Below are 57,671 nucleotides of genomic sequence, written 5' to 3' on the forward strand. Positions count from 1 at the left end.
TGGTTAACATAAGGTTTGCCTCCATTTGTTTTCTAATTTTATGATAAACCATGAACCTTGGAATAAGCTTTTTTGATTTCAAAAAACTAAAAAAGGCCAGGTTTCCCTGACCTTTGTCTTCAGTCTGAAACCACCTTGAACCTTTATTTAAAAAGGTTCAAGGTGGTTTTACTTTCAATTAATTTTTTCGCTTCTTAAAATGTTGTCGTTGGAAATCGGTCAGGAAGTTCTATTCCGGCGCGTTTGCGGATGGAGTCAGCTCGTTTTTTGGCTTCTTTTAGAATGGCTTTTTCATCCAATGTTTGAATGATTCGCTTTTTCATCAGCCACTGACCATTGCATAAGGTACTTTCAACGTTTGAAGAATGCATGGAAGTCACAAGATTGGCAATGGGGTCATGAAGAGGTAACATCGAAGCAGAGTCAGGATTGATAATAATCAGATCCGCTTTTTTCCCAGGTTCAAGACTGCCGTAGATTCCTTCATCAAGTAATGCTTGGGCACCATTTTTCGTTGCCATTTCCAAAATCTCTTCGGCTTTCATAACGGTGGGATCCAGCCGCCAGCCCTTGTGGATTAGAGATGTCAGCCAGAGTTCGTCGACCATATCCATGCGGTTGCTGGAAGGCGCGCCATCCGTTCCGATGGAGACACAGATCCCTTCTTTGAGCATTTTGGGAACCTTGGCGAAACCCAATACTCGCATGGCCGCAGCCGGATTATGGGAAACTTTTACCTTCTTCGCTCTAAACAGTTCAACTTCTTCATCGGTGAGCCATACGGTATGAACCGCGAGAAAATTTTTGTCAAGAACACCAAGTTTGTTAAGATGGGTGACGGTTGGTTCGCCATAAACTTCCATAGTATAATCAATTTCGTCTTTGACTTCGGCAACATGCATATGAAGCCCGACATTGTATTTGTCAGCCAGCTCCTTGGATTTAATGATTAAATCATCCGAGTTGTTGAAAATAGTGCGGAGTCCAACCCATATCTGAACTCTGCCATTGGCAGAATTGTGATATTTTCGGATATCTTCTTCCTGTTTGTCCAGTTCTTCCTGGGTACTTCGCTGCCAAATTTCAGGCAGCCCCTCACCACAATCCATTACGGATTTTGCCAGCTTTGCCCGAACTCCGGCTTCGGTTACACCTTTTACCATACCACTGACAAATTGTCCCCCGGGTTCCGCAAAAGAGGTCACTCCGGCCCGGATTTGCTCCAGACAGCATAGTAATGTTGAGATGTAAGAATCTTCTTCAGTCATGCTGCTTTCGTATGGCCAGATACGCTCATGAAGCCAGGTTAGCAAGTTTACATCATCACCGAGGCCTCGGCCAAGCTGTTGGGATGTATGGACATGGGTATTAACAAACCCCGGAAGAACATACTTGCCTTTGGCATTGATGGTTTCGGCGCTCTTTTTTATCAGCTTTTTGTCCACTTTTCCCACCGCAATAATTTTATCGCCGTCAATTAATATACTCCCATTTGTAAACACTTGATTAGTAGCGTTCATTGTGACAATGTAGGCGTTTTTTATCAAAATTTGTCCCATTATTTATCTCCTTAGCTATATACTGAAAACATATAGAAACTATATGAATGCTATTATACACTTTACTTAAAAAATCGTCAATTCTTAAGATTCAACTTTTTAGTATGGTAAATTAATCATAGTTATTGCAATTAAAAAAACTTTGTGATAAAATTGCATATAAATTCTAAGGAAGTGAATATATATGAACAAAACAATCGAAAAGGCTGAGAAATATTTCCTTCATACTTACAATCGATATCCAATGGTATTAGATCATGGAAAAGGCGTTTATCTGTATGATGACAATCAAAAAAGGTATCTTGATTTTGCTGCGGGTATTGGCGTATTTGCACTCGGATATGAAAATACAACTTATAATAATGCATTAAAACAACAGATAGATAAGGTGATCCATACATCTAATTTATTCTATAATAAACCGTCAGCAGATGCAGCAGAGAAGTTTGCGGAAGCTTCAGGAATGGAGAAAGTGTTTTTCACCAATTCAGGGACAGAAGCGATTGAAGGGGCAATTAAACTTGCACGCAAATATTATTATCAAAAAACTGGAAGTGCCGAAGGCGAAATTATTGCAATGAACCATTCTTTCCATGGAAGAAGCATGGGAGCACTGGCGGTCACTGGTCAGCCAAAATATCAGGAGGCCTTTGGTCCGATGATTCCGAACATTAAGTTTGCAGAGTTTAATAATCTGGAAAGTGTTAAAGCCGAAATGAATGAAAATACCTGCGCCATCCTTCTTGAAACAATTCAGGGTGAAGGTGGTTTATACCCAGCAACAGAAGAATTTCTGGAAGGCGTTGAAAAACTCTGTAAAGAACACGATATATTGCTCATGCTCGATGAAATACAATGCGGGATGGGACGTGTTGGCGAGATGTTTGCTTACCAGGCTTATGGCGTCATTCCGGATGTCATCGCTTCGGCAAAAGCAATTGGCGGTGGAATTCCGGTCGGAGCATTTGCGGCAAGAGGGAAGGCGGCAAAGGTACTGGAACCAGGGGACCATGGAACGACATATGGGTTTAATCCCCTGGCAGGTGCCGCGATCAATGTTGTTTTTGATATTTATAAGGAGAGCAACCTCCTGGAGCATGTCAAAGAAGTCAGTGGATATTTGGAAGAAGAATTAAACAGCCTGGTGACAAAATATGCCTGTATCAAGGAGCGTCGCGGAAAAGGATTGATGCAAGGTTTGGAATTTGATCATCCAGTGAACGACTATATTGCAAAGGCACAGGAATTGGGGCTGATTATCATTTCGGCAGGTGCAAATGTGATCCGGTTTCTACCACCATTGGTCATTGAGAAAGAGCATATTGATGAAATGATTGGCATTCTGGAATGCTGCTTGACAGAATCAGTGTGAAAATGGATTGCCAGGTAGCTTTTGCAAGCTTTATTGTCGCTATTATTTTACTTTACAATGCTAAGCAGAAAATGTTATTGTGAGAGGAACTTCCATTAAAATATTGTTGATGAGAGAAATAAAAAAATATATGAGATGAGGAGATAAATATGGATGAAGCAAAAATTCAAGAGTTGAAAAAGAAGGCTGAAGAATTATATGGGAACGGAGATTATCTTTGTTCCGAAGCTGTGTTTGCGGTAGTGAATGAATATCTTGGTCAGCCGCTGCCCCCTGATGCAGTTCGGATTACATCAGGTTTTCCGGTCGGAATTGGTCGATCTGGCTGTACTTGTGGAGCACTCAATGGCGCAATTGCTGCGTTGGGATTAAAGTATGGTCGGACTGGTCCCAAACAGGAAAATGAAAAAATTATGGCTTTAAGCAAAGAGGTTCATGATGAGTTTAAAAAACAATTCGGAAGTACCTGTTGCCGTGTCCTGATTAAAAAATTCGAATTTGGAAGTCCGGAACATCTTGAACATTGTATTATGGTTACCGGTGCCGCCACAGAAATGGTTTTAAAAAAATTATAAAACACCAAAAAGGCTTTTGCAAAATATTGCAAAAGTATTTTTGAACAGATATGCTATGAAACTAAAAATCTAAAGTTTTAAAAAACTCAGTGACAACATTTTCCATGACATTTAGCAGGGTTTCAATCCCCTTTAATTTTACGCCATAATGCATTTCGACTCCAACCTTTTTATTTTCCAGTATTCCAGCCTCTTTAAGAATTTTTAAATGCTGAGAAGTATTTGCCTGACTAAATTCGAAATGCTTGTTGATTTCACATACGCACCGTGGTTCATCCAGTAGAAATTTTACAATTTGCAAACGGATGGGATGACCAAGAGCTTTGAAAATTTTAACCGAAACGTCGTCTGAATTCATATTGAACCTCTTTTATTTGATTTATGCGAAACCAATGAGCCAAATGAATGCTTGTGTTCACTTGGTGTCTGTCCGCGAACGATAGAGAAATACACCGAAAGCATTTCTTATAGCTGTTGATAACATTATAATCAATTCCTTATGGAAAAGCAATCGTGAGTTTCATTCTGTACAAACAAAAGAATAATCACCCCCGTTCTAAAAATATCAATGATATTTTTCCGATCTGTAACGCGATGATATTGACTTTCTAAATTATATCTTTTATTTCCCTGCTGTCAATTCCCGATAATAATAAATTCCTAAATGCAAAGAAAGGCTCCCACTGATGGTTTTATTGGTTTAATCAAAGTTTAAGGTTCATGTTTCTGATCGTTTCAGCCAGTTTTTTCACATTGACTTCAATCTGGTCCAGGATTGACAAGAATTCGGTATCACTTTTCCCACTGGGGTCTTTCAGTCCCCAATCTTCAACATACCGGCTGGGCAGGTAGGGGCAGACCACATTGCATCCCATTTTCACCACGATATCAATGGGTGGGAGATCGGTTAGTAACTTGGAGTGCTGAGTTGCCTCCATATCAATATCATATCGTTGTTTCATCAGCCGCACGGCATCTTGATTGATCTGGGGTTTGGTTTCGCTGCCGGCAGAATAGCTTTCAAAAACATCACCGGCAAATTTTTTACCCAGAGCTTCGGCTATTTGGCTCCGACAGGAATTATGCACACAAATAAAGGCTACTTTTGGTTTGCTCATTTTTTCTTTTCTCCTGAACTATTTAAAAATTATAAAAGGGTGGCTTATAAGGTTTGATTAAAAACCCGAATATTTAAAAAGACTCGGCTATCTGGCTTCTGGCTAAATTGTGGACACTGACAGATAGAACGTTAATTATGTCTTAAAGTCTTACAACAAAGATTTGACTTTAATTTTAACATAATCCCAAAATGCGAACGAGATAAGTTATGTTAATTTTTGAAAATTAGTTTTGACTGAAATATTTTAACATGTTATCATAATAAACATAGCAAACATATAAGAGATAATAAAAATATCGAGATTGTTTCTAGGCTTGTTCAGAATTTTGAGAAAGAAATAATTTGATTTCAATCACTAATGTTTTTGCATGGAGGTTTTATGAAAAAGATACTTGATTTTAACTGTACATTTCTGGACCAGGCAGGCATACCTCCGGAAATATCAACACAACTGGATTTAACATTTCCAGAAGCTTATCAGACCGCTGAAAACATGACAAAAATTGCAGCTTGTATTGAGGAATATAAAAAAAATCCATTCTGCATCTTACCATTTTGTCATACGGTGGAAAGTGAAGCGCTCGGTGGTGAGGTGAACTACGGCAATGGCGTGGTGGGACCGCGTGCTAAATCTTATCGATATGACAAGGCGGAACAGTTGCTGGAATTGCCTGAAATTGATTTTGACCGCGGGCGGATTGCCGAAGTATTGAGAGCCTGCAAAAATTTGCGAGAAGCGAATCATAACGTCATGCTGGAAATCTCAGGACCCTTTAATATCCTCAATGGGCTCATCGATGCTGGAGTGGTGTTAAAGACATTGAGAAAACATCCGGATGTGATGGAACAGGTTTTTAACAAGCTCAGGCACCAATTAGTGAATTATGTAAAAAAGGCGAAGGAAAATAAGGTCAACATCATCGGATATGCGGATTCTTCAGGGGGATTAAACATTCTTGGACCAAAGTTTACAGAATTTGTGGTGGAAGAGTTTACCTATCCTCTTTTTAAAGAAATTGAGGAAATAATCGATGGAAATATGATTGTTCAGATGTGCCCAAAGACAAGTTTGGCTTTAGTTGGTGCTGAGAAAGCAATGTTTAGAGATGTTGAGGTCGAGCCGGGCATTACCTATAATGAAGCCTGTATAGAAATGATCGGCAAAACAAAGTTTGCCGGTCAGATGTGTGTTAAAAATACCGGCTATCAACTGAAAAGCGGTGTTTTTAAAGCAATTGATTTAAAATAATTTTATTTACTTGATTAAAGAAGCAGCAAAAAACGGACTGGAGAGCATCAAATTGTTGGAGGCTCTTCAGTCTGTTTAAATATGATAGTCAATGATTCCGCCACTAACACGTTAAATATTTATTGGTAGCTTGCAAGGAAATAATTATATTGTAAAATGAAGTGGAAGTGATGAGTCAAGAATTACCAGGTTTTATTTGGAGAAGATCGTGACCGGCTCCACGACAGTCAATCGTATTTTGAATTTTTACAATGAAAAGTAGCAGAAGTCGATTCGAAGATTAAAGTCATACCATCGTTGCTGAGGGTATGACTTTTAGTTTTGGTGAACATTATATTTGTGCTTCATCGGTTTTTAGTGATTTATAGAAAGTAACAGTTGACATGCTCATATGAATGGTATATCATATGAATAAAAGGTTATATGATGCATCATTCATAAAAACAAACTGATTATCAGGGGGAAACAAATGAAAAATAAACCGATCATTGGGGTATTGCCTCAATACAATGCAATCGAAAAAAAGATTTATATCGCCCCGCCGTATATGAATAGCATTATTGCAGGTGGCGGGTTACCCGTAGTGCTGCCTTTTGTAAAAAATAAAAAAGATATTAAGACCCTTACAAAAGAATTCGATGGTTTTCTTTTTACTGGGGGACAGGACATCAACCCTAGTTTATATGGTCAACCTTTGTGCAATTGTTCAGATGAAATTTCGCCCAGACGAGATGAACTGGAATTAAATCTTTTTAATGCAATTATAAAAGAAAATAAGCCGATTTTCGGGATCTGCCGGGGAATGCAACTGATCAATGTGGCATTAGGGGGGACTTTAAAGCAGGATATTTTAGGAGTCAAAAAAATAGGGATGACGCTTCAACATTTTCAAAAGACACCCTTTGACATTCCGGTACATGAAATTAATATTGAAAAGAATACATTACTCTATCAAATTTTAGAAAAAGACAAGATATTAGTAAATAGTGTTCATCATCAAGGCATCGGAAATCTGGCAGACGGACTTTTGTCAACAGCCACCAGTGTGGATAATCTTGTTGAGGCGATAGAAATAAAGGATTTAGATTTCGGAATTGCGGTTCAATGGCATCCAGAACAACTTTTGAAAACTGACAGCAATGCCAGAAAATTATTTACCGCTTTTGTTAATGCTGCACAAAAGTGAGGCAGACCAGAAAAGGAGAAACATAAAATGAAAATTACCATTTATTGCGACAATTCAAGCGAAAAAAAAGAAAAGTATTAACAGCCAATGGTGGTGCTGACGTGAATGTTCAGAATTCCAGTGTCGTAGTAACATTGAAAACATTATGTACAAGAATTTTTCACCGGAAAATATTAATTTAACCAAGTATTTGTTTTATACCGGCAAAGGCGGCGTTGGTAAAACAACTATTGCAGCCGCCATTGCGCTGGGTCTTTCAAATTAACTCATTTTTATTTTGAGGTGATCGGACTTTTTTATATTAAAAATAGATTAACTTGATTATTTGGAGGACAGATTGCGTTTTTTTATTTCTTCACTACACTGGGTAATTTGCTTTTTGAGAATTGAAATTTCGGAGTTAAACTCTTCCATCTGTGAAATAATCTTGGCGCTGGACAGATGAATGCCTGATTGATTGGAGGTAAAGCTTTTTTCATTTTCAATATCTGCCAAATCTTCTTTCAAAGCTTCAAGCTTTTTTATAAGTTCTTGATCGTTTAATTCAGAAAAACTTTCCATTGTATATACTCCTTGGTTAATTATAGTAACTGTTGTTAATATTTTAGCACTTTTTTAGTTAAAAAACTATATTTGTTTTGATTTCAGAACCAATCACTATCAGTCTGTCTCATAACCTAAAAGCTGCAGGTGCGATTCCAGACTCAGATAGTTGGGCGAATAATCGTCCTCTTTCAGGAGCGGACACTGGTTTAAGCGAGCGGTTCCCAAAATCATTTTGGACGCAAAAGCCATACAGGAGGCATGTCCACAGGCCTTGCAGCCGATTTTTTTAGGTAAAAGCTTATACAACTGAATGGCACTGGGGCGCTCTCTTGTTTCTTCATTGGGGGTGATGGATTCTTTGCGTTCCCAGGTATCATTAATAAGGTCTTTTAGATGATCAATCATTTCATAACATTGGGCTTCGTTGGTCAATTGGGTACAGGTAAGTCGGTCATCTTTAATATTGATAATATGGCTTTCAATTTTATAGGTGAAGGTATGTGCCTGGGGGATGTAAAGTCCCGTATTGATCTCCGCGTTGAGGTAGGGCATAAGCTCAGCAATGGAGCGACTCATTTTAGCTTTGAATTTAACCCGTCCGCCACCGGTTGTACAGGGCTTGATAAAGATGAGGTTGATCGTTTCAAGATACATTTACTTATTCTCCTTTATGTATGATTGCAGTCCGTTGACGAGAGCATCGATATCCGCGGTTTCATTAAAATACCCGATGCCCACGCGGCATGTCCCGCGCTTTATCGTGCCGATCAGACGGTGCGCACTAGGGGCACAGTGCAGGCCTGAACGGATCATAATATGACATTCCTGATCCAGATAATAGGCAACTTCTTCCGGCAGATGCCCGGCAATATTAAAAGGAATGACGCCGACTGTTTTGGTAGAATCCTGAGGACCGTATAATTCAATATTGGGGATTTCTTTGAGCGCATTTAAAGCGTAAGCGACAAGGAAATCTTCTTTCCGCCGAATATTTCCCAGCCCTTCGGTTTCCAAAAATTCCAAAGCGGCACCGAGACCGATAATCCCGCTGACGTTCAAAGTTCCGGCTTCCAGATGATTGGGATAATAATCGGGCTGGTATTCATAGGCCGAATCCCCACCCGTTCCACCGGATATTAATGGGTGAATATCGGCATCACAATTAACCACCAGTCCACCGGTGCCCATCGGGCCTAAAAGGCTTTTATGTCCGGTGAAAGCCAACAAATCAATCTGTTGGGCCTGGACATCGATGGGGAGAACTCCGGCGGATTGAGCAGCATCAACCAGAAAAAGAATGTTTTTGCTACGTGCCAGTTTACCGATGGCAGCAATGGGTTGAATGGTCCCCAGAACGTTTGAAGCATGGGTAAAAACAATGAGCCGGGTTTCAGGTCTGATGGCCGCGTCAACATCGTCAATTTTGGTTTCGCCCTGAGAATTGGCCGGAACAATTGAAATGGAAATGCCACGGTCTCGTTCCAGGGTTTTAAGGCAGCGCCAGACCGCGTTGTGTTCGAGTGCGCTGGTGACCACATGATCGCCAGATTTTAGAATACCCTGGAGAGCAAGGTTTAAAGATTCGGTAACAGATGAAGTAAAAATGACGGTTTTAGGGTCGGAGTGATTAAAAAGTTTGGCTAAACTTTTTCGTGTTTGATAAACAAGACCATCTGCCAGCATGGCTTTTTCATAGGCGCCTCTTCCAGAGGTGCCACCATTATTTACAATATAATCGTAAATCTTTTCAGGGACAATCGATGGCTTGGGAAAAGTTGTTGCGGCATTATCTAAATAAACATCCATTTTTACTCCTTTATAACAATATAATAATATGCTTGGTGATTGCTTTAATGATAGCTTCCAGAGAAACATTCGTCAACAAAATTAGCGGGTAGATTTTTGTAGAGTTATAATTTGACAGAAGCCGGGTTGGAATATTTCGGCAAACCATTATAACTTGTCAGAGGGCCTGAAGGAGTGATCTTATACAATATTTGGATCTAAAAGATTAGATTAAATAAAAATAATGGTTGACAACTTCACATGAACGATGTATCATATGAATATAAAGTTATATGATGCATCGTTCATATAAGAAAGAAGGACAATCATGTATAAGAATTTTACGCCTGATAATGTCAAATTGACTAAATATTTATTTTACACCGGTAAAGGTGGCGTTGGTAAAACATCGGTAGCTTGTACTACGGCAGTGAGTCTTGCTGATAAAGGTAAAAAGGTATTCTTGGTCAGTACCGATCCGGCATCAAACTTACAAGATGTTTTTGAAACAGAATTAAACGGACAGGGTGTTCCCATTAAAGGGGTGCCCAATCTGGTCGTTGCGAACCTCGATCCCATCGAAGCAGCCGAAGAATATAAGGAATCTGTTGTTGGTCCGTATCGGGGAAAACTTCCAGAGGCAGCGATTGCGAGTATGGAAGAACAGCTTTCAGGTTCCTGTACCGTAGAAATTGCAGCTTTCAATGAATTCTCTCGCTTCATTACAGACGAAACCATGAGTAAAGAGTATGATTATATTATTTTTGATACTGCCCCCACAGGCCACACCTTAAGAATGCTTCAATTGCCGTCAGCCTGGGATAGCTTTATTGATGAAAGTACTCATGGTGCCTCCTGCTTAGGTCAGTTGTCTGGCTTAACCGAACAAAAGAAAATGTATGAAAAGGCAGTTAAAAACTTATCTGATGGAAGAATGACCACTTTGGTTCTGGTTTCCCGTCCGGAAACGTCACCTTTAGCAGAAGCGGCCAGAGCATCTAAAGAATTAAAAGAGATTGGTGTTGAAAACCAGATACTTATTATCAATGGTGTTCTGGAGAACTTTGATAAAACCGATGAAATCGCCACGGCTTTTTATACAAAACAAAAAGAGGCAGTCAAAAAAATACCAAACAGTATGAAGACATTAGATATTTACACGCTTCCTCTTCGTGCTTATAATGTATCGGGGATCAAAAATATTCGTCGCTTTTTTATTGAAGATGATGTAATTGATATTGATGCAGTTAGCCAACTCAAAGAATTGCCGGGCTTGGAAAAATTGGTTGAAGATTTAGCTAAAACAAACAAGAAAGTCATCTTTACCATGGGTAAAGGCGGGGTTGGAAAAACAACGATCGCCGCAGCGATTGCCCTGGGTCTTTCCAAACTAGGTAAAAAAGTTTATCTGACAACGACTGATCCCGCCGGGCATATGAGTGCGGCCACCATGGGTGGAGAAAATATTACGGTAAGTAATATTGATGAAGAAGAAGAACTTCAGAAATATCGTGCCGAGGTCATTGGAAAAGCGAAGGCCAATAATCTGAGTCAGGAAGATATTGACTACATCGAAGAAGATCTGCGTTCACCCTGTACTCAGGAAATTGCAGTATTCAGAGCTTTTGCCGATGCCGTAGAAAAAGCCGAAGATGGGGTTGTCGTAATTGATACCGCCCCCACAGGCCATACGTTATTGCTTCTAAATTCAACCGAGAGCTATGCTAAAGAAATGGAACATTCCAATGCGGATATCCCGGAATCGGTGATGAACCTTTTACCACGGCTTCAAAATCAGGATGAAACAGAAGTGATCATTGTGGCTCTTCCGGAAGCAACGCCGGTATTTGAAGCATTAAGGCTGGAAGAAGATTTGAAAAGAGCCGGAATTATGAACAAATGGTGGGTGATGAATGCCAGTCTGTTAGCAACGGATACGAAAGATCCGTTTTTAAGAGCCCGTGCAGCCAATGAAGAAAAATGGATTAACCTGATAGCAGAAAATACCAAGGGACATTACGTGGTCATTCCCTGGAAAAAATAAGACGTTTAAAGTCTTATACAAAATTAATCACAAAGTAAAAATATGATAAATATGAATGAGGAGAAATCAAAATGATTATTACAGATGAAGCAAAAGTGGTCGTAACAGAAATGTTGGAAAAGAATGGGCATGATTGTCTGCAGGCATCATTGCAGAAGGGATGCTGTGGATCATCACTGTATTTTACGTTTACTAACTTAAAAACAGAAGATAAACCGGTTACGATCAATGGTATTTCTGTTCTGATGAATGAAGACGCTGAGGCTAAAGCCGCCACGGTTACAATGAAAACAAATGATGAAGGTGAATTGCTTATTGAAGATGCCAGTAAATCATCGGGCTGCTGTTAAGTAAAGATTAAATTGAGAATTTTAGATCAGCTTTTTAAAATTCCTGACTAGGATTAAATAATTATGAAAGTTAATCAAAGGAGAACACAATGAATAAGGTAGAAATTTACGATCCAGCGATGTGCTGCTCATCAGGAGTATGTGGACCCGGTGTCGATCCAGAGCTATTACGAGTAGCGACGATAATAAATGTATTAGAAGGTGAAGGAAAAAAAATTCTAAGACATGGTTTGTCAGAAGAACCGATGGCCTTTGTAACCAGTAAGATAGTGAATGACTTGATTGTTAACGAAGGGGTTGAAGTGCTTCCAGTTACAGTTGTAGATGGGGAAGTCAAGAAAAAGAAAGCTTATCCTTCAAATACCGAATTAGCGAAATGGTCAGGAATGACAGAGGAAGAAATAGTCAAATTGACGGTTAAGGCTCAAATAGCAACAGTCATTGGTAAAGAATGATATTGATTTTATGATAAAGGAGTGGGGAATACATGACAGCTGTTGAAATATTTAAGATCTTGTCCGATACGAATCGACTGAGAATTCTTAATCTTCTTTATGAGAAAGAATTGTGCGTTTGTGAATTGGAATATCTGTTGGGCGTTTCCCAGTCAAACTTATCGAAGCACTTAAGATTAATGAGTGATGTGGGATTCTTGGAAAGCCGGCGGGAAAACAAGTTTGTTTATTATCGAATTAAAGATGAAGTTTTAGAAGAACACGCGTTTTTAAAAAGTATTTTTGAAATCGAGCTAAAAAAGGAAGACTATTTAATCGAAGAACTAGACAAACTTAATAGCTATAAAAAAAGTGCGATAACCTGCCAAAATATTACAGCCTTGATTTGTGAAAAGGTAATAAGCTAATCACAGTCTTGTCTGTAGGTGGCAGTTGTTAATTTAATATAATGAAGAAGACAATGAAGGACGTTCACAAATTAGCTGTTAAGTCAGATTGTGATCGTCTTTTTTTGCTAAAAATGAATGTTGAATAGTTCGAAATATAATTTCAAAGTAATATTTAGGAGATGCAGAGATATGGAAATTTTAGAAGAACAGTTGAAGGCAAAGAAGGCGGGAATACCTTATGCGCTGCTTACAGTAACCGAAACAGAAGGCACCTCGCCCTGTAAAGTTGGTAAAAAGATGTTATTGCTCAAAGATGGCACCACTTTTGGTACGGTAGGCGGCGGCGAGTTTGAACGACAGGCGATTGAAGAGGCTAAACAGGCAATAAATGATCGAAAGAGCTTTTATAAACGATATACGCATATACCGACTTATGAAGAAACCGGCCTGGGGTGTACATTTAATGCGAGTTTATTTGTGGAAGTAGTCAACCCCAGATTGGCGCTTGTGATCTGCAATGGCGGACATGTCGGCAATGCGGTGCTGCATTTTGCAAAACTGCTTCAATTTGAGACAATCCTGATTGATACGCGTTCACCGGATCTGATACAAGACAAGATAGAACTGGCGGATCGTTTTATTTCATGTGAGATCTTTGAAACGGGTATATTAGAGGCCGATATTCCTGATGGAGCCTATTACATATGCTGTGCATCAACGCACACCCAGGATAAATCAGCACTCAAGGGTGCCCTTCAAAAGAATTTTGAATATGTAGGGATGCTTGGCAGTACGAAAAAAACGGTAGAAATGTATAAACAACTCGAGGAGGAGGGAATCAACAGAGCTTTGCTGGAACAAGTCCACACCCCGGTTGGGCTGGACATCGGCAACTCATCTCCTGAGGAGGTCGCTTTTTCTATCTTGGCAGAAATACTAATGATAAAAAATGGCGGTACCGGAAAGCCCTGCAAGGAACGCAGATGTAAACCAATACCGAATAAGAAGTTCTAAAAATGCACAATATTTATCCGTGAGAAGATGCTTTAAAAGAATAAATGATTAAAAAATGAACATATGCTCTATATATGAACGATTAAAGATATCGATATTGATCAAAATATAAGCAAGTAAACGTTTCTTTACTTATAATAATCCCTTAAATCAAGGCTTTCTAAAGTTGGCACAGTTATTGCTATAATAAAACGCAGAGTGTCACATTATTTAGAATAATTGAGACTGAGTAGGAAAGCTTTAAGAATCACTAGTTTTATCAACTCACATTGTACTACTTTCCATTAGCAATGAAAAGTTGATGAAATAAAAAATCTTTGTGCGAAAAATGAAATTCATAGGTAATTTCGTTTAACAGAAGAAATGTAGGGTAATAACTGTAGATAATGTATCTTATGATGGCTGAAATGAATTTGGAAAGCCATTATTAAAAATATTCATTCAAAGGATCACTAAACTGCGTTATTATAAACATCGAATTGTTGAGGATTTGATGCTTCCTGGATTGATCGTTCGCAAAAAGTTAAACCTAAAAACATTTTCAAAATTATAAATTTGAAAAGGGGTAACTTTTAAGCTTCCATATAGAGGTTGATAGTATTCATTATTTTAAGGAGGTTTTAACATGGAAAAGAAAACATTGTTTATTAATGGTATTCAGAGGATTGTTATTGATGATCCTAAAACAACCTTAGCAGAAGTTTTGAGAAGACAGCAAGGTTTAACAGGAACAAAAGTTGGTTGCGGTAAAGGTGAATGTGGAGCCTGTTCTGTAATCCTAGATGGTAAGGTGGTTCGATCCTGTATAACAAAAATGAAAAGAGTTCAGGATGAAGCTAAAATTACGACCATTGAAGGGGTAGGAACCCAAGATGATCTGCATCCATTACAACTGTCTTGGATGATTCACGGAGCCGCACAATGTGGATTCTGTACACCTGGTTTTATCATTTCGGCAAAAGTTTTGCTGGAAGAAAATGCTAATCCAACCCGACAGGAAGTAAGAGACTGGTTCCAAAAACATCGTAATCTTTGTCGTTGTACCGGTTATATTCCGATCATAAATGCCGTTATGGATGCGGCTCGTTTAATGCGTGGAGAAATTAAAAAAGAAGATTTATGGTTCCAGTTAAAAGAAGGCGATTCGATACTGGGTACGGACTTCATACGACCAACAGCTGTTGCAAAAGTAACCGGAAACTGGGAGTTTGGTGCTGATTTAGGACTGAAATTGCCGGCCGGCTCATTACACATTAAACTGGTTCAGGCAACCGTTTCTCATGCGAATATTATTTCCATTGATACTTCAGAAGCTGAAAAAATGCCAGGAGTTGTCAGAGTATTAACCTATAAAGATGTCCCGGGAACTAACCGGATTAATGGTTTGGCTTTCCCACAAAATCTTGGAGATGGTCTGGAACGTCCGATTTTATGTGATAAAAAAGTATTCCAGTTTGGAGATGCAATCGCCATGGTATTGGCCGATACACCTGAACAGGCTGAAGCAGCAACAAAATTTGTAAAAGTGGAATTGGAAGAATTACTGCCTTACATGAGCGCTCCAGCCGCCATGGCAGATGACGCCATTGAAATTCATCCGGGAACACCAAATATTTATTTTAAAACCAATATTGTCAAAGGCGAAGACACAAAACCATTGATGGAAAGTCTGCCAAATGTCATTGAAGGCGACTTCTATGTCGGAAGACAACCGCATTTGCCATTAGAACCAGATGTTGCTTTTGCCTATATGGATGAAGATGATAATTTGATGGTTCATTCCAAGAGTATTGCCCTTCACTTCCATCATTTAATGACGGCTGAAGGAATCGGCGTTGATCCTGAAAAATATTTTATCGCGCAAAATCCAACCGGCGGTACTTTCGGATATAAATTCAGCCCGACGATTGAAGGTTTGATTGGTGTTGCTACCTATGTTACAAAACGTCCTTGTTACCTGGAATTCAATATGTTCCAACAGATTACCTATACTGGGAAACGCTCACCATTCTTTATGAATGTAAAAATGGGTGCAGATAAAAATGGTATCCTTCAAGCTTTGGAAGAAGATACTTCAGTCGATCATGGCCCATATTGTGAATTCGGGGATTTGGTAACCACCCGTGCACCACAGTTTATCAGTGCCGGTTACAATGTTCCAAATATTCGCGGAGAAGCCCGAACAGTTGCTACCAACCATGCCTGGGGCTCAGCCTTCAGAGGTTACGGTTCACCGCAAAGTTTATTTGCATCAGAAACCCTGATCGATATGTTAGCAGTGCAGATGGGTGAAGATCCATTGGAATTGCGCTACAAGAATGTATATCGAGAAGGTGACACCACACCAAACGGTTGCGCACCGGATGTTATTGTATTGCCACAGGCTCTTGATACAATGAGACCACTTTATAAGGAAGCCAAAGTAACTGCTGCTGAAAAAAATAAAACCGGCGGCGATGTTAAATATGGAGTGGGTATTTCACTAAATATTTATAGTTGTGGTCTTGATGGCCCGGATTCTTCGGAAATATGGATTGAATTGACACCAGAAGGTGTTACTGTTGGAAACTCTTGGGAAGATCATGGTCAGGGAGCTGACATGGGATCACTTGCGATTGCATATGAAACCTTGCGACCCGTCGGATTCGAAACAAAACAGATCAAACTTGTTATGAATAACATGAAATTTACACCAAACAGCGGACCATCAGGCGGCAGTCGAAATAATACAATAACCGGAAATGCCATCAAAGTTGGCTGTGAAATGTTATTGGCAGCTATGAAAAAAGCAGACGGAACTTACAGAACCTATGATGAAATGGTTGCAGATAAGTTACCGCTTCATTATGACGCTAAATGGACGGCACCTTGTACCGCTCCTGATGTTGAAACAAGTCAGGGAAATCCTTTCCCATGTTATATGTATGGGGTTCTGTTATCAGAAGTTGCCGTTGATACAACAACCGGAAAAACTCAGGTTGAAAAATTGACAATGGTTGCTGATGTTGGTACAATTATTAACAAATTGGTGGTTGATGGGCAGTTGTGGGGTGGTTTGACTCAGGGTATCGGCTTAGCATTAAGCGAAGACTTTGAAGATCTGAAAAAGAACACGACTTTAACCGGTTGTGGAATCCCTCAAATTAAAGATGTTCCTGATGAAATCAATCTGATTTATCAAGAAACACCTCGTCCGCTCGGACCATTCGGTGCTACTGGCTCTGGAGAGATGCCTTTATCCGGACCTCATGCATCAATCTGTAATGCGATTTTCAATGCTTGCGGCGTACGTATTACACATTTGCCGGCTTATCCTGAAAAAGTATTGGCAGGTTTAAAAGCTTTACAAAAGTAGTCTGAACATTATTACAAAGGGGCTGTTGCAAACTCGAAAAACCGATTAAAGGTTTCTGCTAAAATCGGTTAATTGTCCGAACTTGCCAATGATCCACCATGCATAGAGGCGAATACCCAACGGGTATCCGCACTCATGTCTGGTGGAAATACTGGCTGGATGCGGTCAATTTAAACGGAGTTTTGCAATAGCTCTATTTTAAATTAGAAGGGTAGCAAAAAAATGGATTTAGACAAGCTATTAGAAACGGGGGATCGCTGTATTTTTAGGGAACCTCCAACTTGTACGGCCAATTGTCCTGTTCATCTGGAAATAATAGAATTTATTTCCGAAATTGAGAAAGGCGATTTTCAAAAAGCCTATAAGCTTATGGAAAAGAAGATCCCTTTTCACAGAATCATCGGTCAAATTTGCGATCATCCCTGTGAATCATTTTGCGTAAGAAGCGCGGCGGGTGGGGCGATCAGTATTTCGGAGCTGGAAAAAGCGGTTCTGGAATATGGCGCAGCCAAACCTAAAAAAATATGGCCGGTTCCCAAAAAAAAGGGAAAAGTTGCCGTAATCGGTGCCGGATTAAGCGGCTTGACAGTTGCTGTGGATCTCGATAAAAAAGGTTATGAAATCGTTCTTTACGAAAAAACAGATCGTTTGGGTGGCCGACTATGGGATCATATTGGAGAATCACTCAAGGAAGAGAATTTATCAGAAGAGCTTAAACTAGTAAAAGATAAGGGAATCAGCATCCAATTCAATCAAGAGCTGGATAAAAACCGCTTGATGGATTTGCTGTTGGAATATGATGCCGTTTATCTGGGCTCCGGTGGCTGGGATGAACAGCTGGAATTTAATCCAAAAACCTTTCAGGTGGACGAACTCAACCTTTTTATCGGCGGTAAAATTGTGACTCGGAATGACTCGGTTATATTTTCGGCAAGTTCAGGAAGACGGGCGGCTCTTTCGATCGAGCGCTATCTGTCAAAAGTATCGCTGACCGATTCCAGAGAGCGTGAGGGCATTTTTGAAACACCGCTTAAACAGGATGTAAGTGAAACAGAAGTTATCATAAAAATTGAAAAACAGTCATCTATATACAGTAAAGAAGAAGCGATACAAGAAGCGAAACGCTGTATAAAGTGTCAGTGTCGAAAATGTATGGATGGCTGCAATCATTTGAGAAAATTTGACATATCACCCTATGCTTATGTGCGGCAAATCAATCACAATGAGCGGATAATCTTAGGAACTCATTATGCCAACAAGATGATCAATTCCTGTACCGAGTGTGGATTGTGTAAAGAGGAGTGCTTTTTAGACATTAGCATGAAAGACGTTATCCAGGATACGAGAGAAAGCATGGTGGAAAGAAATAAAATGCCGGTAAGCGCACATGATTTTGCTTTGAAAGACATGGCGTTTTCAAACAGCTCACGGTTTTCATTAGTACGCAAACAACCCAGTAAAGAGCAATCCAAAGACCTGTTCTATTATCCGCTTATTTCCTTTTCCGACTATGTGAAAGGTCTGTATCATGGGACCGGAAAAACCGAATATCTCTTTTATCCCGGTTGCCAGTTGCCGGCATCCTATCCGGATGATGTCAAGAGTATTTACGAGTATCTGGTCGGACATGTTAAAGGCGATGTGGGTATTTATTTGGGCTGTTGCGGGGCTCCGGCAGATTGGGCAGGACGTCAGGATTTGATGGGCGAAAACATTGAAGCGATCAAAAAAGTCTGGGAAGAGATGGAACGACCAACCTTTATTCTGGCATGCTCCAGCTGCATCCGGGTTTTCGAGAAATATTTGCCAGAAATAAAAGTTCAGTCATTATGGGATATTTATGCGGAGAAGGGTTTGCCAAATAAAGATCAGATTAAGATCCCGCAAACATTAAGTATTCATGATGCCTGCGGTACCAGGGAAAACAGCGACCTCCATGAGAGTGTGCGAAAAATTGCATCAAAATTGGGCTATAACATTGAAGAATTGAAATACAGCCGGGAAAGAACAAAATGCTGTGGCTATGGCGGCCTTGTCTACTACGCCAATCGGGAACAATCGGATGGTTTTGTAGCGGAACGAATTCAAGAAAGCCCCCATGATATTTTGGTATACTGCACAATGTGCAAGGATTTATTCGTTTCCGGCGGAAAAAGAACCTTTCATTTGATCGATCTGATTTATCCAAAAGACAATGAGGATGGCGCTGTTAAAAAAATGCCAACTCTTTCAGAGCGCCATCAGAACCGAAGTCGGGTTAAACGGTCGTTGCTGAAGGAAGTTTGGAATGAAGAGGTGGATGAACCGGCACAAGACGATTATCAGCTGGTGATACCTGAATCTGTCCGTCAGAATATGGAAGACCGTTATATTTTAATGGAAGATATTCAGGCAGTCGTTAAAAATGCCCAAGAGAGCAGAAAACGTTTTTTTAATCCTGAAAGCGGGGACTATTTAGCAAGCTTGAAAAGAGAACATGTCACTTTTTGGGTGCAGTATGCTCAGGAAGATGATAAAGTTTTAATTAGAAATGTCTATAGTCATCGCATGGAAATAGTGGAGGAATAAAATGTATCAAGAAAAAAAAGATTATCAATCCTGGATATGTGATAAATGCCAGAAGGAATTGGAATTGACGAAAGTGAAAGTCCACTATTTGGAAGGAGAATTCGAAGTGGAGCTGCTGAATTGTCCGACCTGTCATCAAGTATTTATCAATGAGTCCCTCGCTTTGGGCAAAATGGCAGAAGTTGAACAGGGACTGGAGGATAAATAAATTGTCGGGAAATTGTGCTTACGAAAGTCCTGCAATGGCTTGTCTTTTGGGTGCAACTCTGCGACCAGGTGGTTTTGATTTAACCCAAAAAGGAATTGAATTTTGTCAGTGGACTGAAGCAGACTCTCTGTTGGATTTAGGATGCGGTCAAGGGGCAACCGTGGGATATTTGGATAAAAATCATGGATTGAAAGCGGTGGGAATTGATCCGTCCAAGATGCTATTAAAAATAGCACAGGAAAATAACCCGGATGGAGAATTTTATATCGGCAGAGGGGAAGCCCTTCCTTTTGAAAATGCTTCTTTTCAAGGCGTGTTGTCAGAATGCACCCTTTCATTAATGGACAATGTGAAACTGACATTACAGGAAGTACATCGGGTTCTTAAAAAAGATGGATACTTTTTTATCACCGATGTCTATGCCAGAAACCCGGAGTTCCTTGATTTATTAGCACCCTACGAATTTGAAAGCTGCATGCGCGGGCTGTATGATATCAGGAAACTGGAGATTAATGTTGAAAGTAACGGTTTCGAAGTCATGCTATTGGAAGATCATAGCGACTTAATGAAACAGCTTCTGGTGAAAACGATATTTGAGAATGGTTCAATGAAGGCGTTTTGGAAGAAAACAACGGGTTCTTGTGCATCGGATTTTCAGGAACAGTTAAAAAGGTGTAAACCGGGTTATTTTATGATGATCGCAAGAAAGGTGGAATAAAACATGAATGAAGGAGCTTTTGAACTTTTTAAACTTGTTTCGGATGGTTTTTGTTGTAGTCAGATCATGCTGAAATTGGCGCTGGATATGGAAGAAAGCGACAATGAAGATCTGATTCGGGTAATGGGTGGACTTTGTGATGGCATTGGCGGCAGTCAGAAAGAATGTGGGGTTCTCACCGGTGGAATTGGCATTATTGGTTTATATGCCGGAAAAGGTAAAGCCAAAGAATGGACAAAAGAAGATTACGGCAACATGGTGAAAGAATATATGGAGTGGTTCGAGGCGACGTATAACAGCACGGAATGTGTTGATATTATTGGAGTTTATCAATTTTCAGATGAAAACAACCGGAGTTATCCGGTAAAATGCGGGGATATCATCCTGGAAAGCTTCGGAAAAATTCAGGAAATTTTACAGGAACATGGTTATGAACTGGGAAGTCGGGAATAAGGATGAGACATGTCATTTCGAAAACCCAGAGTCTTTGTCCGGTTTGCTTGAAAAAGATTCCGGCCTTAAAATGGAATAAAAACAATGAGACCTATATGGAAAAATCGTGCCCCGAGCATGGCCGATTTAAAACCCTGATTTGGCGCGGCAGCATTCCAATGGAGAATTGGGTGCGAAATAAGAAACGGACCACAATAAAAAATCCCAATACGACTGTTGATAAAGGCTGCCCCTATGACTGCGGTTTGTGTGAGGACCATCGCCAGCATACCTGCACGGCTCTTATCGAAGTAACTCAGAACTGTAATTTAAAATGTTCGTTTTGCTTTGCCAATGCTGAGGGTAATTGGCAGAAAGATCTCTCGCTGGAAACCATTGATTCCATGTATAAAAGTGTGATGAAGACATCTGGAAAGTGCAATATTCAACTTTCCGGAGGCGAACCAACCTTAAGAGATGATCTGCCGGAGATCATCAAAATGGGGCATGAAATCGGCTTTCCGTTTATTCAGGTGAATACCAACGGAATTCGTTTGGGTGAAGATGAAAATTATGTTAAACTATTAAAAGAGGCTGGGATGGATTCTGTTTTCCTGCAATTTGATGGAACGAATAATCAAATTTTCGAGAAATTAAGAGGAAAACCTTTGTTTGAAATAAAAATAAAAGCATTGGAAAATTGCCAAAAATATGGAATCGGCGTGGTACTGGTGCCAACTCTGGTATCTGGCATCAATGACCAGGATATCGGAAATATCATAAATTTTGGACTAAAATGGATTCCCACAGTAAAGGGCGTGCATTTTCAGCCGGTAAGTTATTTTGGACGAATACCCGATTTTCCTGAAAATGAAAAAAGAATAACGCTCGGAGAAGTCATGGACAGGATCGAAGAACAAACTGATAGTAAGTTTAAAGTGCAAGACTTCAATCCGCCGGGGTGTGAAAATGCTCTTTGTTCATTTCACGGGAATTATATTTATCAAAAAAATAATGAGCTGATGACTTTAAAAAGAAATGTTTCCTGCTGTGGCACTGAAAAGGCTGAAGAGGGTGCCAGAAAAACAAAAGCCTATGTATCCCGAAAATGGGCTGGTCATCAAAAGGCGGAGGAAATAAAGGCAGAAAAGAGTGACGTAGTTGATGTCATCGATCACGGATTTGATGAAATATTAGACCGCATCAATCGTTATTCCTTTAGTATTTCGGCCATGGTATTTCAGGATGCATGGAACCTTGATTTGGAAAGAGTCAAAGACTGCTGTATCCATGTTGTCAATACCAGGGGACAATTAATCCCATTTTGCATGTACAACCTGACAAATAAAGAAGGAAAATCATTATATCGATTGGATCAATGAGGCATTTTATGAAAAAAACACCACTTGAAGATTGGATCGTCAACAGAACCGGAATACCGCCAGGAAATCAAACGGAATTAGCAGCGTATCAATTCAAAAAAATTCTGGAAACGATGGATTACGTGAAAAAAAACAGCGCGTTTTATAAAAAACATCTGGATTTGATCGGGGAAAATACCATTAGTTCTTTGGAAGATTTCAAAAAAATTCCATTTACTTATCCTGAAGATATAGAAAAGTCTCCCTATTCATTTCTATGTGTTCCCCAACAAAAGATTGATCGGATTGTAACGCTTAATACATCAGGAACCAACGGAGAAAAGAAACGTCTTTTCTTCACGGATAAAGATTTGTTACTGACGGTAGATTTTTTTAATTATGGTATGCGTTCATTGACAGACAGCACCGACCGTGTCCTCGTTTTATTGCCGGGAAACACTTATGGAAGCATCGGCGATCTGCTGAAAAAAGCACTAACCTTATCTGGGGTGTCCAGTACCGTATACGGACTGCTTTCTAATCTTGACGAAGTGGAAAAAATCATTGAAGAAAGAGATATCAACTGTATTGTTGGAGTTCCCATTCAGGTTCTGTATTTCAGTCGGTTGAAAAGTGGTGTCTTTAAAAGAAAAATAAAAAAGCTCTTGCTGAGCACTGATTATGTACCGGAAGCCATGATCGATGAATTAAATCGAAATTTCAATTGCCAGGTGTTTACACATTACGGGATGACTGAAATGGGCTATGGGGGCGGCGTTGAGTGTGAAGCCTTAAATGGCTATCATTTGCGTGAAGCCGATCTTTATGTTGAAATAATCAATCCTTATTCGGGAGCGTCGGTGGAAAACGGGGAAGTCGGAGAGGTCGTTTTCACAACCTTGACACGGGAAGCCATGCCTTTAATCCGATACCGCACCGGTGATATCGCCGCGTTTTCTGATAAACCCTGTCCCTGTGGCACTTTTTTAAGAACTCTGAAAAGAGTGGAGGGGCGGTTGGAGAACCGGGTAGAAATCAGCAGGGGGGCTTTTCTTGAATTGAAAATATTGGACGAAATCATTCTACAGTTTGAAGAAATTATTGATTATCAGGCAGTTCTGAAAGATAGCAACACGTTGGAGATTGAAATAGCCTTATATGATGAAAGCAGTTACCCTGCTGTAAGAAGGCAAATAAGCACAACGATTCAAGAAACCTTTCCGTTTTCACTAAATGTGAAAGTCAATAAAAATCAGGAAAAAAAACCGAATCAGTTAGTGAATAGTATGCTTAAAAGAAAAATTTCCGACATGCGAAAGGAAAGAAGAAATGAATGATGTTTTATTGTCTGTAAAAAGGATTCTTGATGACAACGAAAGCCTGGTATTAGCCACAATTTTGGAAAAATCAGCTGCTGCGCCGCGAAGCGAAGGAACGAAGATGATCATCAAACAGGACCTGACCATTGAAGGCACCATTGGCGGTGGCCTTGTTGAAGCGATGATTATTAAATCGGCGGCAAAAGTTTTTAAAGAAAAAAAAATTCGGGTAGAAAATTTTCTTCTTTCTACCAAAGAGGTCGTAAGCCTGGGAACGGCCGGGGGTGGAAATCTAAAAATTCTATTGGAATACGTCGATTATCGTGATCATATTTTCGAAGATTTTTATTGTGAGTTGATCCGATATAGAGAAAAGAAAACGGATTTTGTTATCATAACTAAAATTCCAGAGGTCAGCGGCGAAAGTCTGGAAAAGTGGATTTGTACAGAAACGGCCTTGTTCGGATCGGAAAGTGAAGAGCTGTTAAGTCTGATAAAGGATATAAGAGAAAATTTTAGTACAATGAAATACCGGGAAGCTTATTTGCAGGATGAAACTTATTTTGTTGAACTATTTTTCACGAATGAAAATGTGCTAATTATCGGGGCCGGACACATTGGTAAGGTATTGGCAGATTTTTGCAAGATTCTGGGCTTTTATGTTGTAGTGGTTGATGATCGTGAAGAATTTGCAAATATTCAGAGATTTAAAACAGCGGATGAGATCATCGTCATCGACTCGTTTGAACGGGTCATTGATCAGGTTAAAATTGACCAACATTCGTTTGTCGTTATTGTCACCAGGGGACATGTTTATGATAAGGATGTGCTGGCTCAAATGCTTTCAACTGACGCACAATATATTGGTATGATTGGAAGCAGAAGTAAACGGAATCAAGCGTATCAGAGTCTGTTGGAAGAAGGCTTTACATATAAGGATTTGGAAAGAGTTTACAGCCCGATTGGACTTCCCATTCATGGAGAAACGCCGGAAGAACTTGCTGTCAGCATTGCCGCAGAAATGATACAGGTTAGAAGGGCCCCGAAAAGATGAGAAAAAATAAGATTGCAGCAATCATCATTGCCGCTGGCTATTCTTCACGAATGGACGGATTTAAACCGCTGCTTAAATTTGGAAATGATACGGCGGTTGAAAGAGTCGTTAAGACTTATAAAAAAGCAGGAGTTGATCAGATAATCCTGGTAATGGGATACCGGGCCGAAGAAATAAAATCATATTTTGAAAACACGCCTGTCCAGGGTATCATTAATGAAAACTTTGATCAGGGCATGTACACCTCGATTGTCAAAGGGCTGACCTTAGTAGATGACAGGATGGCGGCATTTTTTATTCACCCGGTGGATATCCCTTTGGTAAAAGAGCAAACCATCCAACAGCTGATGGTATTTTTCGAAAAAAGTGAAAAAGGAATTATTTACCCCAGCTTTTTAGGAAAACGAGGGCATCCCCCTCTTATTCATAGCCGATATAAAAATATCATCATGACAAATAACCAGGATGGCGGATTAAAAAAGCTACTGGAAACATATGCCGATGATGCGATTGACCTACCATTAGAAGATGAATCCATTTTAATGGACATGGATACCCCTGCTGATTATCAGGCGCTGTTATGCTATGATTCCCAGATGGCACCCAATTTGAAAGAATGTATGGCCCTGCTGGATCGTTATCAGGTATCGGAAAAGATTAGAAAACACAGTGAGAAAGTGTTGGAAGTATCACATTTCTTGTTAAGTCAGATAAAAGATAAAGATGTTACGCTTGATGTTACATCGGTACAGGCGGCAGCAATGCTTCATGATATCATGAGAGCGGAAGAACATCATCCGGAAAAAGGTGCCCAGCTGCTCAAAAAACTGGGTTATGAAAAGACCGGTAACATTATTTCCACCCATATGGATATTAGCGTTGTCGAAGATAGAGAAATTACCGAAAATGAAATAGTGTATTTAGCAGACAAGCTGGTTGTGAATGATCAATTGGTTTGTCTGAAAAAAAGAGAAAACCAAACGTTGATAAAATATGACAAAAATCCTGAGGCTAGTGAAAAAATAAAGCGACGTTTCGAAAATGCCAGGTTGATTCAGCACAAAATTGAAGCAATTACTGGGAAAGGATTGTTTGATGGAAAAGCGGATTTATTTAATTAGACATGGCAAAATAGAATGGAATCACGAAAAAGCCTATATTGGACAAACAGAGCTGCCATTAAGCAAAGAGGGAATTGATCAGGCAGAGAAATTACAAAAATATTTTTCGAACATACCTCTTGATAAAGCCTATACCAGCCCGTTGAAACGATGCCAGGATACTTTAGATATCATATTAGCGGGCAGGACAATTTCGAAAACCATCATGGATGAGTTAAAAGAGATCAATATGGGGGATTGGGAAGGCAAACCCTTTTCTGAAATCAAAAGAACCGAGTCGGAGGCCTATGAAAAAAGAGGAGCGGAAATTGATCGTTTTACGCCCCCCAATGGAGAAAGCTTTTTAGCTTTGCAGCAAAGAGTCATGCCCGCTTTTTATAAGATTATCATGGATGAAGCGGCGGAAAATATTATTATTCTTGGACACTCAGGGGTTAACCGGGTCATTCTCAGCACCATTTTTGGTTTAAATTTAAAAGAAATTTTAAAGATGTCCCTGCCGTACGGTAGTGTTAATAAAATTTATTATGATCAGGAAAAAGAAAAATGGAATTATGAAAACGGATGAAAAAGGATAAAAATAATGAATACAAAAATTTATCAAGCACTTATTAAAAGTTCGCTGGAACGATGCAGCAAATTTGGAATAACAGAAGATCAAATTTACAGTAAAAAAATAATTGATAATGCTGAATTGCAGGTCGTATTTGCCAAAAACAGAAATTTAATCTTAACGGCATCCCCTTATATAGAACACTTAATGAGTATTGTAAGAGGAAAAAACTTCTTTGTTCTGTTAACGGATAAAGAAGGCTGTATTCTAAATGCCATCGGGGATGAAAAAATACTGTCTGAAGCATTCAATCTGAAAATGATTGCCGGCGCCTATATGAATGAGGAATGCATTGGAACCAATGCGATGTCTTTGGTCATCAAATCAGAGGAGCCTGTTCAGTTGTCGGGAAAAGATCATTTTATCAAAGCCTATCACCGCTGGACCTGTTCAGGAGCGCCGATCAAAGATGTAAACGGCAACCTGATTGGAGCTCTGAATTTAACCGGCTACTCGGATTCGGTTCACCCCCATACTTTGGGAATGGTGATCGCAGCCTCTAATGCCATTGAAGAGATGTTAAAGGTAAAAGAATATAACCGCCTTCAGAATATGACGAATAAACATATCAAAACGATTTTTAATTCCATGCCGGTTGCGATCCTGACCTCTGATTTGGAGGGCCGGATTAAAATTTACAATCAAAAAGCGGTGGATTTATGTGGCAATAAATATAAACAATTAACAGCGACAAACGTTAGTGAAATTATCGAAGAATGGAGCAGCGTTAAGGAAGCCATTAACTTGGAAAAAAATGTATCACGGATTATTAATATAAAGGCTTTACGGAATCATTTTCCCTGTCTGATGACGGCAAGTCCCATCTATAATCCCCAAGATGACAGTATTGAAATTGTATTTGTTTTAAAAGAAGATCAGACGAAAATAAACAAAAGACATTATCAACCTTATTATACATTTGACAAAATTATGGGAAAAGACAAAAATTTTGTAAGTACTATTGAATATGCAAAAAAAATATCAAACAATCGATCAACCATTCTTATCTTAGGAGAGAGTGGCTGCGGGAAAGAAGTCTTTGCCCAAGCCATACATAATTACAGTAAACGGATGGATGAACCTTTCGTTGCTTTAAATTGCGGAGCCATTCCCAATCAATTAATAGAATCAGAACTATTCGGTTATGAAGAAGGCGCTTATACCGGGGCTAAAAAGGGCGGAAATATCGGAAAATTTGAGCAGGCGAATAACGGTACGATCATGCTGGATGAAATTGGCGAAATGCCCCTGGATATGCAGACGCGCTTATTAAGAGTGCTCCAGGAAAATATTATTACAAAAATCGGAAGTCAAAACCCGATAGCAATCGATGTGAGAATTATTGCAGCAACGAATAAAGATTTAAAAAAGGAAGTTGAACTCGGACGATTTCGTAAGGATTTATTCTATCGTCTGAATGTATTACCTTTGTATCTTCCGCCATTAAAAGAAAGAAAAAGTGACATCTATCTGCTCTTTCAATATTTCATGAAAAGTATTTCAGAAAAATATGGAAAAGAAGAAATCGAAATTTCGGAAGAATCACTTATGATATTAGAAAACTACAATTGGCCTGGAAACGTTAGGGAATTGGAGAATATTGCGGAACTCATTGTCAATTCGGAATCATTTCCCATAAAATATTTTATTGAAAATTCAAATCAGGAAAATCAGGCTTTGTCGAATCGTTTGGCAGAATATGAGCCAACAGCAATTTTAAGCGAAGATTTAGAAAATATTGATCCCTCAAGGCTGGATATGAGCTATGTTGAAAAAGAACACATAACAAAGGTTTTAGAACTATTTCATGGTAATATCAGTCAGACTTCAAATGTACTGGGGATCCAAAGAAATACCTTGTATAGCAAAATTAAAAAATATCAAATCCAAGTATAAAAAATTTGAATTTTAAATAGCTTATTGTGAAATCATACCGATAATTGTTAATCAATTGTCGGTATTGCAGATTATTGCGAACATGAAATATAAAAATACATTTTACAGATGGTGTGGTTATAATATATAATCAATGAAATAAGTAAATTCAATATAAATAAATTCAATCGGAGGGATAAAATGGAAAAGCAGGTCGAGAAATATAATGTTTTTGGAAAAGACAAACCAGTTGAAGAACAACCATTATATCATATGAATTGTGCGGAGACACTGCTTCGGGCAGCTAATGACAAATACGATTTAAGTTTAAATGATGATTGCTATAAAATGCTTCAGGGATTTGGGGCAGGTTTTTATTCAGGAAAAACATGTGGGGCCTTTTCTGGTTCATTGGCAGCACTTGGGGTATTATATACCAATGAGCGCCCATCCGATCAAGCAAAAATGACTCAGGCAACAAAACTTTTAGTCAAAGAATTTGAATTGGAATTTGGAAGCTTAGATTGTGATTACATCAAGGAACACCATAGAGATCCTGTAATGGCATGTAATCCGGTTAAAATTCGAGCCGCTCGGGTTTTTAATCGTGTAGTTGAAACCATGGAAAAAAATAAAATTAACAAGGAGGTTTTCAAATGAAAAAGAGTGAAGCAAAGTCTTTAGGAGTAGACGTGCTGGAACGTTCATATGGCAAATGGTGGCTCATGCTTCTGGATGGGCTCTGCTATCTTGCTTTATGTGCGCTGGCTATTATCTATAGCAACCAGGCGCTTACGCTCCTGGTCATTATTTTTGGTGCTTATCGTGGGGCAATGGGGGTACTCTCAATAATTTCCACTCTGATTATCCGTCATAAATACGGCACGAGTGTCAGTTTTGGCATCGCTCGAGGAATATTGGATCTGTTGATTTGTGTGTTGTTTATAACAAATCCTGGCTTTATTGTTAATTTTATTACTTTTATTATTGGCATATGGGCAATTATAACCGGCATTACTTTATTGATCACATCTGGAAATTCAAAAGGTGCTGGTAAGATTGTGAAAATTGTAATCGGAATTCTTTTGATTGCCTTTGGAATTTTTGCTTTCGCAAATGGAGTAGCAGGCTTTATTATGTTAATTATCGGTCTTGTTTTGGGCTTTATGGGTATTTTCCTTGTTATTCAGGCAATTGAAATGAAGAAAAATTATGCGCAAATCAAACGGGAAGAAAAAGGTTATGATGATTATAAAGTTGAATAGATAATTATGCAATTCAATCAGTAATGGAACAGAGTTGAAGAAAACAACATAATAATGAATCAAATGCAAAAGAAGAGTAAATATTATTAATATTTACTCTTCTTTTAATTTGGAAATCGTGATACTATCAAACAAAAAAGAGAATGGAGAGAAAAAGTGGAAGAAAATGGTAATTATATTAAACGAGATGTAAACGTTTTCGGCTTTACTCTGATTGAGGTGATTGTAGTAATTGCCATTTTAGGAGCGTTAACAGCCTTGGCACTGCCACGATTCACTGGCGTTCTTATTAATTCACAGGCAAGAACAGATCAGGCAAATGTCCGCATTGTTCAAAGTGCCATAGAATTATATGAGGCCGAAAGGGAAGTGATCCCATCGTCGATCTCTTCGTTTGATGAGTTGATTACCGAGCTGAACAAAATGGGCTATATTAAAGATATGGCGATAGCACCAGTGAGTAAGGGAAAAAAATTTACTTATAATTCAACAACAAAAACAGTCAGTATAACGGATTCCGTGAAGTGATTAACATAGTACGAAGAATCAACGACTTTAAAATAAGCTTACAAAAGAGAAAAGAGGCAAAGTATTCAAAGGAGAAATCAAATAGAGCGCAAAATGGATTTACAATAATGGAACTCATGGTGACATTGGCAATTTTATCTTTGCTAACGGTATCCATGTTCAGTATCAATTTGAGCGGAAAAGGAAAAATAACAGAAAGAGCTTTTAACGAGGAATGCGAAAAAACGTTATATACATTACTTCAGTATCAAAATGAAGCCATTATGGATGGAAATTATCGACAGGTTCGCTTTCTTGATAATGGCATGCAAATTTCATGGACGAAAGATAAAGTTCATCATATTGTTTTTATTCCAGCGAATACTTTTAGTTATACCGGTTCATATACCAAGGAGATTGCGTTGAATTTATATGGGCATGGGACGGTGTCGCAAGGAGGAACAGTTAATCTTGTCAGTCCCATTGGGGTAACCAGAAAAATAATAGTACAACTCGGAAACGGAAGGATTTATTTGGATGAACCATAAATTTAAAGGTTTTTATAAATGGGTATTGGGCGTGCAAAATGGTTATACATTGGTGGAAGCAATTATCGCGATTGCTATTTGCGGATTTGGTCTTGCCACCATCCTTGGGCTTTATGGAATGGCGATTAAAACTGAGATGGTATCAAAAAGTATTTTCGAACAGTCCATTGAAATAAACAGTATTGCTGATGAGATTAACGGGCGTTTAGGTGATTCAACCGCTTTAACCCTTTCCGAAAAGGTGGATTCTGTTTTGCAGGGTAAATACTCGGGTTATCGGCTGGAAGAAATTCAGGGGGACGATCAGTCGGGTTTGTATACAATTAAGATTATACATAAAGGGAAAAATAGCGCAGAAAAGTACTTCTATATCAAAGTTTCCTGGAGGTCATGGTGATCATCCGGTTTGACAATAATAAAGGGTTTTCCCTCATTGAAGTAATAACAGCGCTGATGGTCATTTCGCTGGTTTTAGTGATGCTTTTGTCAGGCTTGATATTTGTCAACAGCATCGACCAAAAAGCTGAAACCAATCAGAAGGTTTCCTATAATGAACGCTATTTAAACCTCTATTTTCAAAAACAAGTTTTAGAATCCGAGCGAATAATAGTCAAATCTGGTCGTGTTTATTTACAGGATTTAGAAAGTCCAGATCTATATTATAATTATTATCAATTTAGAAATGGCTTTTTAAGACGTTATAAAGTATATAAAGGGAGTCTCAATTCAATTGGTTCAGGGGGAAACAGTCAGTTTACCGACAACATTCAGGAGTTTTCTCTTTCATTGGGACCAAATAATGAAATTGTGCTGGAATACACCTTGTCTGTTGATGGTGAAAGTTTTTATCGCAAAACGACGATTCGGCATGGAAAGACGGTGGAAATTATTTGAAAAAGATAATCAATAATGAAAAAGGATTTATTCTGCCGTTAGTGCTTGTGGTGATTGCCTTGCTGGCTGGAGGTGTGGGATACCTACTAACTCAGGGGATGGTTGAACTTAAGGCAAATGTCTTGAACCAGGACTATGAGCTTTGCATTCTAACCGGAAAAAATGCCATGGCAGTTGCTCGATCCGAACTGGAAAATGACATTAATTATAGCGGAACCAATGGCATACAGGCTGATGAAAATGGTGGCAACTACAGCATTGTTATAACGGTGGTATCCGAAAACTGCCGTTTTATTGATGTGAAAAGTAATTATAGAGACTTCCACAAAAAATTCAATGGCGAAATAGAGATTATTCCGAAAAATGATGAAATAAGTAAAGGGCTCGTTTCAACGTTTAAATGGAAGATGCTGGAGGCGGAATGAAAAAGAAAAAGAGGCAGTGGGTCGTAGATTTAGGAGAAGAAGTAACGAAAATAACGAAAGGATTTAGCAGCGACGCAGGGATTATACAAATTGAAAACTACTGGATAGAGAAAACACCTAATGATGTTTTTAATGAAGGAATTCCTGAAAAAAAAATAGATCTGGTGGTATTTTTAAGAACATTGCTGAAAGAACATCACAGAAGCGATGATTTGCTGCTGATAATCAATCATAAAAATATGGTTGTATCCTCCTTTGCATTTCCAATGATGCAATTAGAAGAGGTTAAGGAAGCGATCAATTGGAAGATGCAGGTTATGATACCGGAAAAACTTGATAACTGGCGGATTGATTTTTTAGCAAAAGAACGAACGGAAATTTTTGAATATTTGGGTATTGATGATAAAAAGCTGGATGTGTTGGGAGTTGCCGTTCATAAAGAAGTATTGAAAGCTTATTGCAAGGTATTTAATAGTACCAAACATGGCTTGAAAAGAATTGAACCGCAATTCAGTGTTTTGGGAAAATTATTTGCGGAGAATCAAAAGAATGCGGATTTAATAATCGATATGGGTCAGACAAGTGCCCGTCTGTTGTTTTATGATCATGGTTTTCTTCAGGAAGAGAGACGGATAGAAATGAGTGGTTCATCTGATTTCGAAATTTATTTAATATCTGTGGTTAAAGGAATAAAAGAGAGTTTTCAATCACCATTGGGACTTGCCAGAGGATACGAAAATAGCAATATCTATTTATTAGGCGGAAAAAGTCTGGAATATGGGGTTTTAAATTACATTAAAGAGAAGATTAACAAGGAAGTCAAATATTTTTCGATTTTTTTGGAAGATCAGAGCTTGTTTCATTTTCCAAAAGAAATGACGGAAGCGGAACTTTGCTTATTACTGCCCTGCTTAAGCGGAATGTTAAAATAATAATCGAATGATAGGATTGGAAGGCAACAATGAAGACAGAAATAAATCTATTGCCAATTCGTTCCCGGAAAAAGAAGATGGGAAAAATATCCGGAAGAAAGTTGTGGATCCTGGCGATTTGGGGGACCGCTATTTTATTTTTAATGGCATATGGAAGTTTGGTCGTTATGAATCAGGTTCTCTTAAATAGAATACAACAGGTTGAGGAAGTTATAAAAAACAAAAGCGGCGATCAGATTATCTATCAGAATATTTCAGATCAAAATGAATTGTTGGAGTATCAAAACAAACTTGAAAAAGTTTTAACCCGGAATAAGGATACATCTCTGAAAGCGTTGAATGGGGTTAATGATTCGCTTCCGCCAGGAGTCAATCTAATCGAATATACATATATTGATGGAGAATTAACCGTATCCGGCCGAACGAAAAACCAGGAAGATATTTTTCAGTTCAGAGACAAGCTCATGACCCAGGAATTGTTCAAAAATGTCAGCATCCAAGATACCGCTAAAAAATCATTGCTGGAAGCCGAACATAAAAATACCATCAATGAGGTTTCCAACGAAAATATTTGGGAATTTACATTTGAAATAGAAACAACAGAGGTTCAATATGAGTAGAAGTATCATCGATCAGGAGAATCAGGAAAAAAGTGAAACAACAAATAAAGGGTTAAAGTTAGAGATTGAAAAAGGACTGATTCTCGCGGCCTTTATCATTATGCTAACAGCATTGTTTCTGGTTCCGGAATATGAAATGGTTGTCGCTAATAAAGAAATGATAGCAGAAAAAAACAACATCAGTATTGGTTTTCCAGAAAAAATGACGGAGATAGAATATTTATCAGAATTCGGAAAAATTCGCGAAAAAATTGAAGAATACAAGATCAGTATTCCGGAAAATATTGATTCTGTAGGATTATATTCAGGTATCGTTAAAATGGCAGAGAAAGCGGAAGTCGAATTAATCGCTGTTAAATTTAATCCAATCGATACTCAAATGGATGATGTTGTTGGTCTGGCAATGGAAAATGAATTCCTTGAAAATGAAGATAAAACAATCAAAGGACCGGATGGAAGATATCTGGCCAGGTGTTCATTTGCAATTATTTATACCGGGAATGAGGCGAACTCCATTCGCTTTCTTCAGGAAGTGGAGAATTATCAACCAATTTTGAAAACAACTGATTTCGAAATTAAAGGGGAAGTGTTATCTGAAAAGACAATGACGTTGAAGCTGGAAAGTTATGGAATGATCGATGAGGAGACTTATAAGAAAGTAAATCAGGGCGAAAACAAAAATAATTCAAATAACCTGATGCAATAGTGTCAATTGTTATAGGTCGAATTGAAAAAATTTAAAGGCCAACATTATTGTCGCTGTTTTGATTGTCACCAGGATTGGTTACAACCAGATAAATGCTGACCTTCAAATTTAGAGTTGTCTTTTTGATGTGTCACTGGTTTATAATTTAAAGTTAGAGATTGTCAAGGATTTCTTCTAAACGCGAATGAATATCTAAAAACACATGATGAAGTTCATTAGTTTCTTGGATGGAAAGGCTTTCAAGAACACGATTAAAAGGTCTGAACAGATCAGAATGGGCATAATCTAGCTGAGAAAAAATTGCTTGACCATCATCAGAGAGTGTAAAAACAACTTCCCGAACATTAATCGGTGATTTTTCTTTTTTTATCAGTTCTTTTTCTAAAAGTTTAGCGGTGCATTTTGAAATGGCGCTCTTAGAAATTCCTATTTTATTTGCAAGTTGAGTTAAGTTGATGCCAGAAAAGTGACCAATCATATCAAGAGCTTTGAGCTCTGAAGGGAATAAGGAGTATGAATGATTACTGACATTAAAAGCCTGGGGTAACACAAGAATATTTTGGTAAAGAACGGCTGAATCAATCATGAGTTTTTTTACCGCAGCATAATCAACCCCTGCCGTTGGCTGAATGTTGTCTTGCGGAACAGATTTTGATTTTTTACTGACAACACCCACTTTTTTTTCTTCATTCAGGTTTTTCTTTTTTGTTTCTTTTTTTGAATCCTTACCTTCTTTGGCATCCAACTTCTTGCTTTTCTTTTCTTTTTTCAAAACGACACTCCTTTCAAAATGAAAATACGTACCTTTTCTAAGGTGAAGGTTTTAGTTCACCCTGTTTACCTATTATAATAATAACGAATTAATGGGTTGATTGCAACAAAAATCAACAATAAATGCACCCTGTTGTTTTGCTTTTTTTAGATTGCATTTTAGCTGCTTTTTAGGTAGAATACTAATGTGGGTAAGACTGTTTATTTTAACAGGTTGCACTAATTATAATTAGGAGGAACAGAATGAAAAAGAAATTGGGAGTATTGATGCTAGCGCTGATTATGGTTGTAGTCAGTGTTGTAGGATGTAGTTCAGGCTCGACATCAAAAACGAATGCAGTGACTAAGGTTGGTTTTCTTTATGTCGGTCCTGCCGATGATGGCGGTTGGTCACAAGTTCATGATCAAGGCCGCGCAAAAATGGTTGAGCACTTTAACGGTAAAGTTGAGACAGTAGTGAAAGAAAATGTAGCAGAAGAAAAAAGTGCCGTTGTCTCAACAGTCAGAGATATGGTTGATCAGGGCTGTACAATTATTTTTGGAACCAGTTATGGTTTTATGGATGGCATGGTAGAGGCTGCTAAAGAATTCCCGGATGTTAAATTTGAACATTGCTCAGGCTATATGACATCTGATAATTTAGGAACTTATTTCGGACGAATTGAAGAACCTCGATATTTATCAGGAATTGTCGCCGGTTTAACGACAAAAACAAATAAAATTGCATATATTGCAGCAATGCCAATTCCAGAATGTGTTCGGGGAATTAATGCCTTTGCGTTGGGCGTAAAATCGGTAAATCCAACTGCAACTGTAAATGTATCGTGGACCAATACATGGTATGACCCGACCGTTGAAAAAGCCGCAGCCGAAGCTTTGATTCAGCAAGGATGCGACGTAACAGCTCAACATCAAGATTCAACAGCTGTTATGGAAGCAGCTAAGGAAGCCGGAAAATTATCGATTGGTTATGATCTAAGCGCAGCTACAACGATGTCGGAAGTATATATGACAGCACCGCTTTGGGATTTTAGCGGTTATTATACCGAGAGAGTTCAAGCGGTCATCGATGGTACCTGGAAATCTGATACATATTGGGGCGGCATGAATGACGGTATTGTTTCACTTGATACTATAACAAAGCTGGCACCAGGATCGGCTCAAGCCCAGGTTGATACGGCAACAGCAGCAATTAAAGCGGGAACACTCAATGTTTTTGCAGGCGAGATAAAAGATCAAACTGGAACAGTACGAGTGAATGCCGGTACGGTGCTGACTGATGAAGCGGAATTAAGCATGGATTGGTTTGTCGACAACGTGGTTGGCAGTGTAAACTAGTCAGAAAATGTAATAACGGACAGAGCCTTAAAGACTCTGTCCGCTATTTTATAGTAAAGGTGAAAGCATGAATAATGATTATGTTGTAAAGATGAAAAACATCACGAAGGTTTTTGGCAAAGTCAAAGCCCTGGATCATGTGGAATTTTCATTAAAAAAGGGAGAAGTACATGCCATATTAGGCGAGAATGGGGCGGGAAAAAGTTCACTGATGAACGTCCTCAACGGTATCTATATGCCGGATGAGGGTTCTGTCGAAGTGAAGGGACAGGTCGTCAATATCAGCTCCCCTAAAGATGCGCTGGACTTAGGGATTGGCATGCTGCCGCAGCATTATAAATTGGTGGAAGCTTTTTCCGCCATCGAAAATATTGCGGCAGGCAGTCGCAGGACAACCCCTTTTTTAAATAAAAAAAAGATTTTAGATGAGATGGGGAAATTGATCGATAAATTGGGAATGGATATCGAGCCATTTAAAAAAGTCTATGAAATGTCAGTCGCCGAAAAGCAAAGTTTGGAAATTTTCAAAGTATTGTATCGCGGTGCGGATGTTTTAATTTTAGATGAGCCAACCGCGGTGCTGACGCCGCAGGAGATCGAAAACCTATTTGGAATTATCAGAAGAATGGTCAGTAACGGCTGCTCGGTCATTATTATTACGCACAAATTGGAAGAAGTAATGGAAATCAGTGATCGGATTACCATTATGAGGAAGGGAACGACCATTCAGACCGTAAAAAAAAGCGAAACAACACCTCAGGAGTTGGCCGGAATGATGGTTGGGGATGTTATGGAGCTGAATGTCCCATTTCTTGAGGTGGAACGAGGAGAAAAGTCTTTAGAAGTAAAATCAATGACTGCCATCGATCGTAATAAGGTAACGATTTTAGATAATGTGACCTTTGATCTTTATGCAGGAGAAATTCTTGGGGTCGCCGGGATCGCGGGAAGTGGACAAAAAGAGCTGTGTGAAGGGATCGCAGGATTATACCCGATCAAGAGCGGCGAAGTTGTTTTTGAAGGTGAAAATATTGTTGGCAAAACGCCGGAAAAAATTTATGAGATGGGGATCAGTTTGAGTTTTGTTCCCGAGGATCGTCTGGGAATGGGGCTGGTATCGTCTATGGATATTATCGACAATGTTTTACTTAAAGATTATCGAAATAAAAAAGGATTGGGAATTTCCCGAGTTGTTTCCCGTGGAAAAGCAGAGTTGCTGGTTGAAAAGCTAAATGTTTCAACACCAGGGATAGAGAATCATGCCGTTAGTCTTCTTTCCGGCGGAAATATCCAAAAGATATTGTTAGGCCGGGAAATCGCACTTGATCCCAAGCTAATGATTACGGCTTATGCCACCCGGGGATTGGACGTTGGATCGTCTCAAATTATTTATGAATTATTGAATGCTCAAAAAGCCAAGATGAAACCCATTATGTATATTGGCGAAGACCTGGATGTCCTAATGAGTCTTTGCGATCGGATTATGGTATTATGTGAAGGAAAAGTAACGGGTATTGTTGATCCAAGAAAAACTTCGAAAGAATCCATTGGGCTGATGATGTCAGGGGTAATGGATGAGGGTGAAGAACAATGATCCATATTGTAAAAAAAGAAGTTTCTAAAACTCGGGACAAAATACTTATACGTGTCGGTGCAGTTCTGGCAGCACTTGTTTTGTCATCAATTATTGTTGCTTTTGCAGGTGCAAATCCCATTGAACTCTATATTGGAATTTTCCAGGGCTGTTTTGGAAGTATCCATCGGTTTGGCGCAACCATCGAAAAAATGGTACCCTTATTGGTACTTTCATTAGGGGTGATGGTTGCTTTTAAAATGCAATTCTGGAATATTGGGGCTGAAGGACAGTTCTTGATGGGGGCAGTGGGGGCAACCCTTGTCGTCAGGCTCCTGCCTAATCTGCCGCTGCCAATTATGCTTTTATGCATGGCGTTGCTGGCTTTCATCTTCGGAGCGGTTTGGCTGATGATTCCGGCCTTTTTTAAAGCTCGTTTTGGGACAAATGAAACATTATTCACGCTGATGTTAAATTATATTGCATTGACTTTTGTCACCGCGTTACAATATGATTTTTGGAAGGATCCAGCGGCAAATGGCATGCCAAAAATTGCTAATCTTCCGGGAAATGCACTGTTACCCAGCATCAGTGGGTTTAATTTAAGCATCCTTTTCACCGTCATTATTATTCTGGTCATGTATTTCTTTATGAATAAATCAAAAATCGGATTTGAGATTACGGTATTAGGTGAAAGTGAGAACACGGCCCGTTATATCGGAATCAATATCACCAAAACAGTGATCATTGCAGCCATGGTCAGTGGTGGTCTTTGCGGTCTGGTGGGAATGTTCCAAATCAGCGGAGTGAGCGGCGCTCTTTCAATTGAAATTACCGGCGGACTTGGTTTTACGGCTATTATTGTGGCCTGGCTTTCAGGCCTTAAGGTACCTTTTGTGGTGATGAATTCGTTCTTCTTTGCGATATTGCTTCAGGGTGCATCTTATATTCAAACAGCGTTTCAGATCCCAGGCTCCGTCGCCGAGATGGTCCAGGCGATTGTCCTGTTCTTTATTCTTGGCAGTGAATTCATTTTACAGTATCGGATTACATCGGACAAAAAGAAAAGGGAGGTTGCCTAAATGGAATTTATATTTTTTTTAAGTGCGGCCGTTAAAGCCGGAACATGTTTGCTTTATGCAACCCTGGGAGAAATTATTTCCGAGAAAGTGGGACACTTAAACCTTGGGGTTGAAGGAATGATGCAAATGGGTGCAGTCATCGGATTTATTGCCGGATTTACTTTCGGAAATCCCTTTGCCGCGGTTCTCTGTGCGGCCCTGGCAGGTGCGGCAGGTGCGCTTATTTATGCCTTGCTAACCGTTAGTTTCAAAGCAAACCAAACGGTTACTGGACTGACCTTAAGTATTTTCGGAGTTGGCTTTGCAGCTTTTTTTGGAAAGACTTTTGTTGGAAAGAAAGTTCCGGAAGCGATTACGACCTTTTTTCAACCAATAAAACTGCCTTTCTTGGGAGATATCCCTTTTATTGGCGATATATTCTTTAATCAAAGTGTTTATGTATATTTTTCCTATATTCTTGTGATTGCGATCTATCTTTATCTTTACAAAACCAAGTGGGGCTTAAATACGCGGATGATTGGCGAGAATCCCGTGGCAGCCGATGCAAGTGGAATCCCGGTTGATAAGTATAAATATTTCAATATCGTCCTTTGCGGTGCACTTTGCGGATTGGGCGGAGCATTCTTATCCTTAGTTTACATCAGCGTCTATCCAGTAAATGTAGTAAGTGGACGAGGGTGGATTGCGGTATGTCTGGTTATTTTCGCAATGTGGAATCCGGGAAAGGCGATGCTGGGGGCATACTTCTTTGGGGCCTTGGATATTGCAAGCTTTTGGCTGCAAAAGTACAATCTTCCGGTTTCAATTTATTTGTTTACGGCTTTGCCCTATTTGGCGACCGTTTTCGTTTTGCTGTTCACATCAATGCGCAAGATAAACAATAAAAAAGAACCGGCATGGTTGGGGAAAAACTATTTTAAAGAAGATCGATAAGCAAGCAGATAGAAAATATTATGATAGTTTAATTTAATTTCAAGATCAAGAGTCCGTCTCGTCAAAGACGGATTTTTTAAAATATGAAATTATGATATAATAAACCTCAAGATTTTAAAGGAGCTGAAAGAATGAAGGAACTAGTTTGTAAAACAGAAAATACGCACCAATACCCAATTATTATTGAAAAAGGACTTAAAGGGCGTTTGTCGCAAATGAAAGCCCTTTTTTCACAGTATCATAAGGTTGTTATTATTACCGATAAAAATGTTGCCAAAGAATATTTAAGTGATATTGAACGTCAGGTACGCCTTGCCGGTCCAAAGGTCTACAGTATTGTGATTCCCCCAGGAGAACAAAGCAAATGTCTGGAAGAAACCGCAACGATATATGATGAACTCGTTAAGTGCAATATTACCAGAACGGATGCGATCCTCACTCTCGGCGGAGGGGTTGTCGGTGATTTAGGCGGTTTTTGTGCGGCAACATACCTCAGAGGGATTGACTTAATCCAGATGCCGACATCTTTATTGGCGCAGGTCGATAGCAGTGTCGGCGGAAAAGTGGGAATTGATTTGGATTATGGAAAAAACCTGGTCGGAGCATTTCATCAACCCCGAGCCGTACTCATCGATCCGCTTTTTTTAGAAACTCTGGAAGATCACTTTTTAATGGATGGAATGGGTGAGGTCATTAAATACGGCTGCATCAGCAGCGCCCCATTGTTTGTTAAATTAATGAGCTACACCTATCATGAAGATCTGATGGAAGATATGGAAGATATCATTGCCAAATGCTGTAAGATAAAACGGGATATCGTCCAGGAAGATGAGCATGAGCAGGGGGTGCGACGGATATTAAACTTTGGACATACCGTCGGGCATGTCGTCGAAACCTATTTCAAATTCAAAAAATATTCTCATGGAGAAGCTGTGGCTATCGGCATGGCGCAAATTACAAAAAAGACAGTGGAAGAGGGTATTTCACAACGGGACACTTATACTAATCTCATTGAAATTTTAGAAGCCTATGGCTTGCCGACCAAACTGCCAAAAATGCCCTTGGATAAGGTTCAGGAAATTCTGTTTACCGATAAAAAATTTGAGAATGATAGCCTTTATATCTGTGCCTTAGAAAAAATTGGCAAAGCCCAAATCTTAAAAATGCAGAAGCAGCAGGCCATTGAGTTGTTTAGATAATTTAATAATAAGTTTTATGTTATAGGAATAGATGAGGATAAAAATGGAAACTATTGAGATTAGCCCAGAAAAACTAAGCGGCAGACTGGAAATTCCCCCATCAAAAAGTGTGAGCCACCGAGCAATTATTTCAGCTGGATTAGCTAAGGGAAAAAGCGTAATAGCGAATGTTCTGTTATCCAAGGATATGATCGCCACCTGTCAGGCCATGGAAGCGCTAGGTGCAATCATAACGTATCAGAAAGAATTAAATCATCGTTATACTTTAGAAATTAAAGGCTGCGACCCTCTCCAATTAAATACTGAATCAATTGATTGTAATGAATCAGGATCGACCCTGCGTTTTATTATCCCAATTATATTACTTCAGTCACACCGGGTGGTTATCACTGGAAAAGGACGACTGGTAACGCGTCCGATGGATCCCTACTATGATATTTTTAAAGAGAAGTCAATTTATTTCGAACATCTCAAGGACGGACAGGATTTGCCGCTGGCTTTAGAAGGTAAACTAAAACCGGGAACCTATCGATTGAGTGGCGGTGTCAGTTCCCAGTTCATTACCGGATTGCTTTTCGCCCTGCCGTTACTTTCAGGGAATTCAGTGATTGAATTGACAACGAAGTTGGAATCGAAGCCTTATGTTGATATCACTCTGGATGTTTTAAGATCGTTTGGAATTGAGATTGTTAATGAGAATGACCAACGATTTTACATTCAGGGAAACCAGGCTTATTCACCCTGTAATTATCGTGTCGAAGGTGATTTTTCCCAGGGCGCGTTTTGGCTGGTTGCTGGAATAATAGGGGAATCGATTGAATGTAAAGACTTAAATCTGACCTCCAATCAGGGAGATAAAGTGATTGTGGATATTCTCAAAGCCATGGGCGGAGACATTCAGACTCAGTCTGATACGATCGTGGTTAAAAATTCAAAAACTCAAGGAATGATCATCGATGTGTCACAATGTCCAGATTTAGTTCCTATTTTAGGGGTTCTTGGAAGTTTGAGCAAGGGAACAACAACCATTATTAATGGCGAGCGTCTACGGTTCAAAGAATCAGATCGACTGATAGCAACGGCGGATGTGATCAACATCCTGGGGGGAAACGCAACTGAAACGCCGGATGGCCTGATTATTCAAGGTGTTGAAAACTTCACCGGCGGAAGAGTCACGAGTCATAACGATCATCGCATTGCGATGGCTGTGGCGATGGCATCGATTCGATCCGAAAAGAAGATAATCTTGGATGGGGCAGAAGCAGTGAATAAGTCATATCCGCATTTTTGGGAAGATTTTGAAAGATTGGGAGGTGAAGTTATTGGGATCAACTTGGGGAAACAAGCTTAAACTATCAATTTTTGGAGAGTCTCATGGAGAAGGAATCGGCGCGGTGATTGACGGCCTTCCCGCCGGGATTGATATTGACTTGATAAGAGTCCAGCATGAACTAAACCGCCGGGCAGCCAGGGGAAATCCCTTGGCAACCCCCCGAAAAGAAGGGGATCAGATTGAAATACTCAGTGGCGTATTTAACGGGAAAACAACCGGAGCCCCTTTAGCGGGACTGATCCGTAATGAAAATACCCGCTCTGGTGATTATTCAAAAACCAAAGATCTGATGCGCCCCGGACACGCTGATTATGCCAGCAGCATCCGATATAAAGGCTTTCAGGATTATCGCGGCGGCGGACATTTTTCAGGCCGTCTTACCGCACCGCTTGTTTTTGCCGGTGCAATCGCAAAAGAGGTGTTAAGAGCCCTTGAACCAGAGATTGGTATTGGCAGCCGAATTGTTGCTATTGGCGGGGTAAAAGATGATGCGATTGCTTATTGGAAGGAATATCAAGAGCTGATAAAAGGATTTAAAAATCCCGCCTTTCCACTCTATACTCCTGCTCTCGAAGAAGCAATGAAACAGGAAATCATCGCCGCTATGGAAGAACATGATTCAGTGGGGGGAATTGTTGAAGGTTTTGTAACTGGTTTAAAACCAGGCATTGGAAATCCCTTTTTCGAATCCATTGAGAGTCGTCTTTCCAGTTTGTTGTTTTCCATTCCGGCGGTTAAAGGGGTCACCTTCGGCGATGGTTTTGAAATATCAGCTAAACGCGGTTCTCAGGTGAACGATTCATTGCGGATAAGCGATCACAAAATAGAAACAGTAACCAATAACAATGGCGGAATAAACGGCGGTATTTCAAATGGCATGCCAATCGTTTTTCGAGTCGCAGTGAAACCCACACCTTCGATTGGAAAAGAACAGCAGACCATTAATTTGGCCGAAAAGAAAGAGGCGCTTCTAAAAATTGAAGGACGTCATGATCCTTGCATTGTGATCAGAGCTTTTCCCGTGGTAGAGGCGGCAACCGCCATTTGTTTGGCAGATTTTTTAATATAGAGTGGGAGGAGATTATTTATGTCACTGGAAATAATTCGAAAGACAATTGATGAGATTGATGCTGAAATGCGGGTGCTTTTCGAAAGACGGATGGATTGCATCAAGGCCGTTGCTGAATATAAATACAATAATGATGATCAGATATTCGATCAAAATCGAGAAGAGAAGGTCAAAGAAAAAAATTTGAACCAGCTTAAAAACAAAGAGTATGCGGTTGCCTATAAAGGGTTTATTCAAGAACTGCTGGACAGCAGTAAAGTTTATCAAAATCAGTGGATTAATGATCAAAAAACAAATCAAGATAAGAGGTAACAGTTGATGAGCAATTTGATGATGTTTTTAATCATAGTCGCGATTGTTGTTCCCGGTTATTTTATAGTTAGTCGTATCTCAAAAACTTTATATTCAGGAAATAGTAAAATGGATCAAGCAACTGAAAAGCGTTATGGGTTTCAACGCCTGGAAAATGAGATAAATGAGGCCAAGGAAACAGCTGAAAATTCACAAGTTGAGGAAGTCGAAAAATCAGAAGATGATTGTAAAGGAGATCAGCAGGGTTTTCAAAATAATCACGAGTGAAAATAAAGTAAAACAGAAGCTTTTTAAGTGTAACATTAATAGTGCGACGTACAATACAGAACAATAAATGATGAACATTGAATAGCTGGTTGTCATAATTGTAATATTTTTTCAAAAACAATCATGTTTTTTTAAAAAAATAACTTTAATAATTGGAGTTGATTATATATAATAACTACAATTAAATTTAGTTAAATAGATTTATTTTGAAATGCATAAAAATGCGCGTAAGAAAGTTGAAGGTAATATGAAGAAATTTAATAGAGTACTGATTGCCAATCGAGGAGAAATTGCTATTCGAATTATTCGAGCATGTCAGGAGCTGGGAATTCACACCGTGGCAATTTACGCCCAGGAAGATAAACTCTCGCTTTTTAGAACAAAAGCAGATGAGTCTTATCTGATAACCGGAACGACGGGACCGGTTGAAGCATATTTGGACATGGACAAAATTATTACCCTGGCAAAGAAAAAAGAAGTGGATGCCATCCATCCCGGGTATGGATTTTTGTCGGAGAATCCACTTTTTGCGAAACGCTGTGAAGAAGAAGGCATTGTTTTTATCGGACCCACCCATGAAATGATGGAAAAAATGGGAGATAAAATTCAGTCGAAGATTGTGGCGAAAAGCGTTAATGTTCCCACGATTCCAGGGGTGGAGAAACCCATCAATTCTGATGATGAGGCCATTGAGTATGCCAAGATAGCAGGGTATCCGATTATTCTAAAAGCAGCTGCCGGGGGGGGCGGTCGCGGCATGCGTATTGTTCGAGATGAAAAAGATTTGCTCAAAGAATTTCACTCAGCCACCAGCGAAGCGACTAAAGCTTTCGGTGATGGAACTATTTTTGTCGAAAAATATTTAGAAGAACCTAAACATATTGAAGTTCAAATTTTAGGGGATAATTATGGCAATGTTGTTCATCTGTTTGAAAGAGATTGCTCCATCCAAAGACGACATCAAAAGATTGTGGAATTCACGCCATCGCTCAGTATAACTGAGGAACAGAGGCAGGCAATTTGTAAAGATGCCCTAAAATTGGCTAAAGAAGTAAACTACCGTAATGCCGGCACCATCGAGTTTTTGATGGATAAAAACGGCGACCATTTTTTCATTGAAATGAACCCCCGTATTCAGGTTGAACATACGGTGACAGAATTGGTTACCGGCATCGATTTGGTGCAATCACAAATTTTAATCGCGCAAGGTTTACCATTGCATTCTGAAGAAGTCGGAATTCCAAGTCAGGATTCCATAAAAACAAGGGGAACTGCAATTCAGTGTCGTGTTACGACCGAAGATCCTAAAAACCATTTCATGCCGGACACCGGACGACTGGATGTTTATCGAACCGGCAGCGGTTTTGGGATCCGGCTTGATGCTGGAAACGGCTTTACCGGAGCGGAAATTTCCCCTTATTATGATAGCTTGCTGGTTAAAAGTACATCTTTTTCCAGAAACTTCGAGGATGCCAGACGAAAAGCCGTTCGAGCACTTAGAGAAATGGATATTGAAGGCGTTCAGACGAATAAAGATTTTTTAATCAATGTGCTCCAGCATCCAATGTTTATTCATGGAAATTGCGATACGAAATTTATTGATGATCATCCGGAATTATTTGATATTGAAGAACAAAAAAGTGAAGGTACAAATGTCCTTCGTTATTTTGGAAATATTATTGTTAACGAAACATTTGGAAATAAACCGGATTTCGATGAACCTTTTATCCCGGAAATTCCAGTGGATACAAACTTCACCGGGACCAAACAAATTTTGGATGAACAGGGACCGGATGGTTTAGTCAAGTGGATTAAAAGCCAGAACAAACTTTTGCTTTGTGATACCACTTTCCGGGATGCTCACCAGTCTATTGCGGCAACCCGTGTCAGAAGTCGAGATATGATTAAAATAGCCCGGGAAACGGCAGCTTTGGCTCCTGATTTGTTTTCATTGGAAATGTGGGGAGGAGCAACCTTTGATGTTGCCTATCGCTATTTAAAAGAATCGCCATGGAGACGGTTGGATGAATTAAGAAAGCGTATTCCCAACCTTTGTTTTCAGATGCTTCTGCGCGGAGCAAATGCGGTCGGATATAAAAATTACCCGGATAATGTCATCCGTGCTTTTGTCCAGGAATCGGCAAAGAATGGGATTGACATTTTCCGTATTTTCGACTCACTTAACTGGATGGATGGCATGAAAATTTCCATTGAAGAAGTATTAAAAACAGGAAAAGTTGCTGAAGTCAGCATGTGCTATACTGGTGATATCCTGGATGAATCACGAACAAAATATAATTTGGATTATTATGTTAAAATGGCTCACGAAATTGAAAATACCGGCGCTCACATTTTAGCCATCAAAGATATGTCAGGATTGCTAAAACCAGCGGCCGCACATAAGCTGATCAAAACTTTAAAAGAAGAAGTAAAAATGCCGATCCATCTGCATACCCATGACACCACCGGAAATGGCGTAGCTACGGTCCTGATGGCATGTATGGCCGGCGTTGAAATTGCGGATGCCGCCTTTAATGGCATGAGCGGTTTAACTTCTCAGCCAGCGCTTAATTCCATCGTGGCGGCGTTGAAAAACACGCCGAGAGATACCGAATTGAATGAGGATAATCTGCAGTTGCTGTCAGATTATTGGGGAACAACCCGCCAGGTATACGGAAATTTCGAATCAGAGATGAAATCTGGATCGACAGAGATTTACAAATACGAAATTCCGGGGGGGCAATATTCAAATCTGAGAGCTCAGGTGGAAAGTTTTGGTCTGGGTCATAAATTTAAAGAAGTTAAAGACAAATATAAAGAAGCCAACCTGATGCTGGGGGATATTGTTAAAGTAACCCCAAGTTCTAAAACGGTTGGGGATTTAGCTATTTTTATGGTTCAAAATGATTTGACCGCTGATAACATTAAAACAAAAGGCAAGGACCTCTCTTATCCTGATTCTCTGGTTGACTTTTATAGCGGTATGATCGGTCAGCCGGAAGGTGGATTTGATCCTGAATTGCAAAAAATTGTTTTAAAGGGAATTGAACCGATTACCGTACGACCAGGTGCGTTGCTTCCAGACGAAGACTTTGATGCAATCCGAAAAGAGTTCAGGGATGAATACGATTATGAATTGAATGATCGTGAAGTGCTAAGTGTAGCTTTGTATCCAAAAGTTTTTCGGGAATACTTGGATTTCATTCAGGATTATGGCGATTTTATGCGGATGGAAAGTCATGCTTTCTTCTACGGACTTAAAAAAGGCGAGGTCATCGATGTGGAAATATCCAAAGGGAAGCGTCTGATTATTAAATTTGTTAACATGGGAGCTCCGAACGACGAGGGCATGTGCCCCGTTATGTTTGAGGTAGATGGATTCCGCAGAGAAATTTACATTGAAGACAAACGAAGCCTTTCTGCAAAACAAAAGGTGACGATGCTTAAAGCAGATCCAAAGAATAAAAAACAAATCGGATCAGGTATTCCGGGAACTGTCCTTAAAGTACTCGTAAATGAAGGGGATATCGTTGTTAAAAACCAGGCCTTGGTTATTGTTGAAGCGATGAAAATGGAGACTGAAATGGTGGCCAGTGAAGACGGCGTAGTGAAAAGTATTTATGTTTCAGAAGGACAGAGTGTTCAATCAGGAGAACTTGTTGTTGAAATGGAATAAGTTCATTTTCAACTGGTTTGAGAATAGTGATTAAATAAAAAAAGAGTTGTTGTCTGATGATGTTTAATCAGATAACAACTCTTTTAAATTTCAAGAAATGACGGTAACAGATACGGGAAGGCTCACGGTCGTGGTTGAAGAGCGACCGGCGTCGGTGTTTGTGATTTCCACATAATAATAGGTGGTGCCGGCAGTGTCAGGGGCATTAAAACTATGAGTTTTACCAGTAGCTCCGGGGATTGCCGTTCCGTCGGCGTTGATTGCTTCAGTGCGGGTAAACCATTGGTAGGTTAAGGTTCCGCCGTTATCAACATTGGCCTCCACCGAAAGGGAAACTGGGGAGCCGGCAGTTGTGCCGGAAACATTTACCGGCTGAGAGGTTATTTTGGGCATTTCAGCCAGCGCCGCGGGGTTAGCCGGATTAGTACTGGTCACAACAATACCGGCCAGCCTGGTAACCGGATCGGCATTTTCAGCAGTTAAAATGCAATAGTAGTAAACAGTGCCCGGAGTTGTGGATTGATCTGGATCATACGCTGATCCAGTTTCACCATCGAGGGTTGTGTCAACCGTTCCGATTCGTTGGAACCATTGGTAACTCAGCGTTTTACCCTCCGTTACCGTTGCGTCCACAGAGAGTGAAGCAGGGTTGCCATTTAAGTAAATGCGTTGGGAAGTTAGAGCTGAGCTAACCGCAATAACGGGTTGTGATTTCACTGTCAACTGTATCTTTGGTTGAATGTTATCAAAATTGTAATACCCGCCTGGCATGATTAACGTGCCGACATAGGTTGTTTCACCAACTTTTTTATTATCAGCAGATTCCGGAGTCCAGGTTACTGAACAGGAGAAGGTATCGTTGCTGCCATAGCCACGTACCGTCACACTGACCGGAAGCGTGTAATTTTCGTTGTACGCAATGGCTTCAGAAATGTTGTTATTGACAGCATCGATGGTATCAATCATTGTTACCGCAGTGATATTGGTTTTAACCGTTACCTTACAGAAATCTGTTTTATCGCCATCCTGAGTTCTGGCAACGATCATGACTTCACCGTTAGAAACCGGGGTAATAATACCATTGCTGACGGTAGCAATTTTCGGATTAGCAGATTCCCAAGAGACCGTTTTATTGGTCGCGTTTTCCGGACGAATATCGGCGCTTAATGTCAAAGTGCTACCCATAAAGACATCCGCTTCAACCGGTAAAACTTGAACACTGGTAACGGAGACAGAGTCAGAATCAGCGGGGGTATTAACAGCAGGAGTATCATATTTGGGATTGATAAGACTACTTGAATTGCCGGATTCGGCATACCAGGCAGTATTATTGGTTAAAGATGCGGCAGTATTTGATGTGTTTGATGTTCCTGAAGTCTTTGATGCGCTTGATGTTCCGGTGGTGCTTGTCGTGGAAGTTTTTGCGGATATCGTCAGACCACCAGTTGGATCATTGTTCAATGGCGCGGTTGTAATGTTAATGATTCCGGGAGTAATGGTACCGGTAAGATTTGATGCATTATTGGTGGTCGCGCTAGTCACGCTGCCGGAACCGGTAATTTCGACAAGTGCATCAGTACCAAGGGAAGCAATGGTTGCGTTGTTGCCAAGTGTCACAGTTGTACCGCCCCCAGCGCCAGTTATAATTAGCGAACCGACATTTGCATTAATGGTCAGCATAACCTTGGATTCCGTTTGTATTTTTTCTACCGCAGCATTGGCGACAAGGGTTGAGCCGGTAGCATCCGGGCCAAAGGTAACTGATTTTGTAGGTGTGTTTAGAATAATATCAGCGATTCCGTTTGCCTGAATGGTTGAAATGGTTCCGCTATCCTGGGAAGTGATGGAAGTACGGCTGGCAGTTTTTTCCACAATCAGGTTTGTAATTTTGCTTTGCTCACTGGCCACAATGGTGCAGGGTGATTTAGCATCAAGGGTGTCAATGGTGGCATCGCCAAGCAGAATGATTTTAACCCCTTGTTTATCAACAGTAACCTTTTGGTAGGTTCCATTGTTGAGATAAATGGTATCTCCGCCATAGACAAATAATTCTCCATTAACATCACAGGACGTCAGATGAATTTCGCCATCAACAATGGCGTCGGTAATGGAAACATTTCCAGTGAAGGTTGCATTTTCAATGGTTACACCGGCAGCGGTGATCTCAGCATTTTTGTACGTTTCCTTCACGGTGTAAGTACCCGCCTCGTTATAGGATTTCATTTCGCTTCTTACTTGGCCACTGTCTCGAAAAAATATAATTGCGGTAAGGAGAACAAGTAAGATAATAATTATAGAAATAAACGGTTTCTGTTTCATGACATTCCTTCCCTCTTTTTTAATGCAGGGTATCGATATACCTACATTAGACTTAGTTTAAGTGGTGTAATTCTACCACATTTTATGAAGAATGTAAATAGAGTGTAAACAACTTGTAAAAGAAATTTGCAAGGTTGTAAATGAAAATAGAATAAAGCATCGAAGATGCTTCTGACTGTTGATAAATGTTGATTTTAACGACTTTTATCAATCTTTTTATTAAAGTTGTTAGGTGGATAAGATAGCAATAAGTGAATATTAATTAACATTTTATATGATTGCGCTGAAAAAAGTAATATGTTATGATATAAAGAAATTTATAGATTTGAGGGCTGATATGAAAAATAAAATCATTTTGTCGGCAGATACAACTAATTTAGATGCTCTTTATCAATTTATAAAAGACACGTTAGAGAAAGACTTTATAAAAGGGGCTCAAATTAGTGTGTTGGAAATGGTATGCGAAGAAATATTCACAAATATTGCAAATTATGCATATCAGGATAATGCGAACGATAAAAATAAAGGCGATGTGGAAATTGAGATAGAAACATCAACGAATCAGATTATATTTACTTTCAAAGACAAGGGCACTCCGTTTGATCCCCTTTCTGTAAAAGAACCCGATGTCAACATGACTTTGGATGAACGTGATTATGGAGGGCTGGGGTTGCTTATGGTAAAAAAAAGTGTGGATAAAATTGAATATAACTACCAAAATGATGAAAATGTTTTTAAATTATTCAAAACAATAACAACGGTAATTTAGCATAAATGAAATACATTGAGAATTAAAATTCTATTTAATAGAATTTTAATATGAGAAGAGTAAAGAGTTTGTTAGTTAAAAAAATTTAATAGAAGATGAGGAGAAAAATGAATATTGAATTTAAAAAAGAAAATGAAAATACGGTAGTAGATATGGAAGGTCGCTTAGATACAAACACGGCACCAAATTTTCAAAAAGAACTGGAAGCGTACTATAATGTACAAGGGTTTAGCTTAATCCTCGATTTTGAAAAATTGGACTTTGTCAGCAGTGCTGGGTTGCGAGTTTTGCTTTTAATACAAAAAAAGTCAAAAGCCTTAAGTGGGAATATGGTCATTAAAAATGTTAAGCCGGAGATACAAGAGGTCTTTAATATGACCGGATTTTCTGAAATTTTAACGATTGAATAATAGGAACCAACATGAATAAAAATTTTAAGCAGACGGAAATTCTAGCTGGAATATTTTCCGATAACGCTCAAAAGAGCATTCCGGGAATATTAAAAGAAATGCCTAATGAAAAATTGATACAAAGTTTTTTTGCAATGAAAAAGAATCCTGAAGAAATTCAAAACGCGGTTCTTCAAGATATCTTAAAACATGCACAAAAATCTGAATTTGGTCAAAAAATGGGCTTTTCAGAAATTAAATCAGTTGATGATTTTAAAAAGAAAGTCCCGATTTCAAGCTTTGACGATTATCAATCTTATATTGAAAAGCTCAAAACGGGAGAATCAGACATTCTCTTTGATGGTGAAATGGCCAGCTTTATTGCAACAAGCGGATCCTCCGGGGTCCCGAAATTAATTCCTGAAAGTAAAAATGGCGAATTAGTAAAGGGTCTGGTCTCTCAGATCCGTGCCATTCTATTATTAATGATGGCACCGGAAGTAATGGCTCCCGGTAAAAAGGTTTTAGCCATTGCTAATCCGTCCGAATATGCTAAAACAGAAGGTGGCATTGGTATTGGTTCAGCTTCGGGGCAAGCGGCGAAGGATCTCCCATTAGAACTTCAGAAAAAGATGGTATTGCCGGTTGAATTGGTCATGGCGAAAGATCTCAGCAATGAAGCAACGGATTATCTGACCATTCGTTATGCTCTTGAAGAAAAAAATCTCGCCGGGGTGGTCTGTAGTAACATCGCTCATTTTAATATTCTGCTAAAAAAAATGAATCAATGGGCAGATGATTTATTTGAGGATATCAAGACGGGGGAAATTAATTCAAAAATCAGCATCAATGAAGGGTTAAGAACCAGCCTTGTTTCTAAACTTTACCCGAATCCAGAACGAGCTGAGGAATTGAAAGAAATTTTTGAAAAAAATAAATACTTGGATGTATCGAGTGTTTGGCCAGATTTTTCGGTGGTTTCCTGCTGGATGTCTGCCACTGCACAAAGAATTGTAAATGATGTAAAAAAACGTTTATCAAAGGATGTTAAATTTCTGGAGTGGGGATATGGAGCCAGCGAAGGGAAGTTTAATATACCGGATAAAGCACAGGACCCCGCTGGCCTTTGTGCTCTTTTTGGTTATTTCTTTGAATTCTTACCAATCGGGGGAAGTCAGACGCTTCAAGCACATGAATTAAAACAGGGGGAGTATTATGAACTCATAATCACCTCTTATTCAGGACTATATCGTTATAATATGAACGATATTGTTTATGTTGAAGAGTTCGATAATCAGTCCCCGAGAATTGTTTTTGTCTGTAAATCATCAGAAAAGCTTAAACTGAATGATCTTGAATTGATGGTTTATGAAATTGAGGAGACAATTAAAAAAGCCTCTGAACAACTAAATGAAGAAGTTCGTTTTTATCAGGTTCTGGTGGATGTAATTAATAACAAACTGGTGTTTATTGTTGAACCGTTTTCTGATCGCATTCAAAGAGAAAGCTTTGAGTTGACATTAGAAACTATTTTAATGTCTCAAAATAGTGTTTATGAAATTAAACGCAGATTGAATGAATTTGCGCCACTAGAAATCATGATCATGAAGGACGGATACCGTGATTCTTTGTTTACCCGTACAGTTTTGCCTGGCAAAAACGTGAATCAAACAAAGTTAAAAACAATTGTAAATGAACTTCCAGAGAATGATCAAATATTAAATTGGGTCGGAGGAAAAGGATGATAAAAATAATCCCAAAGCTCGTGTATTCCCTCAATGTAAAAAAGGGATATGAGAAAATAAAAAAGTTTGATGAATTAACAAAAAATGCTCCAGAAGTGAACAAACAGTTGATGTTGGATTTAGTGAAAAGAAATGCCAGCACAGAGTATGGAAAAAAATATCATTTTGATCAGATTGAAACCTTGGAAACCTATAAAGAAAACGTGCCATTTTCTACCTATGATGATTATGCACCTTATATTGAACGAATGATTGAAGGAGCAGAAGGTCTGATTACAAATGATCCGATTGTCCATTACGCGCTGACTTCAGGAAGTGTCGATAATCCCAAAAGAATTCCGGTGTCAGAAGATACGGTTAAAAATTATCGGGAATATGCAACTCAGTTCAGTTTTGCCATTATCTGCCGAGCCCTAGGGAAAAATTGGAAAAAGTGGAAAAAGGGCCGGGGTTTAAACTTGATGGAAGTTAAATTTGAAACCCTCCCTAATGGTCTGTTTGCAGGGTCAATTTCGGGAAGAGGTGTTTATAGTATAAAAGATTTACTGTTTCTCATGTTTACATCGCCCAAAGAGGTGGTGTTTCCTAAAGAGATAATGGATTCGAAATACGCGCATCTTCGATTTGCTTTAACAGACAGATCACTTTCTTTTATCTGTTCAGCTTTTATGACGGCTGTTTCAGATCTCATGAAATATTTGGAAATTAACTGGGAACTTTTGGTTAACGATATTGAAAAAGGAACCATTGATTCAGAGATAAAAATACCGGACGATGTGAAAAAGCAGCTGTTGGAACAAATAAAACCGGATCCTAAAAGGGCAGCAGAATTAAGGGCGGAATTTCAAAAGGGGTTTTCGGATCCGATTATTCCCAGAATTTGGCCGGAATTTAGATTCGTTCATGCCATTGGAAGCGGCGGATTTTCAGTCTATACGGATAAAATGCGCTATTATCTTGGCGATATCCCCGTTTATTTCAGTGTTTATGCCGCCTCAGAGTCGATAATGGCAATTTGCAATGAAATGGAGTCCCAGGAATTTGTATTAATACCAGATAGTGCTTTTTATGAATTTATTCCGATGGATCGGGAAGGTGAATCAGAAGAAACACTGACAATGGATCAGCTTGAGACTGGGAAAGATTATGAAATTATCATTACCAATACTTCAGGTTTTTATCGATATCGCATACAGGATGTCGTCCGTGTCATGGGATGGTATCAAAAATGCCCGAAAATACAATTCGTTTATCGATTAAACCAGATGGTAAGCATTGCCGGTGAAAAAACAACCGAAGAATGTATATCCTGGGCAGTAAAAGAATTTGCAAAAGAGGCAGGCTGCGAACTCGTTGACTACAGTGTTTATGCTGATACGATGATCTCGCCTGGTCGGTATGTGCTGTTAATGGAAACAGCGGAGCGGTTATCAAAAGATAAACATGATGAATATCGCGAAATAATTGGTGAAAAATTAAGCATCGCTAACCCGTCCATTGGCAAAAAAGTAAAAAGTGGAGTTTTGAGCCACTCAGAAATTACCTTTGTTCAAGAAGAAACCTATGCTTTATATCGGGATTTAATGATCCATCGGGGGATTTCCGGTAATCAGTTAAAGCCTGTTCGTGTGATCGACACACTGATTAAAGAAAATTTCTTTTTTGCATTGGTTGACAAGGAGTAATAGATGATCAGTTTGCTCATAAGGTATTTAAAGGATTATCGAATCCAGATGATCCTCGTCTTTGTTTTTGTTTTGAGCCAGGCAGCCTGCCAGCTTTATCTCCCGATCATGATGGGGAATATTGTCGCAAATGGTGTGGTAAAAGGGGACACGGCTTATATTTTTAAAAGTGGTTCAATGATGCTTGGTGTTTCACTCGTTGCGGCAGTTTGTATGGTGGCATCGAGTTACTATTCTGCCTATGTTACCGCATCTTTTACCAGTGGCATAAGGGCGGATGTATTTGACAAAGTAAAAAGTTTCTCCCAAACGGATTTTAACCGTTTTGGAGGAGCAACCCTGCTTACCCGGTCAACATCGGATGCAACTCAGATGCAGATTGTGGTTATTAATGGGTTGAGATCACTTCTGTTAATTCCAATAACCGGAGTGGGAGCTCTGATCATGGCATTCAGGGAAAACATCACCCTGACTTTGGTGCTGTTGGCATCATTTGTATTAACGACGCTAATCATTGTCATCACAACATCCAGAAGCATGCCTTTGTTTAAAACCATGCAGGAAAAAGTGGATCGATTGAATTTGTTGATTAAAGAAAAGCTGACCGGAGTTCGAGCAATTCGGGCCTTCAATCGACAGGAATATGAAACTGAAAAGTTTTCCCAAGCTAATCAGGAAGGAATGGATACGGCCCTGAAAGCAAATTATGCGGTGGCCTTCTTTTCTCCGCTGATGCAGTTAATGATGAACCTGACGATGGTTCTTATTTTGTGGATGGGTTCCAAAGAAGTTCAACAGCAGGTCGTCGGTTTGAGTGATTTAATGGTATTTATTCAATATGTATTGATGTTCATGTCAGCCCTGAGTCTGGTTTCTGTTCTTTTAATGGCTTACCCTCAGGCGCAAGTATCGGCAATCCGGGTAAAAGAAGTTTTGGATTATGAATTTTCAATCAAAGACCCCGAGCATCCGAAAAAAATGGAAAACATCGAAGGCCGCATCGAGTTTAAAAATGTTTCATTTGGATACAAAGGGGCAGAAAAAAAGGTCCTGAATCATTTGGACTTTATTGCGGAACCGGGGAAAATAACAGCAATTGTTGGGGCCACCGGATCCGGAAAATCAACTCTGGTGAATTTGATTTTGCGTCTTTATGAAGTGAGTGAAGGCGGAATTACCATTGACGGGATTGATATCAGAGATTGCACCCAGCATGATCTAAGAAGTGTGATTGCATATTCTCCTCAGGAATCGATTTTATTTGGCGGACCGATTATTGACAATATCAGAACTGGAAATGAAAACGCAACTGAAGAAGAAGTTAAAGAGGCTCTAAACCTTGCTCAAGCCACAGATTTTGTCAGTGCCAGGGAAAATCAGCTGACGAGCTCAATTGCTCAAGGCGGAGCAGATCTTTCAGGAGGCCAGCAACAGCGGCTCAGTATTGCTCGAGCGGTTGTAAAAAAAGCGCCGATTACTATTTTCGATGATTGCTTTTCGGCATTGGATTTTAAAACAGATTCATTAGTCAGAAAGGCCATCAGAGAGAATTTCAGAAACAAAACGGTTATTATGATCGCCCAGCGAATCAGCACCATAAAAGACGCGGATCGAATCTTGGTATTGGATAATGGCATTATTGTAGGACAGGGGAAACACGAGGAGTTGGCTAAAGATTGCTTTGTCTATCAGGAAATTCTAAAATCCCAATCCTATCAAGAGGAAAGGGGTGAGTCACTGTGATCAAACAGAAATCAAAACGTAAATACAGTTTTATGACGATTGTGGGACGTTTAAAAGACTATTTAAAAGATAAAAAGCTTACTGCTATTTGTGTTGCGATCGCCTTGATTTTTAGCACGGTATTTACTATTTTCGCCCCGATTGTGACCAAATATGTGACGGACAGTATCGCAAACAGTGTTGCTCAAAGTACGGCTATTGATTTTGTTTATATTGGCAGGCAATTAATCGTGCTGGCGGTGCTCTATATTTTCAGCGCTGGTCTCATCTATTATGCCACCCGGAGAACCACCTATCTTTCCCAGTTGGTTATCAAACGGTTGCGAGAGGAGATCCAGGAAAAACTGAATAAACTCTCTCTGAATGTAATCGACCAGAATGAAAGAGGGGATCTACTATCCCGAGTGACCAATGATGCAACAACTTTATCCGGAGCACTGGAAGGCAACGTGACCCAAATTCTTGTGCAGGGAACCACCATCATTGGTATTATTGTGATGATGCTGGTGGTAAACGTTCAATTGAGTCTGATCTTTTTCATTGCTTTACCGCTATCCTATTTTGTCATGAAACTGATTACCAAAAAAACACAGGTTTTATTCAGAAGACAGCAAAAGGAGTTGGGTTCATTAAATGGACTCATTGAGGAAGTATATGATGGCCATTTGATTGTTAAATCGTTCAACTATGAGGAAAAAGCGGCTGAAAAATTTGACAATATCAACCAGCGCTTTTTTAAATCGTATTTGAGTTCCCGATTTTTTTCCGGTCTCACATCGCCATTGATGAAATTAATCAATAATATTGCTTATATTGCCATTTGTGTTATCGGCGGTATTTTAGTCATTACCGGGGGGCTCACCATTGGTGGAATCCAGGCCTTTCTAATGTATGCCAACAACATTGCCAGTCCGATTGCCCTGATATCCAACAATTTGAATTTCTTACAGTCTGGGGCAGCAGCAGCCGAGCGGATTTTCCAGCTGTTGGATGAAGAAGAAGAAACGGAAGATACCGGAATAGTAAAATTAGATGTGAAAAATACCAAGGGAAGTATCGCATTTGAACATGTTGAATTTGGTTATATTCCGGGAAAAACTTTATTTCATGATGTGTCCTTAAAAGCTGAACCAGGTGAAATTCTGGCTGTTGTCGGACCAAGTGGGGCAGGAAAAACAACGCTGGTTAATTTATTAATGCGTTTTTATGAAATCAATCATGGCAGTATCATGATTGAAGGGTTGGATATTAAAGATCTCACCAGACGAAATCTCAGAAGCGCTTTTGGAATGGTCCTTCAGGA

54 protein-coding genes and 1 pseudogene (1 of these 55 running past the window's edge) are annotated in these 57,671 nt (G+C 39.4%); 47 read left to right on the forward strand and 8 right to left on the reverse strand.

The window, feature by feature from the left end:
* Window positions 1-194: 194 nt before the first annotated feature.
* Window positions 195-1,559: an amidohydrolase gene (locus tag FZC40_RS05475; protein ID WP_148602918.1), complete on the reverse strand. Its 1,365-nt coding sequence runs from the start codon at window positions 1,557-1,559 to the stop codon at window positions 195-197.
* A gap of 184 nt (window positions 1,560-1,743) precedes the next feature.
* On the opposite strand from FZC40_RS05475, the gene FZC40_RS05480 reads away from it, so the two are divergent.
* Both FZC40_RS05480 and FZC40_RS05485 read left to right on the forward strand, forming a co-directional pair.
* Window positions 1,744-2,931 carry an aspartate aminotransferase family protein gene (locus FZC40_RS05480; RefSeq protein ID WP_148602919.1) on the forward strand — a complete coding sequence of 396 codons (1,188 nt, stop codon included), beginning with the start codon at window positions 1,744-1,746 and terminating at the stop codon, window positions 2,929-2,931.
* 149 nt (window positions 2,932-3,080) lie between these two features.
* Window positions 3,081-3,506 carry a C-GCAxxG-C-C family protein gene (locus FZC40_RS05485; RefSeq protein ID WP_148602920.1) on the forward strand — a complete coding sequence of 142 codons (426 nt, stop codon included), beginning with the start codon at window positions 3,081-3,083 and terminating at the stop codon, window positions 3,504-3,506.
* A gap of 61 nt (window positions 3,507-3,567) precedes the next feature.
* Here FZC40_RS05485 and FZC40_RS05490 read toward each other — a convergent pair whose 3' ends face one another.
* Both FZC40_RS05490 and FZC40_RS05495 read right to left on the reverse strand, forming a co-directional pair.
* Window positions 3,568-3,864, reverse strand: coding sequence for an ArsR/SmtB family transcription factor (locus FZC40_RS05490; RefSeq protein ID WP_148602921.1), 297 nt, complete (start codon window positions 3,862-3,864; stop codon window positions 3,568-3,570).
* Window positions 3,865-4,210: 346 nt separating this feature from the next.
* Window positions 4,211-4,624: an arsenate reductase ArsC gene (locus FZC40_RS05495; RefSeq protein ID WP_148602922.1), complete on the reverse strand. Its 414-nt coding sequence runs from the start codon at window positions 4,622-4,624 to the stop codon at window positions 4,211-4,213.
* 381 nt (window positions 4,625-5,005) lie between these two features.
* On the opposite strand from FZC40_RS05495, the gene FZC40_RS05500 reads away from it, so the two are divergent.
* From FZC40_RS05500 to FZC40_RS05510, 3 genes and pseudogenes are all read left to right on the forward strand, one after another.
* Complete coding sequence (locus FZC40_RS05500; protein ID WP_148602923.1) at window positions 5,006-5,875, forward strand: uroporphyrinogen decarboxylase family protein; 870 nt, start codon at window positions 5,006-5,008, stop codon at window positions 5,873-5,875.
* A gap of 469 nt (window positions 5,876-6,344) precedes the next feature.
* Window positions 6,345-7,061, forward strand: a complete 717-nt coding sequence (locus FZC40_RS05505) for a gamma-glutamyl-gamma-aminobutyrate hydrolase family protein (protein ID WP_148602924.1) — start codon at window positions 6,345-6,347, stop codon at window positions 7,059-7,061.
* 145 nt (window positions 7,062-7,206) lie between these two features.
* Window positions 7,207-7,323, forward strand: a pseudogene (locus FZC40_RS05510) (ArsA-related P-loop ATPase); the annotation flags it as partial.
* Window positions 7,324-7,382: 59 nt separating this feature from the next.
* On the opposite strand, the gene FZC40_RS05515 reads toward FZC40_RS05510, so the two are convergent.
* The 3 genes from FZC40_RS05515 to FZC40_RS05525 all read right to left on the reverse strand — a co-directional run bounded on the left by FZC40_RS05515 (window position 7,383) and on the right by FZC40_RS05525 (window position 9,413).
* Window positions 7,383-7,622 (reverse strand): hypothetical protein, encoded by a 240-nt coding sequence (locus tag FZC40_RS05515; protein ID WP_148602926.1) that lies wholly within the window; start codon window positions 7,620-7,622, stop codon window positions 7,383-7,385.
* Between the two features lie 99 nt (window positions 7,623-7,721).
* Window positions 7,722-8,261, reverse strand: coding sequence for a (Fe-S)-binding protein (locus FZC40_RS05520; RefSeq protein WP_148602927.1), 540 nt, complete (start codon window positions 8,259-8,261; stop codon window positions 7,722-7,724).
* Window positions 8,262-9,413 carry an aminotransferase class V-fold PLP-dependent enzyme gene (locus FZC40_RS05525; protein WP_148602928.1) on the reverse strand — a complete coding sequence of 384 codons (1,152 nt, stop codon included), beginning with the start codon at window positions 9,411-9,413 and terminating at the stop codon, window positions 8,262-8,264. It abuts the gene before it with no gap.
* 307 nt (window positions 9,414-9,720) lie between these two features.
* On the opposite strand from FZC40_RS05525, the gene arsA reads away from it, so the two are divergent.
* From arsA to FZC40_RS05655, 26 genes are all read left to right on the forward strand, one after another.
* On the forward strand, window positions 9,721-11,436 hold the full coding sequence (gene arsA / locus FZC40_RS05530) for an arsenical pump-driving ATPase (RefSeq protein WP_148602929.1): 1,716 nt from the start codon (window positions 9,721-9,723) through the stop codon (window positions 11,434-11,436).
* 71 nt (window positions 11,437-11,507) lie between these two features.
* Window positions 11,508-11,786: a hypothetical protein gene (locus FZC40_RS05535; RefSeq protein ID WP_148566473.1), complete on the forward strand. Its 279-nt coding sequence runs from the start codon at window positions 11,508-11,510 to the stop codon at window positions 11,784-11,786.
* A gap of 89 nt (window positions 11,787-11,875) precedes the next feature.
* The gene (arsD, locus tag FZC40_RS05540) at window positions 11,876-12,241 is read left to right on the forward strand and encodes an arsenite efflux transporter metallochaperone ArsD (protein ID WP_148602930.1); all 366 of its coding nucleotides are present in this window, start codon (window positions 11,876-11,878) and stop codon (window positions 12,239-12,241) included.
* A gap of 32 nt (window positions 12,242-12,273) precedes the next feature.
* Window positions 12,274-12,648 carry an ArsR/SmtB family transcription factor gene (locus FZC40_RS05545; RefSeq protein ID WP_148602931.1) on the forward strand — a complete coding sequence of 125 codons (375 nt, stop codon included), beginning with the start codon at window positions 12,274-12,276 and terminating at the stop codon, window positions 12,646-12,648.
* Window positions 12,649-12,819: 171 nt separating this feature from the next.
* On the forward strand, window positions 12,820-13,644 hold the full coding sequence (locus tag FZC40_RS05550) for an XdhC family protein (protein ID WP_148602932.1): 825 nt from the start codon (window positions 12,820-12,822) through the stop codon (window positions 13,642-13,644).
* 625 nt (window positions 13,645-14,269) lie between these two features.
* Window positions 14,270-16,999 (forward strand): molybdopterin-dependent aldehyde oxidoreductase, encoded by a 2,730-nt coding sequence (locus FZC40_RS05555; RefSeq protein WP_148602933.1) that lies wholly within the window; start codon window positions 14,270-14,272, stop codon window positions 16,997-16,999.
* Between the two features lie 222 nt (window positions 17,000-17,221).
* On the forward strand, window positions 17,222-19,567 hold the full coding sequence (locus FZC40_RS05560) for a pyridine nucleotide-disulfide oxidoreductase/dicluster-binding protein (RefSeq protein ID WP_148602934.1): 2,346 nt from the start codon (window positions 17,222-17,224) through the stop codon (window positions 19,565-19,567).
* A 1-nt stretch (window position 19,568) separates the two neighbouring features.
* Window positions 19,569-19,775 (forward strand): DVU_1557 family redox protein, encoded by a 207-nt coding sequence (locus FZC40_RS05565; protein ID WP_148602935.1) that lies wholly within the window; start codon window positions 19,569-19,571, stop codon window positions 19,773-19,775.
* A gap of 1 nt (window position 19,776) precedes the next feature.
* On the forward strand, window positions 19,777-20,493 hold the full coding sequence (gene trsM / locus FZC40_RS05570; RefSeq protein WP_243135760.1) for a DVU_1556 family methyltransferase: 717 nt from the start codon (window positions 19,777-19,779) through the stop codon (window positions 20,491-20,493).
* Between the two features lie 3 nt (window positions 20,494-20,496).
* Window positions 20,497-20,946: a DVU_1555 family C-GCAxxG-C-C protein gene (locus FZC40_RS05575; RefSeq protein ID WP_148602937.1), complete on the forward strand. Its 450-nt coding sequence runs from the start codon at window positions 20,497-20,499 to the stop codon at window positions 20,944-20,946.
* Window positions 20,947-20,948: 2 nt separating this feature from the next.
* On the forward strand, window positions 20,949-22,307 hold the full coding sequence (gene trsS / locus FZC40_RS05580) for a radical SAM (seleno)protein TrsS (protein ID WP_148602938.1): 1,359 nt from the start codon (window positions 20,949-20,951) through the stop codon (window positions 22,305-22,307).
* Window positions 22,308-22,315: 8 nt separating this feature from the next.
* Window positions 22,316-23,623, forward strand: coding sequence for a DVU_1553 family AMP-dependent CoA ligase (locus tag FZC40_RS05585; RefSeq protein WP_148602939.1), 1,308 nt, complete (start codon window positions 22,316-22,318; stop codon window positions 23,621-23,623).
* Window positions 23,616-24,659, forward strand: coding sequence for an XdhC family aldehyde oxidoreductase maturation factor (locus FZC40_RS05590; RefSeq protein ID WP_148602940.1), 1,044 nt, complete (start codon window positions 23,616-23,618; stop codon window positions 24,657-24,659). The genes FZC40_RS05585 and FZC40_RS05590 overlap by 8 nt, the downstream gene beginning before the upstream one ends.
* Window positions 24,656-25,780 carry a DVU_1551 family NTP transferase gene (locus tag FZC40_RS05595; RefSeq protein ID WP_148602941.1) on the forward strand — a complete coding sequence of 375 codons (1,125 nt, stop codon included), beginning with the start codon at window positions 24,656-24,658 and terminating at the stop codon, window positions 25,778-25,780. The genes FZC40_RS05590 and FZC40_RS05595 overlap by 4 nt, the downstream gene beginning before the upstream one ends.
* Window positions 25,755-26,348 (forward strand): alpha-ribazole phosphatase, encoded by a 594-nt coding sequence (gene cobC, locus FZC40_RS05600; protein ID WP_148602942.1) that lies wholly within the window; start codon window positions 25,755-25,757, stop codon window positions 26,346-26,348. Before FZC40_RS05595 ends, cobC begins: the two co-directional genes overlap by 26 nt.
* A 15-nt stretch (window positions 26,349-26,363) precedes the next feature.
* Window positions 26,364-28,289 (forward strand): sigma-54-dependent Fis family transcriptional regulator, encoded by a 1,926-nt coding sequence (locus FZC40_RS05605; protein WP_148602943.1) that lies wholly within the window; start codon window positions 26,364-26,366, stop codon window positions 28,287-28,289.
* Between the two features lie 180 nt (window positions 28,290-28,469).
* On the forward strand, window positions 28,470-28,928 hold the full coding sequence (locus FZC40_RS05610) for a C-GCAxxG-C-C family protein (RefSeq protein WP_148602944.1): 459 nt from the start codon (window positions 28,470-28,472) through the stop codon (window positions 28,926-28,928).
* Window positions 28,925-29,533 carry an HdeD family acid-resistance protein gene (locus FZC40_RS05615; protein WP_148602945.1) on the forward strand — a complete coding sequence of 203 codons (609 nt, stop codon included), beginning with the start codon at window positions 28,925-28,927 and terminating at the stop codon, window positions 29,531-29,533. Before FZC40_RS05610 ends, FZC40_RS05615 begins: the two co-directional genes overlap by 4 nt.
* A 156-nt stretch (window positions 29,534-29,689) precedes the next feature.
* Window positions 29,690-30,061, forward strand: a complete 372-nt coding sequence (locus FZC40_RS05620) for a type II secretion system protein (protein ID WP_207706703.1) — start codon at window positions 29,690-29,692, stop codon at window positions 30,059-30,061.
* Entirely contained in the window at window positions 30,058-30,588 is a 531-nt protein-coding gene (locus FZC40_RS05625) for a prepilin-type N-terminal cleavage/methylation domain-containing protein (protein ID WP_148602946.1), read from the forward strand. The genes FZC40_RS05620 and FZC40_RS05625 overlap by 4 nt, the downstream gene beginning before the upstream one ends.
* Window positions 30,578-30,985, forward strand: coding sequence for a type IV pilus modification PilV family protein (locus tag FZC40_RS05630; protein WP_148602947.1), 408 nt, complete (start codon window positions 30,578-30,580; stop codon window positions 30,983-30,985). Before FZC40_RS05625 ends, FZC40_RS05630 begins: the two co-directional genes overlap by 11 nt.
* A complete protein-coding gene (locus tag FZC40_RS05635; RefSeq protein ID WP_186843800.1) occupies window positions 30,982-31,482 on the forward strand; it encodes a type II secretion system protein in 501 nt (166 codons plus the stop codon). Before FZC40_RS05630 ends, FZC40_RS05635 begins: the two co-directional genes overlap by 4 nt.
* Window positions 31,479-31,907, forward strand: a complete 429-nt coding sequence (locus FZC40_RS05640) for a hypothetical protein (RefSeq protein ID WP_148602949.1) — start codon at window positions 31,479-31,481, stop codon at window positions 31,905-31,907. The genes FZC40_RS05635 and FZC40_RS05640 overlap by 4 nt, the downstream gene beginning before the upstream one ends.
* Window positions 31,904-32,839, forward strand: coding sequence for a hypothetical protein (locus tag FZC40_RS05645; RefSeq protein WP_148602950.1), 936 nt, complete (start codon window positions 31,904-31,906; stop codon window positions 32,837-32,839). The genes FZC40_RS05640 and FZC40_RS05645 overlap by 4 nt, the downstream gene beginning before the upstream one ends.
* Window positions 32,840-32,868: 29 nt before the next feature.
* Complete coding sequence (locus FZC40_RS05650) at window positions 32,869-33,459, forward strand: PilN domain-containing protein (RefSeq protein ID WP_148602951.1); 591 nt, start codon at window positions 32,869-32,871, stop codon at window positions 33,457-33,459.
* Window positions 33,452-34,165, forward strand: a complete 714-nt coding sequence (locus FZC40_RS05655) for a hypothetical protein (RefSeq protein WP_148602952.1) — start codon at window positions 33,452-33,454, stop codon at window positions 34,163-34,165. The genes FZC40_RS05650 and FZC40_RS05655 overlap by 8 nt, the downstream gene beginning before the upstream one ends.
* Window positions 34,166-34,316: 151 nt before the next feature.
* Here the strand turns inward: FZC40_RS05655 and FZC40_RS05660 are convergent, their stop codons facing one another.
* On the reverse strand, window positions 34,317-34,937 hold the full coding sequence (locus tag FZC40_RS05660) for a MarR family transcriptional regulator (RefSeq protein ID WP_148602953.1): 621 nt from the start codon (window positions 34,935-34,937) through the stop codon (window positions 34,317-34,319).
* Between the two features lie 242 nt (window positions 34,938-35,179).
* On the opposite strand from FZC40_RS05660, the gene FZC40_RS05665 reads away from it, so the two are divergent.
* The 10 genes from FZC40_RS05665 to FZC40_RS05710 all read left to right on the forward strand — a co-directional run bounded on the left by FZC40_RS05665 (window position 35,180) and on the right by FZC40_RS05710 (window position 47,718).
* Complete coding sequence (locus FZC40_RS05665; RefSeq protein WP_148602954.1) at window positions 35,180-36,274, forward strand: BMP family ABC transporter substrate-binding protein; 1,095 nt, start codon at window positions 35,180-35,182, stop codon at window positions 36,272-36,274.
* Window positions 36,275-36,341: 67 nt separating this feature from the next.
* Window positions 36,342-37,868 (forward strand): ABC transporter ATP-binding protein, encoded by a 1,527-nt coding sequence (locus tag FZC40_RS05670; RefSeq protein WP_148602955.1) that lies wholly within the window; start codon window positions 36,342-36,344, stop codon window positions 37,866-37,868.
* The gene (locus FZC40_RS05675) at window positions 37,865-38,929 is read left to right on the forward strand and encodes an ABC transporter permease (protein WP_148602956.1); all 1,065 of its coding nucleotides are present in this window, start codon (window positions 37,865-37,867) and stop codon (window positions 38,927-38,929) included. The genes FZC40_RS05670 and FZC40_RS05675 overlap by 4 nt, the downstream gene beginning before the upstream one ends.
* The gene (locus tag FZC40_RS05680) at window positions 38,930-39,862 is read left to right on the forward strand and encodes an ABC transporter permease (RefSeq protein WP_148602957.1); all 933 of its coding nucleotides are present in this window, start codon (window positions 38,930-38,932) and stop codon (window positions 39,860-39,862) included.
* 131 nt (window positions 39,863-39,993) lie between these two features.
* A complete protein-coding gene (gene aroB / locus FZC40_RS05685; protein ID WP_148602958.1) occupies window positions 39,994-41,061 on the forward strand; it encodes a 3-dehydroquinate synthase in 1,068 nt (355 codons plus the stop codon).
* 43 nt (window positions 41,062-41,104) lie between these two features.
* Complete coding sequence (aroA, locus tag FZC40_RS05690) at window positions 41,105-42,412, forward strand: 3-phosphoshikimate 1-carboxyvinyltransferase (RefSeq protein ID WP_148602959.1); 1,308 nt, start codon at window positions 41,105-41,107, stop codon at window positions 42,410-42,412.
* On the forward strand, window positions 42,384-43,463 hold the full coding sequence (gene aroC / locus FZC40_RS05695) for a chorismate synthase (RefSeq protein WP_148602960.1): 1,080 nt from the start codon (window positions 42,384-42,386) through the stop codon (window positions 43,461-43,463). The genes aroA and aroC overlap by 29 nt, the downstream gene beginning before the upstream one ends.
* Window positions 43,464-43,481: 18 nt before the next feature.
* The gene (locus FZC40_RS05700; protein WP_148602961.1) at window positions 43,482-43,775 is read left to right on the forward strand and encodes a chorismate mutase; all 294 of its coding nucleotides are present in this window, start codon (window positions 43,482-43,484) and stop codon (window positions 43,773-43,775) included.
* A gap of 6 nt (window positions 43,776-43,781) precedes the next feature.
* Window positions 43,782-44,042, forward strand: a complete 261-nt coding sequence (locus FZC40_RS05705; RefSeq protein WP_148602962.1) for a hypothetical protein — start codon at window positions 43,782-43,784, stop codon at window positions 44,040-44,042.
* Between the two features lie 247 nt (window positions 44,043-44,289).
* A complete protein-coding gene (locus FZC40_RS05710; protein ID WP_148602963.1) occupies window positions 44,290-47,718 on the forward strand; it encodes a pyruvate carboxylase in 3,429 nt (1,142 codons plus the stop codon).
* A 90-nt stretch (window positions 47,719-47,808) separates the two neighbouring features.
* Here FZC40_RS05710 and FZC40_RS05715 read toward each other — a convergent pair whose 3' ends face one another.
* Window positions 47,809-50,037, reverse strand: coding sequence for an Ig-like domain-containing protein (locus tag FZC40_RS05715; RefSeq protein ID WP_148602964.1), 2,229 nt, complete (start codon window positions 50,035-50,037; stop codon window positions 47,809-47,811).
* Window positions 50,038-50,374: 337 nt separating this feature from the next.
* On the opposite strand from FZC40_RS05715, the gene FZC40_RS05720 reads away from it, so the two are divergent.
* The 6 genes from FZC40_RS05720 to FZC40_RS05745 all read left to right on the forward strand — a co-directional run.
* On the forward strand, window positions 50,375-50,806 hold the full coding sequence (locus FZC40_RS05720; RefSeq protein ID WP_186843801.1) for an ATP-binding protein: 432 nt from the start codon (window positions 50,375-50,377) through the stop codon (window positions 50,804-50,806).
* A gap of 107 nt (window positions 50,807-50,913) precedes the next feature.
* Window positions 50,914-51,216: an STAS domain-containing protein gene (locus tag FZC40_RS05725; protein ID WP_148602966.1), complete on the forward strand. Its 303-nt coding sequence runs from the start codon at window positions 50,914-50,916 to the stop codon at window positions 51,214-51,216.
* A gap of 11 nt (window positions 51,217-51,227) precedes the next feature.
* Entirely contained in the window at window positions 51,228-52,940 is a 1,713-nt protein-coding gene (locus tag FZC40_RS05730) for a GH3 auxin-responsive promoter family protein (protein WP_148602967.1), read from the forward strand.
* On the forward strand, window positions 52,937-54,625 hold the full coding sequence (locus FZC40_RS05735) for a GH3 auxin-responsive promoter family protein (RefSeq protein ID WP_148602968.1): 1,689 nt from the start codon (window positions 52,937-52,939) through the stop codon (window positions 54,623-54,625). Before FZC40_RS05730 ends, FZC40_RS05735 begins: the two co-directional genes overlap by 4 nt.
* A 3-nt stretch (window positions 54,626-54,628) precedes the next feature.
* Window positions 54,629-56,368, forward strand: a complete 1,740-nt coding sequence (locus FZC40_RS05740; protein WP_148602969.1) for an ABC transporter ATP-binding protein — start codon at window positions 54,629-54,631, stop codon at window positions 56,366-56,368.
* On the forward strand, window positions 56,365-57,671 hold the 5' portion of the coding sequence (locus FZC40_RS05745) for an ABC transporter ATP-binding protein (protein ID WP_243135761.1). Its footprint extends 472 nt past the window's final position; only the first 1,307 of its 1,779 coding nucleotides appear in the window; the start codon lies at window positions 56,365-56,367; its stop codon lies beyond the right edge, outside the window. Before FZC40_RS05740 ends, FZC40_RS05745 begins: the two co-directional genes overlap by 4 nt.

Origin of the sequence: Acetobacterium tundrae, assembly GCF_008086615.1 — a bacterium.
GTDB classification, from domain to species: Bacteria; Bacillota; Clostridia; order Eubacteriales; family Eubacteriaceae; genus Acetobacterium; species Acetobacterium tundrae.

Coding starts and splice junctions, on each gene's coding strand:
- FZC40_RS05475 (WP_148602918.1), bottom strand. CDS start 1,559: ATGGGACAAATTTTGATAAAAAACGCCTACATTGTCACAATGAACGCT.
- FZC40_RS05480 (WP_148602919.1), top strand. CDS start 1,744: ATGAACAAAACAATCGAAAAGGCTGAGAAATATTTCCTTCATACTTAC.
- FZC40_RS05485 (WP_148602920.1), top strand. CDS start 3,081: ATGGATGAAGCAAAAATTCAAGAGTTGAAAAAGAAGGCTGAAGAATTA.
- FZC40_RS05490 (WP_148602921.1), bottom strand. CDS start 3,864: ATGAATTCAGACGACGTTTCGGTTAAAATTTTCAAAGCTCTTGGTCAT.
- FZC40_RS05495 (WP_148602922.1), bottom strand. CDS start 4,624: ATGAGCAAACCAAAAGTAGCCTTTATTTGTGTGCATAATTCCTGTCGG.
- FZC40_RS05500 (WP_148602923.1), top strand. CDS start 5,006: ATGAAAAAGATACTTGATTTTAACTGTACATTTCTGGACCAGGCAGGC.
- FZC40_RS05505 (WP_148602924.1), top strand. CDS start 6,345: ATGAAAAATAAACCGATCATTGGGGTATTGCCTCAATACAATGCAATC.
- FZC40_RS05515 (WP_148602926.1), bottom strand. CDS start 7,622: ATGGAAAGTTTTTCTGAATTAAACGATCAAGAACTTATAAAAAAGCTT.
- FZC40_RS05520 (WP_148602927.1), bottom strand. CDS start 8,261: ATGTATCTTGAAACGATCAACCTCATCTTTATCAAGCCCTGTACAACC.
- FZC40_RS05525 (WP_148602928.1), bottom strand. CDS start 9,413: ATGGATGTTTATTTAGATAATGCCGCAACAACTTTTCCCAAGCCATCG.
- arsA (WP_148602929.1), top strand. CDS start 9,721: ATGTATAAGAATTTTACGCCTGATAATGTCAAATTGACTAAATATTTA.
- FZC40_RS05535 (WP_148566473.1), top strand. CDS start 11,508: ATGATTATTACAGATGAAGCAAAAGTGGTCGTAACAGAAATGTTGGAA.
- arsD (WP_148602930.1), top strand. CDS start 11,876: ATGAATAAGGTAGAAATTTACGATCCAGCGATGTGCTGCTCATCAGGA.
- FZC40_RS05545 (WP_148602931.1), top strand. CDS start 12,274: ATGACAGCTGTTGAAATATTTAAGATCTTGTCCGATACGAATCGACTG.
- FZC40_RS05550 (WP_148602932.1), top strand. CDS start 12,820: ATGGAAATTTTAGAAGAACAGTTGAAGGCAAAGAAGGCGGGAATACCT.
- FZC40_RS05555 (WP_148602933.1), top strand. CDS start 14,270: ATGGAAAAGAAAACATTGTTTATTAATGGTATTCAGAGGATTGTTATT.
- FZC40_RS05560 (WP_148602934.1), top strand. CDS start 17,222: ATGGATTTAGACAAGCTATTAGAAACGGGGGATCGCTGTATTTTTAGG.
- FZC40_RS05565 (WP_148602935.1), top strand. CDS start 19,569: ATGTATCAAGAAAAAAAAGATTATCAATCCTGGATATGTGATAAATGC.
- FZC40_RS05575 (WP_148602937.1), top strand. CDS start 20,497: ATGAATGAAGGAGCTTTTGAACTTTTTAAACTTGTTTCGGATGGTTTT.
- trsS (WP_148602938.1), top strand. CDS start 20,949: ATGAGACATGTCATTTCGAAAACCCAGAGTCTTTGTCCGGTTTGCTTG.
- FZC40_RS05585 (WP_148602939.1), top strand. CDS start 22,316: ATGAAAAAAACACCACTTGAAGATTGGATCGTCAACAGAACCGGAATA.
- FZC40_RS05590 (WP_148602940.1), top strand. CDS start 23,616: ATGAATGATGTTTTATTGTCTGTAAAAAGGATTCTTGATGACAACGAA.
- FZC40_RS05595 (WP_148602941.1), top strand. CDS start 24,656: ATGAGAAAAAATAAGATTGCAGCAATCATCATTGCCGCTGGCTATTCT.
- cobC (WP_148602942.1), top strand. CDS start 25,755: ATGGAAAAGCGGATTTATTTAATTAGACATGGCAAAATAGAATGGAAT.
- FZC40_RS05605 (WP_148602943.1), top strand. CDS start 26,364: ATGAATACAAAAATTTATCAAGCACTTATTAAAAGTTCGCTGGAACGA.
- FZC40_RS05610 (WP_148602944.1), top strand. CDS start 28,470: ATGGAAAAGCAGGTCGAGAAATATAATGTTTTTGGAAAAGACAAACCA.
- FZC40_RS05615 (WP_148602945.1), top strand. CDS start 28,925: ATGAAAAAGAGTGAAGCAAAGTCTTTAGGAGTAGACGTGCTGGAACGT.
- FZC40_RS05630 (WP_148602947.1), top strand. CDS start 30,578: ATGAACCATAAATTTAAAGGTTTTTATAAATGGGTATTGGGCGTGCAA.
- FZC40_RS05645 (WP_148602950.1), top strand. CDS start 31,904: ATGAAAAAGAAAAAGAGGCAGTGGGTCGTAGATTTAGGAGAAGAAGTA.
- FZC40_RS05650 (WP_148602951.1), top strand. CDS start 32,869: ATGAAGACAGAAATAAATCTATTGCCAATTCGTTCCCGGAAAAAGAAG.
- FZC40_RS05655 (WP_148602952.1), top strand. CDS start 33,452: ATGAGTAGAAGTATCATCGATCAGGAGAATCAGGAAAAAAGTGAAACA.
- FZC40_RS05665 (WP_148602954.1), top strand. CDS start 35,180: ATGAAAAAGAAATTGGGAGTATTGATGCTAGCGCTGATTATGGTTGTA.
- FZC40_RS05670 (WP_148602955.1), top strand. CDS start 36,342: ATGAATAATGATTATGTTGTAAAGATGAAAAACATCACGAAGGTTTTT.
- FZC40_RS05675 (WP_148602956.1), top strand. CDS start 37,865: ATGATCCATATTGTAAAAAAAGAAGTTTCTAAAACTCGGGACAAAATA.
- FZC40_RS05680 (WP_148602957.1), top strand. CDS start 38,930: ATGGAATTTATATTTTTTTTAAGTGCGGCCGTTAAAGCCGGAACATGT.
- aroB (WP_148602958.1), top strand. CDS start 39,994: ATGAAGGAACTAGTTTGTAAAACAGAAAATACGCACCAATACCCAATT.
- aroA (WP_148602959.1), top strand. CDS start 41,105: ATGGAAACTATTGAGATTAGCCCAGAAAAACTAAGCGGCAGACTGGAA.
- FZC40_RS05700 (WP_148602961.1), top strand. CDS start 43,482: ATGTCACTGGAAATAATTCGAAAGACAATTGATGAGATTGATGCTGAA.
- FZC40_RS05705 (WP_148602962.1), top strand. CDS start 43,782: ATGAGCAATTTGATGATGTTTTTAATCATAGTCGCGATTGTTGTTCCC.
- FZC40_RS05710 (WP_148602963.1), top strand. CDS start 44,290: ATGAAGAAATTTAATAGAGTACTGATTGCCAATCGAGGAGAAATTGCT.
- FZC40_RS05715 (WP_148602964.1), bottom strand. CDS start 50,037: ATGAAACAGAAACCGTTTATTTCTATAATTATTATCTTACTTGTTCTC.
- FZC40_RS05720 (WP_186843801.1), top strand. CDS start 50,375: ATGAAAAATAAAATCATTTTGTCGGCAGATACAACTAATTTAGATGCT.
- FZC40_RS05725 (WP_148602966.1), top strand. CDS start 50,914: ATGAATATTGAATTTAAAAAAGAAAATGAAAATACGGTAGTAGATATG.
- FZC40_RS05730 (WP_148602967.1), top strand. CDS start 51,228: ATGAATAAAAATTTTAAGCAGACGGAAATTCTAGCTGGAATATTTTCC.
- FZC40_RS05735 (WP_148602968.1), top strand. CDS start 52,937: ATGATAAAAATAATCCCAAAGCTCGTGTATTCCCTCAATGTAAAAAAG.
- FZC40_RS05740 (WP_148602969.1), top strand. CDS start 54,629: ATGATCAGTTTGCTCATAAGGTATTTAAAGGATTATCGAATCCAGATG.